Source organism: Blautia sp. 2227st1_G12_2227SCRN_220401 (assembly GCF_039062885.1).
Lineage (GTDB): Bacteria > Bacillota > Clostridia > Lachnospirales > Lachnospiraceae > Blautia_A > Blautia_A fusiformis.
Genome location: NZ_JBCLNI010000005.1, coordinates 115,344 through 158,059 on the forward strand (window position 1 = coordinate 115,344; position 42,716 = coordinate 158,059).

The 42,716-nt window shown below is 44.0% G+C and carries 38 protein-coding genes, 3 pseudogenes and 1 other annotated feature (1 of these 42 only partly in view); of the genes and pseudogenes, 7 read left to right on the top strand and 34 right to left on the bottom strand.

All coding sequences use genetic code 11. The annotated features are described in order from the left end of the window. Both ABCM67_RS04015 and ABCM67_RS04020 read right to left on the bottom strand, forming a co-directional pair. On the bottom strand, positions 1-1,070 hold the 5' portion of the coding sequence (locus ABCM67_RS04015) for a histidine kinase (RefSeq protein WP_021650429.1). Its footprint begins 439 nt before the window's first position; 1,070 of the gene's 1,509 nt are visible here — the first part of the coding sequence; it begins with the start codon at positions 1,068-1,070; the stop codon falls past the left edge of the window. Next, positions 1,048-2,076 carry a substrate-binding domain-containing protein gene (locus ABCM67_RS04020; RefSeq protein WP_342992515.1) on the bottom strand — a complete coding sequence of 343 codons (1,029 nt, stop codon included), beginning with the start codon at positions 2,074-2,076 and terminating at the stop codon, positions 1,048-1,050. The genes ABCM67_RS04015 and ABCM67_RS04020 overlap by 23 nt, the downstream gene beginning before the upstream one ends. A gap of 142 nt (positions 2,077-2,218) precedes the next feature. Between ABCM67_RS04020 and ABCM67_RS04025 the strand changes: the two genes are divergently transcribed. Both ABCM67_RS04025 and ABCM67_RS04030 read left to right on the top strand, forming a co-directional pair. Beyond that, positions 2,219-2,803, top strand: coding sequence for a TetR-like C-terminal domain-containing protein (locus ABCM67_RS04025; protein WP_015526040.1), 585 nt, complete (start codon positions 2,219-2,221; stop codon positions 2,801-2,803). A 157-nt stretch (positions 2,804-2,960) separates the two neighbouring features. Next, on the top strand, positions 2,961-4,925 hold the full coding sequence (locus tag ABCM67_RS04030; RefSeq protein ID WP_118608110.1) for an oleate hydratase: 1,965 nt from the start codon (positions 2,961-2,963) through the stop codon (positions 4,923-4,925). Positions 4,926-5,070: 145 nt separating this feature from the next. On the opposite strand, the gene larE is transcribed toward ABCM67_RS04030, so the two are convergent. The 12 genes and pseudogenes from larE to ABCM67_RS04090 form a co-directional block, all read right to left on the bottom strand. After that, on the bottom strand, positions 5,071-5,898 hold the full coding sequence (gene larE / locus ABCM67_RS04035; protein WP_342992516.1) for an ATP-dependent sacrificial sulfur transferase LarE: 828 nt from the start codon (positions 5,896-5,898) through the stop codon (positions 5,071-5,073). 257 nt (positions 5,899-6,155) lie between these two features. Further along, positions 6,156-6,956 (bottom strand): MBL fold metallo-hydrolase, encoded by an 801-nt coding sequence (locus ABCM67_RS04040; RefSeq protein ID WP_022426660.1) that lies wholly within the window; start codon positions 6,954-6,956, stop codon positions 6,156-6,158. A gap of 390 nt (positions 6,957-7,346) precedes the next feature. Further along, a complete protein-coding gene (locus ABCM67_RS04045) occupies positions 7,347-7,709 on the bottom strand; it encodes an inorganic diphosphatase (RefSeq protein ID WP_342992517.1) in 363 nt (120 codons plus the stop codon). Positions 7,710-7,800: 91 nt separating this feature from the next. Continuing rightward, positions 7,801-9,405, bottom strand: a complete 1,605-nt coding sequence (locus tag ABCM67_RS04050) for an FGGY-family carbohydrate kinase (protein WP_342992518.1) — start codon at positions 9,403-9,405, stop codon at positions 7,801-7,803. Between the two features lie 98 nt (positions 9,406-9,503). Next, a pseudogene (locus ABCM67_RS04055) lies at positions 9,504-9,835 on the bottom strand (L-arabinose isomerase); the annotation flags it as partial. Then, a complete protein-coding gene (locus ABCM67_RS04060; RefSeq protein WP_110103297.1) occupies positions 9,810-9,959 on the bottom strand; it encodes a substrate-binding domain-containing protein in 150 nt (49 codons plus the stop codon). The gene ABCM67_RS04060 and the pseudogene ABCM67_RS04055, both read right to left, overlap by 26 nt. A gap of 152 nt (positions 9,960-10,111) precedes the next feature. Beyond that, positions 10,112-11,437, bottom strand: a complete 1,326-nt coding sequence (locus ABCM67_RS04065) for an alpha-glucosidase/alpha-galactosidase (RefSeq protein WP_015526048.1) — start codon at positions 11,435-11,437, stop codon at positions 10,112-10,114. Positions 11,438-11,748: 311 nt separating this feature from the next. Then, positions 11,749-12,669 (bottom strand): AraC family transcriptional regulator, encoded by a 921-nt coding sequence (locus ABCM67_RS04070; protein WP_110925843.1) that lies wholly within the window; start codon positions 12,667-12,669, stop codon positions 11,749-11,751. A 149-nt stretch (positions 12,670-12,818) separates the two neighbouring features. Continuing rightward, entirely contained in the window at positions 12,819-15,038 is a 2,220-nt protein-coding gene (locus ABCM67_RS04075; protein WP_342992519.1) for an alpha-galactosidase, read from the bottom strand. A gap of 180 nt (positions 15,039-15,218) precedes the next feature. Continuing rightward, the gene (locus ABCM67_RS04080) at positions 15,219-16,058 is read right to left on the bottom strand and encodes a carbohydrate ABC transporter permease (protein ID WP_021650444.1); all 840 of its coding nucleotides are present in this window, start codon (positions 16,056-16,058) and stop codon (positions 15,219-15,221) included. Positions 16,059-16,073: 15 nt separating this feature from the next. Then, the gene (locus ABCM67_RS04085; RefSeq protein WP_173741273.1) at positions 16,074-16,976 is read right to left on the bottom strand and encodes a sugar ABC transporter permease; all 903 of its coding nucleotides are present in this window, start codon (positions 16,974-16,976) and stop codon (positions 16,074-16,076) included. 99 nt (positions 16,977-17,075) lie between these two features. After that, positions 17,076-18,329, bottom strand: a complete 1,254-nt coding sequence (locus ABCM67_RS04090) for a sugar ABC transporter substrate-binding protein (RefSeq protein ID WP_021650446.1) — start codon at positions 18,327-18,329, stop codon at positions 17,076-17,078. 593 nt (positions 18,330-18,922) lie between these two features. On the opposite strand from ABCM67_RS04090, the gene ABCM67_RS04095 reads away from it, so the two are divergent. Together ABCM67_RS04095 and ABCM67_RS04100 are read left to right on the top strand one after the other, a co-directional pair. Next, positions 18,923-19,567, top strand: a complete 645-nt coding sequence (locus ABCM67_RS04095) for a DUF624 domain-containing protein (RefSeq protein ID WP_059086770.1) — start codon at positions 18,923-18,925, stop codon at positions 19,565-19,567. 954 nt (positions 19,568-20,521) lie between these two features. Continuing rightward, complete coding sequence (locus ABCM67_RS04100; protein WP_147603274.1) at positions 20,522-21,340, top strand: AraC family transcriptional regulator; 819 nt, start codon at positions 20,522-20,524, stop codon at positions 21,338-21,340. 143 nt (positions 21,341-21,483) lie between these two features. Here ABCM67_RS04100 and ABCM67_RS04105 read toward each other — a convergent pair whose 3' ends face one another. The 5 genes from ABCM67_RS04105 to ABCM67_RS04125 all read right to left on the bottom strand — a co-directional run bounded on the left by ABCM67_RS04105 (position 21,484) and on the right by ABCM67_RS04125 (position 27,339). Beyond that, complete coding sequence (locus tag ABCM67_RS04105) at positions 21,484-23,082, bottom strand: AarF/ABC1/UbiB kinase family protein (protein WP_147603275.1); 1,599 nt, start codon at positions 23,080-23,082, stop codon at positions 21,484-21,486. A 69-nt stretch (positions 23,083-23,151) separates the two neighbouring features. After that, the gene (locus ABCM67_RS04110; RefSeq protein WP_180211336.1) at positions 23,152-23,577 is read right to left on the bottom strand and encodes a hypothetical protein; all 426 of its coding nucleotides are present in this window, start codon (positions 23,575-23,577) and stop codon (positions 23,152-23,154) included. Positions 23,578-23,672: 95 nt separating this feature from the next. After that, entirely contained in the window at positions 23,673-24,050 is a 378-nt protein-coding gene (locus tag ABCM67_RS04115) for a diacylglycerol kinase family protein (protein ID WP_015526060.1), read from the bottom strand. A gap of 265 nt (positions 24,051-24,315) precedes the next feature. Continuing rightward, positions 24,316-26,631, bottom strand: a complete 2,316-nt coding sequence (locus tag ABCM67_RS04120) for an ABC transporter permease (protein WP_147603276.1) — start codon at positions 26,629-26,631, stop codon at positions 24,316-24,318. A gap of 9 nt (positions 26,632-26,640) precedes the next feature. Further along, entirely contained in the window at positions 26,641-27,339 is a 699-nt protein-coding gene (locus ABCM67_RS04125; protein WP_118753327.1) for an ABC transporter ATP-binding protein, read from the bottom strand. A gap of 232 nt (positions 27,340-27,571) precedes the next feature. Between ABCM67_RS04125 and ABCM67_RS04130 the strand changes: the two genes are divergently transcribed. The 3 genes from ABCM67_RS04130 (at position 27,572) to ilvN (ending at position 31,624) form a co-directional block, all read left to right on the top strand. Continuing rightward, positions 27,572-28,858 (top strand): hemolysin family protein, encoded by a 1,287-nt coding sequence (locus ABCM67_RS04130; RefSeq protein WP_110104213.1) that lies wholly within the window; start codon positions 27,572-27,574, stop codon positions 28,856-28,858. A 183-nt stretch (positions 28,859-29,041) separates the two neighbouring features. Beyond that, positions 29,042-29,283: a binding site (T-box leader), on the top strand. Between the two features lie 100 nt (positions 29,284-29,383). Beyond that, on the top strand, positions 29,384-31,102 hold the full coding sequence (gene ilvB, locus ABCM67_RS04135; RefSeq protein ID WP_015526064.1) for a biosynthetic-type acetolactate synthase large subunit: 1,719 nt from the start codon (positions 29,384-29,386) through the stop codon (positions 31,100-31,102). Between the two features lie 12 nt (positions 31,103-31,114). Beyond that, complete coding sequence (gene ilvN, locus ABCM67_RS04140; protein ID WP_015526065.1) at positions 31,115-31,624, top strand: acetolactate synthase small subunit; 510 nt, start codon at positions 31,115-31,117, stop codon at positions 31,622-31,624. A 97-nt stretch (positions 31,625-31,721) separates the two neighbouring features. On the opposite strand, the gene ABCM67_RS04145 is transcribed toward ilvN, so the two are convergent. From ABCM67_RS04145 to ABCM67_RS04215, 15 genes and pseudogenes are all read right to left on the bottom strand, one after another. Beyond that, positions 31,722-32,138 (bottom strand): PfkB family carbohydrate kinase, encoded by a 417-nt coding sequence (locus ABCM67_RS04145; protein WP_302746987.1) that lies wholly within the window; start codon positions 32,136-32,138, stop codon positions 31,722-31,724. 84 nt (positions 32,139-32,222) lie between these two features. Next, positions 32,223-33,587: an MFS transporter gene (locus tag ABCM67_RS04150; protein WP_015526067.1), complete on the bottom strand. Its 1,365-nt coding sequence runs from the start codon at positions 33,585-33,587 to the stop codon at positions 32,223-32,225. 18 nt (positions 33,588-33,605) lie between these two features. Beyond that, positions 33,606-33,998 (bottom strand): VOC family protein, encoded by a 393-nt coding sequence (locus ABCM67_RS04155; protein ID WP_008369413.1) that lies wholly within the window; start codon positions 33,996-33,998, stop codon positions 33,606-33,608. A 9-nt stretch (positions 33,999-34,007) separates the two neighbouring features. After that, complete coding sequence (locus ABCM67_RS04160) at positions 34,008-35,036, bottom strand: alcohol dehydrogenase catalytic domain-containing protein (protein WP_059086986.1); 1,029 nt, start codon at positions 35,034-35,036, stop codon at positions 34,008-34,010. Positions 35,037-35,462: 426 nt separating this feature from the next. After that, a complete protein-coding gene (locus ABCM67_RS04165) occupies positions 35,463-36,458 on the bottom strand; it encodes an ROK family protein (RefSeq protein ID WP_174235860.1) in 996 nt (331 codons plus the stop codon). Between the two features lie 249 nt (positions 36,459-36,707). Further along, a pseudogene (locus ABCM67_RS04170) lies at positions 36,708-36,809 on the bottom strand (TnpV protein); the annotation flags it as partial. Further along, a pseudogene (locus ABCM67_RS04175) lies at positions 36,792-36,866 on the bottom strand (23S rRNA methyltransferase); the annotation flags it as partial. The pseudogenes ABCM67_RS04175 and ABCM67_RS04170, both read right to left, overlap by 18 nt. 80 nt (positions 36,867-36,946) lie before the next feature. Continuing rightward, positions 36,947-38,683 (bottom strand): recombinase family protein, encoded by a 1,737-nt coding sequence (locus ABCM67_RS04180; RefSeq protein WP_342992522.1) that lies wholly within the window; start codon positions 38,681-38,683, stop codon positions 36,947-36,949. Positions 38,684-38,748: 65 nt separating this feature from the next. Beyond that, the gene (locus tag ABCM67_RS04185; protein ID WP_070090346.1) at positions 38,749-38,898 is read right to left on the bottom strand and encodes an SHOCT domain-containing protein; all 150 of its coding nucleotides are present in this window, start codon (positions 38,896-38,898) and stop codon (positions 38,749-38,751) included. 405 nt (positions 38,899-39,303) lie between these two features. Then, positions 39,304-39,543 carry a helix-turn-helix domain-containing protein gene (locus ABCM67_RS04190; protein ID WP_096241036.1) on the bottom strand — a complete coding sequence of 80 codons (240 nt, stop codon included), beginning with the start codon at positions 39,541-39,543 and terminating at the stop codon, positions 39,304-39,306. A 5-nt stretch (positions 39,544-39,548) separates the two neighbouring features. Then, positions 39,549-39,959 carry a sigma-70 family RNA polymerase sigma factor gene (locus ABCM67_RS04195; protein WP_096241037.1) on the bottom strand — a complete coding sequence of 137 codons (411 nt, stop codon included), beginning with the start codon at positions 39,957-39,959 and terminating at the stop codon, positions 39,549-39,551. Positions 39,960-40,207: 248 nt separating this feature from the next. Further along, a complete protein-coding gene (locus ABCM67_RS04200) occupies positions 40,208-40,798 on the bottom strand; it encodes an accessory gene regulator B family protein (RefSeq protein ID WP_096241038.1) in 591 nt (196 codons plus the stop codon). 2 nt (positions 40,799-40,800) lie between these two features. Next, complete coding sequence (locus ABCM67_RS04205; protein WP_096241039.1) at positions 40,801-40,950, bottom strand: cyclic lactone autoinducer peptide; 150 nt, start codon at positions 40,948-40,950, stop codon at positions 40,801-40,803. A 110-nt stretch (positions 40,951-41,060) separates the two neighbouring features. Beyond that, complete coding sequence (locus tag ABCM67_RS04210; RefSeq protein ID WP_342992523.1) at positions 41,061-42,356, bottom strand: GHKL domain-containing protein; 1,296 nt, start codon at positions 42,354-42,356, stop codon at positions 41,061-41,063. Then, on the bottom strand, positions 42,343-42,716 hold a 374-nt coding region (locus tag ABCM67_RS04215; RefSeq protein WP_342992524.1), incomplete at its 5' end, for a LytTR family DNA-binding domain-containing protein. The genes ABCM67_RS04210 and ABCM67_RS04215, both read right to left, overlap by 14 nt.

A 42,716-nucleotide genomic window follows, 5' to 3' on the forward strand; every position in this document is an offset into this window, starting at 1 on the left:
TTCAGAATATAAATGTAATTGTCCACAGCCTCCAGTTCTTCCTCCAGTGTGGCATCTTCCTCACCCTTCTTTACATTGTAGCGAAAAAAATCTGCCATCTTTTCCACAAAGATACTGGTTTTTTCTGCATCCTCCATCATTGCAAGCTGTACTCCTGCATTCAGGGAATTAAAAAGGAAATGCGGGTTGATCTGAGACTGGAGATACTTAAGCTGTGCCTCCTTGAGATGTGTTTCCATCAAAAGCTCCCTCTCTATCATCTGCTGTTCTTTTTCCATGCTGGCCTTTGTCCTGGCAATGTAAAGACCAAGATTATCCACCATGGTATTAAAGGCTCTTGTTACCGTTCCAAGCTCATCCCTGGAATCTGCTGGGGGCATCTTTACATTAAAATTCCCCTGACCTACCAGCTGTGCAGTTTCTGCCATATTAGTCAGCGGCAGGAACATCTCCCTTGTTGCCATGATCAGAAGGAACATTCCACAGATCACCACCAGAAGCATGATCATCATATTACTGATCTCCAGATATCTCATAACCGCCCGGAGAGCTGCATAAGTCTGGGAATTTTCTTTAAAAAGCTGCTTGTTCAGCTCATCCATAGAACTCTGGATATAACTGTAAAGCTCCAGACTTTCATCATATTCCTGCTTATATTTCTCCACATTCCTGCCTCTCTTGGCAGCTACAGTTCCTGCGGTACAGGAAAGATATGATTCCGACATCTTACGTATCTTCTTCTCCAGAAGTTTTACGGAATCATCAATATTCCGTTCATTTAACTTCTCCAGCTCCTGCCTGTATTTCGCCTCATTCTGATAATAATCCATCAGTGCCTGAGAGTTTTTTACCTTCAGATACTGGTACATACTGTCCTGCACATCGTCAAAAACCTGCCCAAGCTCTGTGATCTGGGCATTGCTGGCATACACATCATCCATCTCCTGCATGGAGTTGTTGATCCGCGCATAAAACAGCATGTTGATGCTGAACAGTAAAACTGCCAGCACGCCAACCTCGATCATGATCTTGCTTACAAGAGAAAAGTCACTCCAACGGATCTTTTTCATCTGTGACTGCCTCCCTCCTCATCTTCTTCACTGCTGTTCTGTCAAGAAAATTAATGTCTACGTTGTAGAAAGAATTGGTTCTTCCATCTTCTATATAGCTGGTAACTGCCTCCACACTGTACTGTCCCAGCTGGGTCGTGTCCACATCACAGGTAACTGAAATAACACCTTTTTCAACTGCCGCCAGAATATCCTCAGATGTATAATAACCAATGATCTTCACTTTTCCTGCAAGGTTGAAATCCAGAATTGCCTGTCTTGCACACTCCGTTGTCTCCTCATCCATACACACAAGGATATCCGGAACATTCCGCTTCTGCTGAAAAATATCAGTAACTGCCTCCTCTGTTTCAAAGGTTCCTGTTGACAGAAGATTCCTTCCCTTGATCTCAATATCCTCAGAACCAGCTGCCATCTTCACCGCATTGCTGATCTGAGTGTATATCTGACTTTCGTTCATATCATCAATGTCCCGTTTCTGCAGGATCAGGATCTTCTTCGTGTTCTCATCCACGTATTTGGCAACAATTTCCCCGTAAGCCATGCCAAGCTGATAATCGCTGACTCCCACAAAGCTCTGGCGGCGGCTGTGCACCGCATCACTCATGACTGTAACCACCGGTATTCCGTTTCTTACTGCAGTATTGATTGCTTCTTCCAGACCGGCTTCTCCATTATACTGCAGGATAATACCATCCGCCTTGGCCGCAATGCTCATATTCATATAATCAAGTTTATTATAGGATGTTTCTCTATCCGACCCCATGATTTCAAGCAGTACATTATTCTGAGCTGCTTTTTTCTTCGCACTGTCATATACTGCCTGCCAAAACTGGGAATCAGGGCTGTCCACGATCATGTCGTACTGGTATTTATATATTTTCTCTTCCTGTTCATCCAACCCTGCTTTTTCACTGATTCCTCTGTAATAGGATTCTCCTGTCATATAAGTAAGTACTATCACGGCAGCAAAAACCAGCAGGATGCAAGCTGATTTCTTTTTCATAATACACTCCATTCTGTTTCACAAAACATTCCGGGTTTCAGTTTATCATAATTTCACAGAAAAGTCACTGTTTGGCATGGATTTTCTGTGCACTTTCATGTTATATTAGTAACCACAACATTACCAAAGGAGGCCGCAAAACATGACAAATGCAACCAAGCTTGCCCTGGAAGAATCCCTGAAGCATCTACTTCTTAAGAAACCTTTAGATAAGATCACCATCAATGACCTGACTACGGACTGCGGGATCAGCCGCATGACTTTTTACTATCATTTCAAGGATATCTATGATCTTGTGGAGTGGTGCTGTCTGGAAGATGCCAGAATTGCCCTTCAGGGCAAAAAAACCTCTTCCACATGGCATGAAGGGCTTCTGCAGATCTTTGATGCCGTGATGGAAAACAAGCCGTTTATCTTAAATGTATACCGCTGCGTGGGGCGGGAACAGATCGAAAATTATCTGTTCCAGCTTACCTGCGATCTTCTTATGGGCGTGGTAACAGAAAAATCAAAAGATATCCCCATCACGGATGAACAGAAAATTTTTATCGCAGATCTGTATAAATACAGCTTTGTAGGGATCATGCTGGACTGGATCAAAAACGGCATGCGCGAAGATTATCGCGAAATCGCAGATGATACCGCAACCGCACTGTATGGAAGCATCGACAACGCCATCCGCAATTTTGCCGCCAGAAATAAAACAGCAGAAATGCATACAGAATAAAAACTTATCAAAACAGATATAATGATAAAAAACTGAACACTTTCGGTATTTTGTAAATAGAATCTTTTTTCCGGATGGGCTATCATAGCCTCAACAGCAACAAAGAACAGTTAATCCGATACAAACAGGTATCTCATTTACGAAAGGTGGATGTCATATGTCAGATAAAAAAGGATTCATGGGACTTGCAGCACTTGCGGCAGCCGGAGCCGGCGCAGCCATGCTGATGAAAAAAACAAGAGAGATCAACGAAGAGGAAAACCTCCATGTGAAAGAAACTACTGCAAACTACCGCAACACCGAGCGTGGAAAGCATGACAAAAACAGCAAAGGGATTTATTATTCCAACGGTAACTACGAAGCCTTTGCCCGTCCGGAAAAACCGGAAGGTGTGGACGACAAGCATGCCTACATTGTAGGAAGCGGTCTTGCTTCCCTGGCTGCTGCATGCTTCCTGGTAAGAGACGCACAGATGCCAGGTGATCATATCCACATCCTGGAAGCCATGGATATTGCCGGCGGTGCCTGCGATGGAATCTTTGATCCGTCCAGAGGCTATATCATGCGTGGCGGTCGTGAGATGGAAAACCATTTCGAGTGCCTGTGGGATCTTTTCCGCAGTATTCCTTCTCTTGAAAAACCGGGTGCTTCTGTTCTGGACGAATTCTACTGGCTGAACAAGCACGACCCGAACTATTCTCTCTGCCGTGCAACCGTCAACCGTGGACAGGATGCACATACCGACGGAAAATTTAACCTGAGCCAGAAGGGCTGCATGGAGATCATGAAGCTGTTTATGACAAAGGATGAGGATCTTTACGATAAAACCATCGAAGATGTATTTGATGATGAAGTGTTTGATTCCACCTTCTGGCTGTACTGGAGGACCATGTTCGCATTTGAAAACTGGCACAGTGCTCTGGAGATGAAGCTTTACTTCCAGCGTTTTATCCACCACATTGCAGGTCTTCCGGATTTCAGCGCCCTGAAATTCACCAAGTACAACCAGTACGAATCCCTGATCCTTCCCATGAAAAAATATCTGGAGGATGCAGGTGTTGACTTCCAGTTTAATACTGAGGTCACAAACGTGATCTTTAATTTTAAAGATGGCAAAAAGATCGCCACTGCTATCGAATGCAAGGTAAAAGATGTGGAGCAGGGCATCCTTCTTACAGAAAATGATTATGTTTTCGTCACTAACGGAAGCTGTACAGAGGGCACGATCTACGGCGACCAGAACCATGCACCAAACGGTGATGCAGAGGTCCGTACCAGTGGTGTATGGTCTCTGTGGAAAAATATCGCAGCTCAGGATCCTTCCTTCGGACATCCGGAAAAGTTCTGCTCAGACATTTCCAGAACAAACTGGGAATCCGCTACTGTCACCACTTTGGATGACCGTATCATCCCTTATATCACCAACATCTGCCAGCGTGACCCACGTACCGGCAAGGTTGTTACCGGTGGTATCGTAAGCTGCCAGGATTCCAAATGGCTCTTAAGCTGGACCATCAACCGTCAGGGACAGTTCAGGGAACAGGATCCGAAGAAGGTCTGTGTATGGGTTTACGGATTGTTCACAGATGTTCCCGGTGATTATATCAAGAAGCCGATGAAGGATTGTACCGGTAAGGAAATTACCGCCGAGTGGCTGTACCACCTGGGTGTTCCGGTAGATCAGATCGACGATATGGCAGAAAACAGCGCTGTCTGCGTTCCGACCATGATGCCGTACATCACCGCCTTCTTCATGCCGCGTACCAAAGGTGACCGCCCGGATGTTATCCCGGATGGCTGTGTAAACTTTGCATTCCTGGGCCAGTTCGCGGAAACTCCTCGTGATACCGTATTCACAACAGAATATTCCGTACGTACTGCAATGGAGGCTGTATACGGACTTTTCGGTGTAGACCGTGGGGTTCCGGAAGTATGGGGAAGCGTTTACGATATCCGTGAGCTTCTGGACAGCAGTGTGAAGCTGATGGACGGAAAATCCCCGCTGGAGATCCAGCTGCCAGGGCCGCTGAATGCACTGAAGAAACCACTTCTTAATGTTGTGAAGGGTACTGTGGTTGAGAAGGTACTGCGGGATCATGATGTGCTGAAGGATTATATGTAAGATATACAGCCTGCCAGACAGATATTCTCAATCCGAAAATTGAGATTTGAACACAGTAACGGAGCCTCCGGTTCTATTCGTGCAGCAATCCCCCAGAAATACTTCTCGCGCGGTATTTCCGGGGGATTATTTTATTTTCTGATACTTATTTTCCCAGTGTTTCATTCATACTTCCGGAACGGAAGCCCTGAAGATCCAGAGTCACGTAAGAAAATCCCAATGTGCGGAATTTCTCTGTGATCTTTGTTCTTATTTCATTATCTGCAATTTTCAGGATTTCTTCTTCCGGAACCTCGATCCTTGCCATGGTACCGTGGATGCGAACACGGAACTGATGGAATCCCAGATCCATCAGAAACTGTTCGGCCTGATCTACCATGTGAAGCTTCTCCTCGGTAATGGTCTCACCGTATACAAATCTGGAAGCAAGACAGGCAAAAGATGGCTTGTTCCAGGTTGGAAGATTCATGTCTTTTGACAGCTCCCGGATCTCTTCTTTATAGAGGCCTGCTTCCTGGAGCGGACTGCGGACCCCAAGCTCCTGGATAGCCCTTTTTCCCGGACGGTAGTCGCCCAGATCATCCATGTTGGAACCTTCCACGATCATGTTCATATGGCACGCCTTTGCAGCTTCCCAAAGTCTGGTAAAGATGGCTTTTTTACAGATATAGCAGCGGTCCGGCGGATTCTGACGGAACCCCGGGATGTCGAATTCGTTGATCTTGCATATCTCCTGGCAAATGTGATTTTCCTGGCAGAAATCTTGCGTTTCTTTCAGTTCTCTGTCGGTGAAGGAGCATGGACATGCGGTAATGGCCATAGCTTTGTTGCCAAGTGTTTCCTGTGCAGCTTTCAGCAAAAATGTGGAGTCCACTCCACCGGAAAAAGCTACGGCTACACTTCCCAGAGAACGGAGGATTTCCTGGAGTTTTCTGTATTTTTTTTCAAGTGTGATGTTATCTATTGCTGGCATATGTTCTGTCACCTCGTAATTTGTAAAATCTTATTTTTGCCGGATCCGAATCTGTAATTTTCAGATCTGTTCTTATTGACATGCTCTTGCAATGCTATGTGTGTATTCTTTATTGTAAACGATACCTTTTTGCCATACAAGTATTTTTCTACCTGACAGATGTACTATGAAATTTATTAGTATCCTCTCTGTTTCCAAATATAATAAGACCGGAAATACAGCATATGCCATACTTCCAGTCTTTCTTTTTACAATTATTACATTTCGATCACATCAAGATCATCCGGAACAAACAAATTTCCGTGATAATACTCTCTGCCTTCTGCTCCGTAAAGCTCTTTACGTTTCTTAATATTCTTATCCTCTGTGTGATACAGGACAAGATTCTTAACTCCAAGGTTCTCAGCCAGCTCACTGGCATCCTTAACTGTGGAGTGATGCTTCTCATATGGATTGAAGATATCACGCTGTCCATACAAGCAGAATGCTTCGTGGAACATCCAGTCGCTGCCTTTTGCGTATTTCTCTTCACATTCATTGTATGGCTCGTCTCCGCAGCAGGTAAGTACCTTACCACCGTCATAGATCATCTGGAATCCGAACTGTTTCGCCTTGGTGGAACCGATATCAAAGAAGGTCACTTTCTTATTAAGAATTGTTTTTTCCTCGCCGTCTTTTACCTCAATGAGGTGGAGTCTGTCACCGATGTACTGTGTCTCCTTCTTATTCAGAAGCTTAAATGCCATGTCTTTGAGAAGTCCGATCACTTCATCATGAGCATAGATGTTTGCCTCGCCCTGATAAGTGCCTTTTTTCATGTTCTGGCAAATGATGCGGATCACCCACACGATCCCCATGATATGGTCTACGTGCTTATGTGTAACAAAGATCTCATGAACATCCATCAGATCAACGCCTGCTTTTTTCAGCTGGGAAAGCACGGTATTTCCGCCGCCTCCGTCAACCAGAAAATGGCCGTACTCATCGCTGAGCACAAAACATGTATTGTAGCACTCTGTTACCAGTGCGTTACCTGTTCCAAGCATGGTTAATTTCATTCTGTTCTCCTCCTGTATAGCCCTGGTCATCAAACATTCAGCCACCCACCATTCTGCTCTCTGACACTCTGACCGGCTGTCTCTGGTCATATTACAGACACATATACAACCGTTTAATTTTTTTCTTATTTTTTCTGTGTTTTTCGTGTCCAATGATAACATTATGAAGAACTATTTTCAATAAGATCCATTCATTTTCATAGCAGAAAAATCAATCCACAAATCTTCATATATTCCTGCTTTCACAGAATCCAGTCCGGTGCTCCCTTGCATCCTCTGTCATCCAGTTTATCTGCATCGCAGATAACAGAAATATATAATATATGGATCCTGTACAAAAACAGGAGCAGTCACATGGCGTACCATGTCTGCTCCTGTTTTATATTTTTGTTATTCCAGCATCTCTATCTCTGTCTCAAAATACTGTTCCTGAAACCGGACCTGTTCTTTGATCTCCTGAGCTGTCATGGTCATATCTTCCGGAACTGCCACCCATTTGTCTTCCACATCATTAAGGCGGTGGATGATGGCTATCACTTTTCCTGTAAATTCTTTTACCGGATGATCGATCCCCAGAACGTAAACATCCTGTTCCTCGCCGTCCGGAGCGATGATCCCTTCGATGTAGCCGTAATTTACCGGGTAAAAAAGATCTTTGTGTTCCGGATGGTAACTGTTCATTGGACGGTCGATCATGATATGCACAAGCTGGCCCGGAGTCGGTTTCTTATTCTCATAAACCATCTGCTTCATTTATATTCCTCTTTAAGCACATACAAGAAATTAACGGATTTTTCTATTATGCCAGTAAATCGAAGATTTTTATTTCAATCCATTCTTCGTTTTACCAGATCTCAGACTCTACAGCCGCACGCTCAATGCCAAGACCTTTCATATAGCGATCCATAAATGCGTTGAATCCTTTCACACCTTCAGCTTCCGGCGCAAGTGTGCTGCCTTCGTTTCCTTTGAAGACATTCTCATCCAGGAAGTCTGCAAGGTCTTCACCATCTTTTTTGTTGATCAGATAGGAAGCCAGAAGTGCGATTCCCCAGGCTCCGCCTTCTCCTGCTGTAGACATTACGGATACCGGTGCATCTACCGCATCTGCAAGGATCTGCTGGCCGACACCCTTTGTCTTAAAGAGACCGCCGTGGCCCAGAAGCTTATCGATCTTTACATGCTCCTGATTCAGAAGGATATCCAGACCTACACGCATGGCGCCGAGGCAGGTGTAAAGATTATTTCGCATAAAGTTTGCCAGTGTAAATTTGCTCTCAGGAGAACGTACAAACAGTGGACGTCCCTCTTCAAAGCCGGTCATATGCTCGCCGGAGAAATAGCAGTAGGAAAGAAGTCCGCCACAGTCCGGGTCGCCTTCCATGGCTTTGTTATAAAGAGTTCCGAACAGTTTGTTCATATCTACTTCCATGCCCATAGCTTCTGCAAATTCCTTAAACACATTTACCCATGCGTTCAGATCCGAAGTACAGTTGTTGGAATGTGCCATGGCAACCGGATCTCCTGCCGGAGTGGTAACCATGTCGATTTCTTTATACGGTTTGGAAAGTGCCTTCTCCAAGACGATCATGGCAAATACAGATGTTCCCGCAGAAACATTTCCGGTACGCCGACGGACACTGTTTGTGGCAACCATACCGGTTCCTGCGTCTCCCTCAGGCGGACACATCGGGATTCCAGCTTTCAGCTTTCCACTTATATCCAGAAGCTTTGCGCCTTCCTCAGTAAGAACTCCTGCATCCTGACCTGCCACCAGAGCTTTCGGCATAATATCGCGAAGCTTCCATGGGAAACCATAAGGCGCAACCAGTTCATCGAACTTCTGAACCATCTCCTCGTTATAGTCCTTCGTTTCACTGTCGATTGGGAACATACCTGCCGCATCACCGATACCAAGAACTCTTTTTCCGGTGAGTTTCCAGTGCACATAGGCTTCCAGAGTGGTGATATAATCGATATCTTTTACATGCTCCTCACCGTTAAGGATCGCCTGATACAGGTGTGCGATGCTCCATCTCTGAGGGATATTGTAATGGAAAAGCTCTGCCAGCTTCTCAGAGGCTTCTCCTGTGATGTTGTTTCTCCAGGTACGGAACGGGACCATCAGCTCTCCCTCTTTATTAAACGGCATATAGCCATGCATCATGGCACTGACACCAAACGCACCTACGCTTGTAAGCTCCACTCCATATTTTTTCTGAACATCTTCTGCCATATCCTGGTAACTGCCCTGGAGACCCTTCCAGATCTCCTCCAGGCTGTATGTCCAGATACCATCTACATACTGGTTCTCCCATTCATAGGCTCCGGATGCGATGGGCTGGTTCTTATCGTCCACCAGAACTGCCTTGATCCTTGTGGAACCAAACTCAATACCAAGAGCCGTACGATTCTCAAGAATTGCTGTTTTTGCCTCATTTACTCCCATTGTAAAAAACCTCCCGTATTATTTGCTGAAATACATGCTGTTCCATCTCAGCTCATTCTGCAGATTCCGGATCGTTGTATCGCCACCGCTTCAATACCCATAGCTGCTGTTTTCCAGTCACCCTCGCCACCGAAGCCATAGCCTTTTCCATCAGTCGCTGGATCGCAAGTCTCGGAAGCTGTTTCAGGGAGCCCAGATCACCAAAGTGTGTTACGATAGCCTGATAATTTTTCTCCTCGAGGAAGCGCTCAAAACCGATCTCGATCCCTGCCTGGACTGCTACATGCTTCTTAAATTCCTCAGGGGCACGTCCATCCAGAATCATATCGTATTTATTATAATATTCTTCTACCAGAACATCAATATCTCCCTGACTTACATCCTGAACATATTCTGCGATCTCATTAACCGGATAAGCATCGATCTCCCAGTTTTTCCTGGGGATGGGTGATAGTGGTAATGCCCTGTCCCTGTCTTGCATATAGTGAATTATCATAGCCGGTTACCGCAACATCTTCCGGGATCTTTTTGCCCTGACGTTCCAGTTCTTCCATAACCTGGACAGCGATCTGTTGTTTTTATTATTTATCAAAAGTTCCATATAAAGAAAGGCCGGAACACCCTCCCCATTCTGGTGTTCCGGCCTTTCTATGCCGCCTTGCATATTTATTTCAAAGTTTTTGCTGCCTTCCGATCATTTTCTGCCTTAGCGGTACATCTTCATATAATCCCCATGTGCCTCGATCAGCTCATCACACATTGCCTGGATGTCTTTGATGTTCAGCTCTGCACCTGTGTGCGGGTCCATCATGGCTGCCTGATAGATTTTCTGGCGGTCTTTGGTCACTGCTGCCTCAATAGCAAGGAGCTGCGGGCTGACATTGGATGAGTTCATAGCTGCCAGCTGTGTAGGAAGCTTGCCCACTTTTACCGGATGTACACCGGTTCCGTCGATATAGCATGGAACCTCTACGCAGGCATCCGACGGAAGGTTATCGATGTAACCGTTGTTAAGAACATTTCCACCGATCTTGTACGGTGTGTTTGTAACAACAGCCTCCATGATATAAGAAGCATACTCTTTACTTCTCTCATGGCCGATCTTGCCATCCTTGAGGATATCCTCGCGCTCTTTTTCCCAGCCCTCGATCTGTTTGATACATCTTCTCGGATATTCGTCAAGCGGAATATTGAACTCCTCGATCATCTCCGGATATTTGGATTTAATGAAGAACGGATTATACTCTGCATTGTGCTCACTGGACTCTGTGCAGTAGTAGCCAAGATGACGGATGTACTCATAACGTACCATATCCTCATGTTTCTCACCGGAAGTATTCTTCTCCTCTGCAATTCTGCGGATCTCCGGGTACAGGTCATTTCCATCTTTGTCATGAATCTCAAGAAGCCATGCCATGTGGTTGATACCTGCGATCAGCTCGGTACGTCCCTCAAGTTTGTCTTCCATTCCCATTCCCTCAAGAAGCTTCTGGGAGCAGACCTGAACACTGTGGCAAAGACCTACTGTACGAATCTTTGTGAAACGCTGCATATAACCGGTGAGCATTGCCATCGGATTGGAGTAATTCAGGAACAGAGTGTTCGGGCATACTTCTTCCATGTCCCGTGCAAACTCTTCCAGAACCGGAATGGTACGAAGTGCACGCATGATTCCGCCAATTCCCAGAGTATCTGCGATGGTCTGTTTGATGCCGTATTTCTTCGGGATCTCAAAGTCTGTTACTGTACATGGCTCATAACCGCCTACCTGAATGGCATTGACTACGAAGTCTGCATCGCGAAGTGCATCTTTACGGTTCTCGGCACCGAGATAAGTTTTGATCACTGCGCGGTCCTCGTTTACGTTGTGGTTGATGGCACTTAAGATAATTCTGGAATCCTCCAGTCTCTTCTCGTCAATATCATAAAGTGCGATCTCGCTCTCGCGAAGTGCCGGTGTGCACATACAATCGCCAAGTACATTTCTTGCGAAAACCGTGCTTCCAGCTCCCATGAATGTAATTTTGATCATATTCGTTCCTCCTGTTTCCTTTGTTGGATCTCTTATCCGGAATTCTTATATTTTTCTTTGAAATTCCTGATTTTCTGCTATTTCTGCGGTGCAGTCCCGCTTCGTTTTCTTTGTGATCTTATCATACTACCGGAAACTTGTTTAAAATATGTACTTTGATGTTAATAATTGTTGTTTTGTTGCATGAGATACCTGGAAGTAATTTTCTATAACATTTCTTATGACATAAAAAACGCTCTGCCCGATACCAGAATTTTATATATTCCGGCCAGACAGAGAGTTCTTTTTTCTTCGTGAAATATATCACAGGATCAGGGCTCAGATTCTGTATAATCCCCTTTCTTCCCTTTCACCACAAGGCTTCTTTTTTCTTCTTTATATTCTCTTGGACTCCTTCCTGTTCTTGCTTTAAAAACTTTAGAAAAAGCTAAAGGGTCTCCATATCCCACTCTTGCAGCCACCTCGTTGACCTGGATATCTCCTTTTTTCAGAAGTGATTTGGCTTTCTCAATGCGGAGATTCATCAGGTATTCCTGCGGGGAACATCCGAGGCTTTTCTTAAAGGTGCTGGTAAGATAGCTGCGGTTGACTCCGATGCGGTCTGCCAGCTCATTGATCTTAAGCCGCTTGTCAAAGTTGGCTGCAATGTAATCTACTGCATGCTCCACATAAACGGAATTGGGATATCTGTGGGACGGAAGAAGCTTGCCTTCTCTCAGACATGCATCCCGGTTATCTACGATCAGATCAGACAAAAGGAGCATCAGAAGTCCATTCCGTTTCAGCTCATTTTCAAAAACAAGCTTGTTGGTCTGGACCATTGCATCAATATACTTCGCGGCATTTTCCATGCAGTGGATCCTTCGGACCGGATTTTCCCGGCTGAAACCACTTACATGGATCACTTCCTCTGCAGTCATTCCCTCAAATCCTACCCAGCGGTACGTCCAGGGATTGTCCATATCTGCCTCATACCAGGCCTCCACACTGGATGGGATCAGAAATGCCTCCCCGCCGGTCAGATGATACTGCTGTCCATCCATCTCAAAAACCCCGGTTCCGGATTCCACGATATGAAGCACATGGGAAATCCTTTTATTTGGTCCAAAGCGATGTCCCGGATCGCAGTTTTCCCACCCACAATAGGTAAGGCAGAGATCCACCGCACCTTTCTTTAAATTCTCCAGACATTTATATCTGTCTGAGTTTGTAAAACCAACTGTATGAAGCAACTTGTCACCTCCCTGATGTCATATATTATGTTTCCGCCTGTGAGCTGCTTCGCTACCCAATAACAGGCCGCCATATCCGGCGGCCTGTTATATTTCTGGTCAGGCGGATGTCTTTCTGCAGACAGTTTTTATTCTATCATTTACAGAAATCAACCCTCTGCTTCAATTGTATACAATACAGAATGGAAATCACCGTTTGTCTTATTGCAGTAGTCACGATCAACCGGGATTCCTGCATACATCAGCTCATTTCCGTAAGCTTTCAGGCACTTATCTTCCCATTTTACTTTGTAAAGCTGGTCCTCGTCAAGACCCTTGAAGCGCAGACGCATCCAGGAAGCATTGACCTTGTTCAGTCTTTCATAGTATCCAGCAACTGCCTGTTTTTTGTCTCTGGAAACAACCATCCATGCAGTATCATTTCCTTCGAACGGGCTTAAGATACGGTAGAAATCACCCTCCACCTGGATCAGGTCACGATGTTCCTTCATGAATTCCACCTGTGCCTTTACCTCTTCGATCTCTTTGGCACTTAAAAGGTTCAGATCCAGCTCATAGCCAAAGGTTCCGAAATATGCCACATTTGCTCTTGTAGAAAGCGGTGTGGTACGGTGCAACTGATGATTCGGTACTGCTGATACATGAGATCCCATGCTGACGATCGGATAAACAAAGGAGGTACCGTACTGAATCTTTTCTCTCTCTGCTGCATCGGTATCATCACTGGTCCATGTCTGCGGTGCAAAATACATCATTCCAGGATCAAATCTTGCTCCGCCGCTTGCGCAGGATTCAAAGAGGATGTCAGGGAATCTCTCTGTCAGTCTTGTATACAGTTCATAAACACCAAGGATATATTTATGCATGGTCTTGCCCTGATCTGCTGCAGATGCGCCGCGGCTGAAAGGCTCGGACATGTAACGGTTCATATCCCATTTAATGTAGGAAATGGAAGATTCCTCGATAACTTTTGAGATGGAATCATAAATGAAATCCACAACCTCAGGTCTGGAAAAATCAAGAACATGCTGATGTCTTGAGTGGGACTCAAAACGCTCCGGTGCTCCGATGAGCCAGTCCGGATGTGCTCTGTAGCAGTCGCTGTTCTTGTTTACCATCTCAAGCTCTACCCAAAGACCGAATTTCAGTCCCATCTCCTCGATCTTGCGGGAAAGTCCGGAAATTCCGTTTGGAAGCTTATTCTTATTTACAAACCAGTCGCCAAGGCCCTGGTAATCATCGTTTCTGGTTCCGAACCATCCGTCATCCAGAACGAAAAGCTCTACGCCAACTTCTTTGGCTTTTTTCGCAATGTTAAGGATTTTTTCCTCATCAAAGTCAAAGTAAGTTGCTTCCCAGTTATTAAGAAGGATCGGGCGTGCATGATTTCTCCATTTTCCGCGCATCAGGCGGTCACGGTACAGTCTGTGGTAAGCCTGGCTCATTCCGTTTAAGCCCTTATCGCTGTATACCATAACAACCTCCGGAGTCTGGAATTCCTCATCTTTGGAAAGCTCCCAGGAAAATCCCTGTGGATTGATTCCCATCATAACTCGTGTCATCTCGTAGGTGGAAACCTCGACCTGTGCAAGGAAGTTGCCGCTGTACACAAAGCTGAAGCCGAAAACCTCGCCTGTATCTTCTGTTGTATGAGGACGCTTCAGCGCGATAAACGGATTCTGCTCAGAGCTGGAGCCGGTTCCTGCAAGACTCTGTACAGCCTGTGTACCCATCTCAAGTTTGCGTGTTTTTACATAGCGCTCACGTGCCCACGCACCGGAAAGATGGATCATCTCATAATCCATATCCGGGAACTCCACTGCTGCACTCATCACATTTTCGAGGCGGATCTTCTGATCCCCTTTCTGAACAAGGCGTGCGCTTCTAGTGATCACCGGGTAATCCTCATATACGGAATATGTAAGAACAAGGTCTGTATCCATCACAGGATCATGAAGTGTAATGTCCAGAGATGTTGCTTCTTCCTGGCGCTCTGTGTAGGTTGCCGGAAGACCGGCAAGCTTCTTCTTGCCGCCATAGATCTCATGAGAAACATATTTGAAATCTACGATCTCGCTTCCGTTCTCCTGACGAACAGTAAGGGCAGGGCTTCTGTAATCACCGGTTCCGTAAACAGGATACTCCTGTTTGGTATACTGCATGGAAAGAAGTCCCGGCTCCGGAACGCATACAGCCATCAGAGAACGCATGATCTCCTCGTGGAGATAGCTGAAATCCTCTTTGTCGCGGATGGCTTTTCCATAGTACAGATTCTCCATCTGACCATTTTCCATGATACAGGTGATGTAGCTTAAATGTTTGTTATAAATGTGGAATGTCTTTGATCCCTCGTGAAATTTGATCGGCATAATTTTCTCCTTTTTTCGTTTACTGCGGATAAAAATATCCGCCTCTTTCCTTAAGAATCATCAAATAACTGTGCATTTTGGCATTTGCTTCGATAAAAATACCGCTGACAACCTCAATAACCAAATCCTCAGTTATATACATTGTCAGCGGTCTTGTATTACCTTATGTAATATTTCTGATTACAGTTTTCCACCGCTGGTAGCAATACCTTCGATAAACTGTTTCTGGAAGATCATGTAGATCACGATCATCGGAATGCAGGCGATCAGAGATGCAGCCATCAGTTCCGGGAATTTGGATACGTACTGGCCCTGCATCTTTGCAAGTGCGGAAGAAAGTACCAGCATATCCTTATCTGTATTAACGATCATCGGCCACATCAGATCTTTGAATGCGAATACAGCTGTGAAAATTCCAAGTGCGACCATACTGGATCTTGTAAGTGGTGCCATGATGTAAAGGAAGGTCTGACCGATGTTACATCCGTCAAGTCTGGCAGCCTCCTCCAGATCCTTCGGCAGTCCCATATATCCCTGTCTCAGAAGGAAAGTACCGAATGCAGTAACAATACCTGGGAATACAAGGGCAAAGATCGTATTCAGCATACCCATCTTGCTGACCATCAGGTACTGCGGGATGATGAAGATCTGTACCGGAACCATCATCTGGAACAGTACAAGACTGAAGCAGAGATCACGGCCCTTGAAGTTCAGTCGTCCAAATGCATAGCCTGCCATAGTTGCTGTAAGAACCGCACACACTACTCGGAAGAAGATCAGAAGCAGTGTATTCTTGTACAGAAGCAGGAAGTTCATGTTATTGATAACAGAAATAAACGCGTCTTTTCTCCATATTTTCGGGAAAATGGTAAAAGGATCTACAGATGTTGCTTCCGTTACAGTTTTAAAAGCTGTCAGGATCATCCAGATAAATGGCACAAGCATCGTTATGGACACAATGATCAGTATGACATGTATTAAAATAGTGGTTAATTTCTTTTTTGTTTCCATACTATCCATGGTTAATCCCCCTTTTTAGTTGTAGAATACCCATTTCTTCTGACCGATCATCTGGAATACTGTCAGGATCATGGTGATAATAAGAAGTACTACTACGATCGTAGCGCCGTATCCCATGTTCTTATTGATAAATGCATATTTATAGAACAGGTAAACCAGTGACTGAGTCTTGGTAAGTGCCGGGTTTGACTTGTCAATAACCATATAGATCAGGTCGAATACCTGAAGGGATCCGATCACACGGGTAACAAGTACGAAGAAAATGGTTGGTGAAAGAAGCGGGACCGTGATGTTAAAGAATGCATTCACGCCTGTTGCACCGTCAATGGATGCTGCTTCATAATAATCTCTCGGGATTTCCTGAAGTCCTGACAGGAAAAGAACCATATTGTAACCGATGATAGACCATACACCGATGATCGCAACTGCAAATACTGCAATTTTCGGATTAGAAACCCAGTTTACATGAACATGGAAAACGTTATTGATAAGACCATAATCAGAGTTGAACAGCCATCTCCATACCATGGCTACCGCTGCCGGAGCTGCTACCATCGGAAGGAAGATGATGGTTCTGTAAACAGAACGGCCCTTCATCTTTCTGTTAAGAAGTACTGCAAGAACAAGTGCGATGACAATGGAAAAAGGAACCTCCACGATCGCATATTTGAATGTGTTGATCAGTGCCTGCCAGATCTCTTTATCTGCAAAAACCTTCTGATAGTTCTGTAAACCGATAAAGATATTTCCTTTACCAAAATCTCCTGTTTTGAAAAAGCTCTGGTAAATAGTCTGGAAAATCGGAATGATGTTCAATACGATCAATCCGATGGTTGTTGGGAGAATAAACAGCCAGCCCCAGAGGAACTCACTGCGCTCTCTCTTTGTCCGTGCCTGTGACTTGGTAGTTTTAGCCATAAGAATCACTCCTTCTATTCCTTCTATGTATGAGGCCGCTGCACCTGAGTGCGGCGGCCCCTCTCATTACTGCACTTAATTATCGGTGTTTCTTAATGCTTACTCCTCAGCCAGCTTCTCGTTCATCTGATCAGCCATCTGCTTGCAAGCCTCTTCCATTGTGATGTCGCCTGTGTATACGCCCTTAAGGATCTCGTTGTCCTCGTTCTCCCATGTTACAGTAGATTTGGAGTATGGACGGATCTCCATGTCATCCATCATGTTCAGATAAGCCTGAAGGTTGAAGTCTGCGGATTTAGCCCATGCATCAGATGTATCTTTGTATGCACTCATTGTAACACCAAGCTCAGCCTGTTTCTCCTGAGCCTCTTTGGATCCGAGGTACTCGATCAGCTGCCAAGCTTCGTCTGTGTGCTCACCGGAAGCAGATGCTGCCCATCCAAGTCCGTTATATGAGGAAGCTCTTCTGCCTGTCTCAGCGTTTTTAGGAAGCTCTACACAATCACAGTTAGCTGCTGTGTACTCGTTCTCTTTAAATGCTGCAAGCATCCAGGAGCCCTGGCATGTCATAGCGATCTTGCCAGCCTCGAAAAGTACGTCCTCGTTGTTCTCGGACATTGTCTCAAGAGACGGGATCACGCCATCCTTGATCCATCCTTCCAGTGTCTGCATAGCTGCGATCGTCTTCTCATCATCCCAGCCGGATTTTGTCTTGTCATCGCTGATGATGTATCCGCCGTTATCATAGATCAGGTTGTAGTATCCGGCCTGGTTGTTATCATTTCTCATTCCGAGACCGTACTGGGAACCATCATCCTTAGTAAGCTTCTTAGCTGCCTCTGTAACATCATCCCATGTCCAGTCAGCTGTCGGATAATCAAGTCCTGCCTCGTCAAATAATGTCTTGTTGTACCAGAGAGCGATTGTATCTATATCCTTCGGTACTGCATAATATTTATCATCGTATGTATACAGTCCCCAGATATCCTCCGGATAGTTCTCCGGATCGATCAGATCGCTGTCTTTGATCTTATCGGTCAGATCAAGAAGCATATCGTTGGACATGTATCTCTGACTCTCGTTGGAGTGCATCCAGAATACGTCCGGAAGGGAACCACCCTGTGCACCGGCCTCGAGCATTGTCCAGTACTCATCCCATTTAACAACGGAGATCTCTGTCTTGATTCCTGTCTTCTCTGTGAAGTCTGCGAGAATTTCTTTGATTCCCGGCTCCTGGTTGGTGTCCCAGATGGATACGGAAAGTGTAACATCGTCGCCCTTGGCATATACCGGAACTGCTGTCATTACCATGGCACCTGCTAACAATAATGCTGCTACTCTTTTGAAATTCATAACTTCTTCCTCCTTTTAAATCTTTCTTATTTTCCCTCTTTCTTTTGGTCAGTTTTTATATTTTTTCACGTCCCTGACCGTTGATATTATTATAATTGCACATGGAAAAATGATAAATGGATTATTGTCATTTCAATATGGAAAAATGTTACTTTTTATTCATTTTATCCATTTTTTGTTCATACTTTGTTAATTATTCGTCATTTTTACATGTTTTCTTTCATTTCTTACATATATTTTCATATTTTTCACTATTTATGAGCATATTTTGGCACCCATTTATTTCCTTGTAGCAAAACCAACATTTTTACATATCTGTTTTTGTATGTTTTTACTAACTCAGCACATGTATAAATGTCATTTTCCGAAAAACACACTTTTCCTTTCCTAACATAATTCCATGCGTGCCATCATTTTCACATGTGCACGCAAAGTTCCATGTTTTTTTATACAGTCCCATAAACCGTGCTGATATTTATCTGCGTCCCCTCTCTTTACACACAATCAAAAACTATGCTAAGATTAGCTGTATCGGACTTTTCCCATATGGTCTGTTTTCATTTCTACATTTCTATATAAGGAGGTATTTCGTTATGAATCTTTTAAATGAAGATAATGTCGTCCATGTATTTCTCAACAAGCTGGGTGACATCGTGATCGCCAATCTTCTTTTTATTCTCTGCTGCATCCCCGTGATCACCATTGGGCCGTCACTAACTGCCCTTTATCACTGCATGATGCGTACAGTAAAAGGGAATAACAACGGCACAACGAAAACATTTTTCAGAGCTTTTAAGGAAAACTTCAAACAGTCACTGATCATATGGCTGCTGATCCTTGCTGCCGGAACCATGATCATCCTGAATATCCGCTTTCTGCTCCATGCAGAAGGAAGCGCTGCACATATGCTGTTTTATCTTTCTGTGGGGGTTCTGACTTTGCTGATAATTTTTACTTTATACATATTCCCGGTAATCGCAACCTTTGCCAATACACTGGGGGCACTTTGCAGAAATGCATTTCTGCTGGCATTTATGCATTTCCCCACAACGATCGCCATTGCGGTGATCACGATCTTTCCATTGTATATGACATATCTCGATGCAAAGCTGCAGCCACTTTACGCATGCTGCTGGTTTTTCTTTGGATTTGGACTTGTAGCTTTTATAAATTCGATGCTGTTGTATCGATTTTTTAAGAAGCTGCTTCCTCCGGAGGAGGATATTTCGCTTTTGTGATGAAAAGCTTGGGAAAATTGTTATTTATTTAGATATAGTATTTTTAGATATAGTATTTTCGCTTTTCAAAGCGGAGGAAATCTGCGAGGGGGAAAGCACTCAGAGTTGCGAAGCCCGTTTTTCCCCCTCGCGCTCCCCCTTTCCGGGCACGCTATATTGTCGTACGCTGTGGGAATGTGTTAGTGTATTGGCACGGCGATGTATTCTACGGTATTGATGATGCTGCGCTATGCCGATGAGGATGCCGATGTATTCTACGGTATTGATAATGCTGCGCTATGCCGATGAGGATGCCGATGTATTCTACAATATCAATATCACATCTCGCCCCAGCGCCAATACATTACCACAACAACTCACCTCCAAGTCGACAGCGAAGCGCCTCGACCCATTCTTCCCCGGCAGGCCACAGGGAAACTCAGCCTTTCGTCCCAGTCATCCAGCGCAGCGCTGATGACCCATCCAACTCCCGGGAAACCACCTCACTTCCCACTCTGAACCAAATTCCCACTCCGTCTACTCATTTTCCTATCTGCTCCCTCCTTACCTGTAATCCCTCCCGCCATCGCCACTCTATCCCTTCCGCCCTGAAAAGCCAGCCCGTGAGGCGTGTGCTGTCTGTCACCGGACTCTGCAGGAGGGGAGCTGCTTCTTAGGCGCCGGAAATCTGCGTTGCTTCAAAAATTCTCGCTGTCTGAGCGGCTTCAGACGCGAGTTCGAGAATTTTTGAAGCGGTTTTAGCAGAATTCCGGCGCCTTAGAAGCCAGCCCCCGACGAAGCCCCGGTGACAGGCAGCACACGCCTCACGGGCGTCCCCTTTCCCCCTTTCCCCCTTTTCCATTGCCCTCCCCACCCCAATATTGTATAATCATCTCATACAACATCCACCCCATTTTGTAACCCAAAATTACATTTAGTTTTTGCTGCATAACCAAAAACAGGAGGCCCAACCAAATGAAAAAAGAACCCAACCCACAGCACACCCTCTCCGTCTACTTCTGCGGCCAGGAAGACTGCGGCCCGAACCACTCCTTCGGCCCGGCCATGCGCCCACACTACCTTCTCCACGTGATCTTCCACGGCAAAGGCATCTACCAGTGCAGCGGCCACACCTACCATCTGAAAGCAGGCGACGCCTTTCTCATCCGCCCCATGGACTCCATCTACTACCGCGCCGACACCTCCGACCCCTGGAGCTATGCCTGGGCAGGCTTTGACGGCTCCGCCTGCAAAGAAATCCTGAAACAAACCGTATTTTCCGACACCCCAATCTTCACCCCGGAAACACCCTCCCGGCAAAACAGCCTCCTCACCCACATGCAAAGCCTACTTGACACCTTTTCCGAAAACAACGGAAACGACCTTGCCTCCACAGGAAACCTCCTCCTGATATTATCCGACATGCAAAAAAAGCCCTCCGAAAGCAGGACCGACATCTCAAACCTGTACTTTCAGAAAGCCTCCGAATACATTAGAAACAACTATGCCTACCCCATCCAGATTTCAGACGTGGCACACTACGTAGGAATCGACCGTTCCTATCTTTACCGAATCTTCATGGAACATGAAAACATCTCCCCAAAACAATATCTCCTGAAACACCGCCTCCAGATGGCAGCCCAGCTTCTCTGCTCCTCCTCCTGCACCATCACAGAAGCAGCTCTCTCCTGCGGCTTCCGGGACGCTCCCTCCTTCTGCAACTACTTCCGCCAGGGAACCGGCTACACCCCAAGGGAATTCCGCAAAGCCTACAGCGGAACCATCTACACCTGACCAGACACCCGCACTCCGTCCTTTACCAGCCGGTCGGAAGATGATAGCTCCTAATCGCAGTTATAACAGCAGACCGAAACAATTCCATAACAGCAAAAAAAGACGGAAACCATCCCGCAGACTCTGCAAATGATCTCCGTCTTTTATTTTCCGGAAAAGAAATGCTTGATAAACACATACAAAACAATAATAAAAGCAAACACATAACCAAAGGCACCCAACGCCGGAATCCCCCACAGCTTTGGTTTCATATCCGTAGTACAGATAATACTGGAACTGATCAGAAGTGCCATCACCCACAGCCCCATCACAATATTCCGCACCAGCCGCCGCAAAAGCCACGCCAGATCATCCGAGGCATGAAGATCCAGATTGATCTTTGTCTGCCCCTTCATACAGCCCTGAAGGAAATCCGCCGCCAGAGAAGGAATATCCACTGCACGTTTCAGCGACCAGGCAAGATTTTTTCCTTCTTTTTTGATCTCACGCTTCCAGTTCCCATTGCTGAACAGCTGCTCCTTGAGCCTTGCCGCAGCAATCTGTGTCATATTGATGTCCGGACATATCTCAGCCAGAATCCCCTCCACATGAGTCAGCCCCCTTGCAAGCATAGTCAGTCCGTGAGGCATCATGATCTTATTTTCTTTCATGACCTCCATCAGGTCCACCATCACTTCAGCCACATCAATGTTCCCCATATCCGCAGTACCGTATTTCTCCATAAGTCCGCGGATATCCTCATAAAGCTTGCTGGAATCTGGTTTGCCTTTAAACTCCCCAAGAGCCAGGACCGCATCCTGGATCTTGCCGATGTTGTTCATGGCAACCCCTTCAATAGCTTCTGCGATCAGCTGACGATCGTGCTCTGTAAGCCGCCCCATCATTCCCATATCGATCCAGACGATCTTTCCATCCTGGATCCGCACGTTTCCCGGATGGGGATCCGCATGGAAAAAGCCATCCTCCATCACCTGTTTGATGAAATTATCCACATATTTCGTTCCGACCTCATTAAGATCATAACCATTGGCCAGAAGTGCAGCCTTGTCATTGACAGCAAAACCGTCAATATATTCCATCACAAGAATATGCGGCGAAATATACTCACGGTAGAGGATCGGTACTTTAACGAAAGCCACATCTTTGTTCTTTTTTGCAAATTCCGCCATATTTGCAGCTTCCGTCAGGAAATTCATCTCCTCCTGAGTCACAGTCCACAGTTCACTTAAAACCATGTTCAGATCCACCATGCCCTTAATGCTCACCGGCGGCATCAGGCGCACTGCTTTATGCATCAGGCCGATATCCCTGGCCATGGTCTCATAGATTCCTTTTCGCTGAACCTTGATCACAACCTCTTCACCTGTTTTCAGCGTGGCCCGATGCACCTGGGCAATCGATGCTGCTCCCAGAGGTTTCTGCTCAATATGCTGAAATTCTGCCTGCCACGGACAGCCCATGGACTCTTCCAGTACCTCGATCACCTGGGAAAAAGGCATCGGCGGTACCTCTGAGCAGAGCTTCATCAGCTCGTCACAGTAGCGTTTCGGCAGAATATCGGAACGAAGAGACATGATCTGACCCAACTTAATATAAGTTGGGCCCAGATCTTCCAGTATGAGCCGGAGCTTCTCAGGAGAAACACCCCGGGTAATGGCATGTTTTTTCAGAACGGCTGTGATCTCTCTCAGCCGTTCTCCATATCCGCCTTTCTCTTTTTTCTCCTTTTCTTCTCTGCCCATAAACTTCTCCATTTACTGCTTCGTCTGCGTTGTCGTTTAGTCAAGCGGATATTTGCGATCCGCAGTCGGTTACTCTGCTGCCTGTTCTTCGCTCCCGGTATCTTCTGCATTTTCTGTTTCCGCAGAAGCTTCCTGTACAGCTTCCTCTGCCGGTTCTTCTGCTGTCTCGGCTTTCTCCTCAGCAGCCTCGGCCTGCATGCGCTCGATCTGCGCCTTCACAGCAGCCAGCTGCTCCGGTGTCAGCCTGGAAATCGTTGCCTTCAGTTCTTCCTGATCATTCTTTCTGGCTGCAGACTCCTTTACAGAATCAGCAGCTGTCTTAACCGTTGATTTGATGTTATGCTTCAGCTCCTGATTAAGAACCTTACCCTGTTCAACCGTAAGCTCACCCTTTTTTACCAGTTCATCCAGGATTTCTTTGGATTTCTCTGCTGTCACTGCTGCTGTACCAATACCCACCAATAAAATTTTCTTCAGTCCTTCACCTAATTCCATAATATTTTCTCCTTTCCTGAAACCGGCAGCTGCCGGACCATCACATCACAGTCCGACACCAGACCCTATCCTGAAACAAAAGTTTTCTGTTCCTGTCATATTCCCAGAAAAACAAGTCCCTTGGGAACAAAAATGATCAGTCCGACGATTGCTGCCATGATCGCTGCGATCAGTACTGCTCCGGCCGCTGTGTCCTTGGCGATCTTTGCCAGTGGGTGACGTTCCTCTGTGACCAGATCCACAACAGCTTCCACTGCCGTATTCACCAGCTCCAGCGCCATCACCATTCCGAACAGCCCCAGGCAGATGCACCACTCTGTCACGGAAATCCCAAGGATCAGTCCTGCGATCACCACAAGCGCTGCCACCATACAGTGGATCTTCATATTTCTTTCCTTGCGGATGCAGGTAAAAATCCCCTGAAACGCATATCCGAAGCTTTTATACAGCGGATCCTTCTTTCTGCCTGCCATGTTCCTCACCTGATTTCCTGTTTGAATTATTCCCTCCAACGGGAAGTATGGGATTATTATAACAAGTTTGTAGTAATATTTCCAGTATTCCGGAAAATTTATGAATATTTAAGGAGTATATGTGGTTATTCACAGACAACTGTTCAAGCGGATAAAAGCATCCGCATTCAGTTAAACCACACATACTCCTGATCCTGTTGCATATTCTGTAAAATTTCCGGATATCCTGAATTATTTTTCCGGATATATATACAGATGTCACATATTATTCCACATTTTTCAGTGCTTCATCCATGGGCACTTGACGGATCCTCCGGAATTCCAGCACTGCTACCACTGCATAGGCTGCGATTCCGATCGCTGTCATTTTCACATAGATCATGGAATCCCCCCACATGGTGATCCATCCCGAAATACTGGAAAGCATCATCTCGCGGAACAGCACTTCCATGATCTGCCGTTCAACCGGAAGGCTTAACAGCAGGCAGAACACCACCACAAGTGATGTGGAAAGTATATACAAACGGCTGATCTCACCATTTGTATAGCCCAGGATCTTGGTCATGGAAATCGACTGGGCATTTTTTTCGATGATGACCTTGGAAAGCAGATAGATCACCACCAGGAAAATGATCACGGAAAATCCATACATCATTCCCATCATATCTCCCATGGAGACATCCAGCTGCCTGGATATTTTTGTAAGAGCTTCCAGATCAATAACAGAGCCGATATATTTTGAAGGGATGTCCTTGATCTCTGTATCAGAGAAATATCCTCCAAAATAATCATCTCCAAGATCAAACGCCTCATTCAGTTTATCTCTTTCCATAAATACACAGAGGCTTGCCGCATAATCATAGATTCCATCTACTTTAAAGGAATACTCATCCTTCTCGTATTTTTCCTTCAGAGTTATGGTGTCGCCCTCCTTGATCTGGAATTTGTCCGCATAGGCACTGGAAATATAAACACCGTCTCCCGAAAGATCCGCCTGGATATACCGGCTGTCAGGCTCCACACCGTAAAAAGCGATCTCCTCACTTTTATATTTACCAGGCATGGTATTCAAAGAATACGCAGAAAATTTTTCCGCATCTTTATTGTCCGTTCTGATATCCGTATAATATTCCAGAAGAGAATTCATGGCATCCTCTTTATTCCCAGAATAGGCACTTGCCGGAACCGAAAGTATATACTGGTATTTCGCCAGCATATTCTCCTGGATCTCCATCTGATAATGATCCAGCGTAGACGGCAGGAGCATGCCGAAAAACAGCAGCAAATTTGCAAAAATGACTCCCACAAACAGCACCAGATAATTGCTGACATTCTGAAAGATCACCCGGAGGCGAAACCTGGAAAAAATTCCGATCTTCGGACTTAAATACACCGCGCGTTTCTGTCTTTTCCCGGAAAAATCCCTTCTCAGGAACTTCAGAGGCGAAAGCTTCAGGCGGTACCAGAGCACTGCATGATCGATCAGTATCATAATGATGACCGGAACTACAGTTGTCAGAAGAAACGCATCTGCATTCCATACTGTCACATAAGTCGGCAGACTATAGCTCCCGTAATACATGTCTGCACATACACCCTTAAATACGGTATATCCAAGAATATTTCCGATCAAGGCACCGGCCAGCGTGACCAGAACCGGAAGCGTCATATAATGAAGGATCAGCTCCCGCCTGGTATAACCGGATGCACGTAACGTACCGATAACACCGGCTTCCTTTCGGATCGTATTGCTGATGGTAATTCCAAACACAAAAGCCATGATCACGATCACAATATAAAGAAGCGTGATGACCATTGCCCTGTCTCCGCCCATATCATCACCGGTGAAAATGATCGCCTGGTTAAGATAACGTGGGACAAAGGTTTCCAGAGCTACCACTTTGCCAATGTCTTCCATGAGATTTTCAGAAACCTTCTTCTCCTCTTTTTCGTTCTTTGGCTGATGATCATATATCCATGCATAATTGTACCGGAGCTTTTCCTGATCCAGGTTTTCAAATTCCTCCGGAGTTACGATCGCCACACCAAACTTTACAGAATCAAACATGGAATCATTATTATTCTGAAACAGGGCACTGTAATCCGAAAGTGCCACCAGACCTGTGATCTTCCAGGATTTTTCACCTCTGATCAGGGTATCTCCTACCTTAAGACTGTTGTTATCCGCATACATACGGTCAATGGCGATCTCACCCTGCCCTGACGGCATTTCTCCCTTCATCAGGCAGACCTTATTCACCTTCTCACGGTTTTTAAAAAAACGCATGGTGCTTCCGTTATCCAGATCTTCTTCTATATAGTAGTTCTCATAAAGCTTAACACCGGCAGCTTCAATATCCTTCCACTGAGAACTGTAAATCTTTTCCGCAGTACGGAAATTTCCGTTTTCGATGTTATATTTATCAAAGCTCTCATTATAAGCCTTCAGCATGCTTCCATCGGCTACCAGAAAGCCAGACACAAACCCGATGGTCAGTACCATCAGCAGGAAAACCACCAGATATTTTCCAAATTCCCCCTTCAGTTCCCTGGGGATACGTTTACGTAAAGGATTCTTCATAATGCCCCCTTACCATTCCAGGTCAGCAGCCGGAATCTTCTGCTCATTCTGATAGTTTCTGCGGATCATCCCGTCACGAAGCTTTACCACACGGTCTGCCATATCCTTGATGGCATCGTTATGAGTAACCATGACTATAGTATTTCCGTATTTGTGATTGACTGTTTCGATCAGCTTCAGGATTTCCTTGGAGGTGTTGTAGTCCAGAGCGCCAGTAGGCTCATCACAAAGCAGGATATCCGGATTTTTTACAATGGCACGTCCAATAGCCGTTCTCTGCTGCTGACCTCCCGAAAGCTGGTTCGGAAGCTTCCGCTGATGTTCATAAAGTCCCAGTGTCTCCAGCAGTTCATCCACATCCAGCGGTCTGTCACTTAAATAAGCACCAACTTCAATATTCTCCCTCACAGTCAGATTGGGGATCAGATTATACATCTGAAAAATATATCCCAGATGTTTTCTGCGGTAGAGGGAAAGCTTCTTTTCCTTCATATCCTCCAGCTGTTCTCCCTGAATGGTAATGCTTCCTGCATCTGCTCCGTCAATGCCGCCAATAATGTTTAGCAGCGTGGATTTCCCGGAACCGGACGGCCCCAGAAGCACACAAAATTCTCCCTTTTCAATCTCAAGATCGATCCCCTTCAGAACATCTACATGGCTCTCTCCTGCCCCGAAGGATTTTTTGATTCCTTTTATCTCCAGAAACATAAACCGCTCCTTCCATTCCTATACCGTTCTTCTTTATATATGAATATACATATATGTTAGTCTGAACTTACTCTTTTGTCAAGAAGCAGACTTATTTTCGTATTTTTTCCATATATCTATATGCGCTGTACCGGTCCGGCTCTTGCCAAAATCCAGTAAAACGTATATAATGTGGGAGTATCTGTATATTTTTAACCAAATAATCTTATTTTTAAAGGAGTGAATATTGAAAGTGGACCCTAGCGACACTTACCAGATAATCATATTACTTATTCTGCTGGCATTGTCAGCCTTTTTCTCATCTAACGAAACCGCGCTGATGTCGGTAAACAAGATCCGTCTCCGCTCTCTTGCAGACGAGGGAAACAAGCGTGCAGCCATGGCTCTCGATATCCTGGAGAACCAGACGCCCAAGCTTCTCAGTGCGATTCTCATCGGAAACAACATTGTGAACATTTCGGCTTCTTCCCTTGCAACCACACTTGCATACAGCTTTGGCGGCTATATGGTCAGCATCGTGACGGTGATCCTGACGGTTCTGATCCTGATCTTCGGTGAGATCACCCCCAAGAACTACGCAACCATTAACTCTGAAAAGATCACCCTCCGCTATATCCCGGTCTTTAAATTTCTTATGACCATCATGACACCGGTGATCTTTATCATCAATCTCTTTTCAAGAGGTGTGATGCGCCTGATGCGTGTGGATCCGGATGCAGCCAGCAAGGCCATGACCGAGGAGGAGCTTCGTACTATCGTGGACGTCAGCCATGAGGACGGTGTCATTGAATCCGACGAAAAAGAAATGATCTACAATGTGTTTGATCTTGGAGATGCCACAGCCAAGGATATCATGGTTCCAAGAGTACATGTTACCTTTGCGGATGTGGAATCCACCTATGATGAGCTGATCGATATTTTCCGCGAGGATAAGTTCACACGTCTGCCGGTTTATAAGGACAGCCAGAACAACATTGTGGGAATCATCAACATGAAGGATCTTCTTCTTTACGACAAAAATGAGGAATTTGTTATCGATCATTTCCTCCGAAAGCCGCATTTCACTTACGAAACAAAAAGCATTTCCGATCTTCTTGTGGAAATGAAGGACTCCACCTTCAACATTGCCATTGTACTGGATGAATACGGTGATATGGCCGGACTGATCACACTGGAGGATATCCTGGAGGAGATCGTGGGTGAGATCCATGACGAATACGATGAGAAGGAGGACGAGCTTGTCCAGAAGATTTCCGACCGGGAATATATCATCGAAGGTTCCATGCATCTGGATGACGTAAATGATCATCTGGATACGGAACTGGATTCCGAGGATTATGATTCCCTGGGTGGATTTATCATCGAACATCTGGATCGTCTGCCTGTTGCCGGTGACGAAGTGATCACAGAAGACGGAATCCGTCTGATCGTAGAAAAGCTGGATAAAAACCGTATCGAGAAAGTGCATGTCTACCTTCCGGAAAAAGATCCTGAAACACGGGATAATACCGAATCCTGAGTAAGCAGGCTCCAGCTCCGTAACAAGAAACAGCTGATGTACCGAAAAAATATTTAATACTTAATATCATCCATATCGGAACTGTTATCGTAATCCCCGGCTCACCCGTTGAGCCATCAGGATTTTTGATTGACAGTTCCGATATTTTATATTATAATGATAGAAAATTTTTATCCATATTTACTAAATGCAATGACAGGGAGTAGTACACAGTCTCCGGATGCACAGAGAGAAGATGGCCGGTGAGAATCTTCGTGACTGAACTGTGGAAGTAGCCCTCGAGCAGTGGACTGAACCATGGATCTTCATGCAGTAGGCTTCATCGTCATTCCCACGTTACAGGGAGGCAGTATAATTTTGTACTGGCAGAGAGCAGAGTTTTACCTCTGAAAACAGGTGGTACCGCGGAATCATCCGTCCTGAGCATATTTTATCCGATATGCCGGGACTTTTTTATTGGAAAAATTTCTCGCGGCAGCCCTTATCTGCTTAACTTTTCACATCATCAAAGGAGGGAACCAATTCATGAAACAGATTTCCGGAAACAAATTGCTTGTAAAAGCCTTAAAAGAAGAAGGCGTTGATGTTCTGTTCGGCTATCCTGGTGCCTGTACCATCGATATCAGCGATGAATTATATAAACAGAGCGGCATTGACATCATCCTGCCACGTCACGAGCAGGCCCTTGTACACGAAGCAGATGCCTATGCCAGAACTACCGGAAAGGTTGGCGTATGTCTCGTTACCAGCGGTCCCGGAGCTACCAACCTTGTTACAGGTCTTGCAACTGCCAACTATGACAGCGTTCCGCTTGTATGCTTTACCGGACAGGTTGCCCGTCACCTCATCGGAAACGATGCGTTCCAGGAGGTTGATATTGTCGGGATCACCAGAAGCATCACAAAATACGGTGTTACCGTCCGCAACCGTGAGGATCTTGGACGTATCATCAAGGAAGCCTTCTATATCGCACGCACCGGACGCCCAGGCCCGGTTCTCATCGACCTTCCAAAGGATGTAATGGCCGAGCTGGGAAGTGCTGAGTATCCGAAGACCGTCAATATCCGTGGCTACAAGCCTAACACCAGCGTGCATATCGGACAGCTGAAGCGTGCCCTCAAAATGCTGCAGAAGGCCAAAAAACCTCTGTTTCTTGCTGGCGGCGGTGTGATCATTTCCCGCGCGCAGGAGATTTTCACCCAGGTTGTTGAGAAAACTCAGATCCCGGTTGTCACAACCGTTATGGGACGTGGCGCCATTTCCACAAAGAACCCTCTGTTTATCGGAAATCTCGGTATGCACGGCGCTTATGCTGCAAATATGGCCGTGAATGAATGCGATCTTCTGTTTTCCATTGGAACCCGTTTTAACGACCGTATCACAGGCAAGCTCCATGAATTTGCCCCACATGCACAGATCGTCCACATCGATATTGACACCGCTTCCATTTCCAGAAATATCCATGTAGACATCCCCATCGTTGCCGATGCAAAAGAGGCAATAACAAAAATGAATGAATATGTACAGGACTGTAATACCGGCAAATGGCTGAAGCAGATCCAGGAATGGAAGGAAGAGCATCCTCTTACCATGAAAGACCGTGGTATTATGGGACCGCTGGATATCATCGGCGAGATCAACCGCCAGTTTGACAAGGCCATTCTTGTTACCGATGTAGGTCAGCATCAGATGCTGGTGAGCCAGTATGCGGACATCACCGAGAACCGTCAGCTGATCATGTCCGGCGGACTTGGAACCATGGGTTACGGCCTTCCAGGTGCTATCGGTGCCAAAATCGGTAATCCGGATACACCGGTCATCTCCGTTTCCGGTGACGGCGGCATGCAGATGAACATTCAGGAGCTGGCTACCGCAGTTCTGGAGGAGCTTCCGATCATCTGCTGTATCTTTAATAATGAATATCTCGGAATGGTCCGCCAATGGCAGAAGCTTTTCTACGGAAAACGTTACGCCATGACAAATCTGAAGGCCGGTGCACTCTCCCGCCGCACAGACGGTCAGGAATATCCGGAATACACACCGGATTTCATCCGTCTCGCAGAGAGCTATGGGGCAAAGGGTATCCGCGTAACTGAGAAGGATCAGATTGCGGCTGCTTTCGAAGAGGCTAAGAAGAATACAAAAACTCCTACGATCATCGAATTTATCATTGATCCGGAGGAAATGGTTTACCCGATGGTCAAGCCGGGCGGCACCCTGGCTGATCTGATCATGGATTGTTAGGAGGAATGAATGATGGATAAAGGAATGAAAAAAAGATGGATCTCTCTCTACGTTGAAAACCAGGTCGGTGTTCTTTCCAAGATTTCCGGTCTTTTCTCCGGAAAGTCCTATAACCTGGACAGTCTTACAGTTGGAACCACGGAGGACCCAACAGTTTCCAGAATGACCATCGCCACAGTCAGCGATGATGAAACCTTTGAGCAGATCAAAAAACAGCTGAACCGTATGATCGAGGTGATCAAGGTTATTGATTTTACAGACGTGTTCGTTCGAATGAAGGAGATCCTTTACATCAAGGTAAAGGGCTGCTCCCCGGAAGATAAAGTAGAACTTTTCCAGATTGCTGAGACTTTCAAGGCACGTGTCATCGACTATGGAAAAGACAGCCTCCTTCTGGAATTCGTCCAGACCGCAACCAAAAATGACGCGGTCATCAAACTTATCAAAGAAGAGTTCAAGCATATCGAAGTTGTCCGCGGCGGAAGTGTCGGAATTGAGTCTATCAGTATGATGGAAAGATAAAAGCGGAATAATACTCCGACAGAAAAACACGGGGCTGATGCTTTAACGATTAATAAATCGTGATTTTTACAGCCCCGAGTTTGTTCATATACATTCATTATTTCTGCATAAATCCAAGCACTGCCTCTTTCGTCGGAATCGCAGGGATTCCGCCTCTCTTTTGCACACACAATCCAGCAACTGCGTTTCCCAAAACAGCACACTTTTTGATTTCTTCCCATTCCATTTTTTCAACATTCTTATTCATAGAAAGGATACTGCATAATACGCCTCCCCAGAATGAATCACCTGCCCCAGTCGTGTCGACCGCATGTGTCTGAAATGCTTTGATGATTTCTTTTCTGCTTTTTGTCGCCATAAGAACGCCCTGTTCTCTCAATGTAATGGCAACCAGCTTTGGTCCCATGGCAAGGAGTTGATCTGTAGCCTGCTCATAACTTTTCGCCTCTGTCAACAGAGTACTCTCTTCATCTGATACCTTCATAACATCTACCAATTCTATGACAGATCTCATTTTTTTCACTGCATACTCTTTGCTCTTCCAAAGAGACGAGCGATAATTTGGATCATAGGAAGCAACTCTCCCAATGCCACGATATCAACTTTTTCTTCCATTTTTTAGTTCCTCTACAATCTCGTTATAACGTTTTTTATTTAACCGGTAGAAAAATAATACAACCGCAGTCACAATCCACAGTACACCCGGAATCGTCGTAAATGCATGTTTCATAATTGAAAGTACAATTGCATTTTGTGTCTGATTTGCAATATAACCATATTTTCCAAGTAATCCTGCTAAAAGTGCTGTTCCAACTGCCATTCCGATTTTATTTCCAAGTGAAATAAATGCATACTGAAAACCGTCATTTCTAAGTCCTGTTTTCCACTCCCCATATTCCACACAGTCTGGAATAATTGCATAGATTGCGGTATTAAATCCAGAGAAGAAAAACTGTGTGAGACCAGATAATGCATAAAAAATAGCTGGTGATTCTTTGGCATTGAAGAAAAACATAAACAACATGGAAATTCCTGTAAATAAAGCAAAGAGAGATGCTGTTCTTCCTTTGTTATTCAACTTGCGGAATAATGGTTGAAAACAGGCTGCCCCGATGATAGAAGGAATAATAATGCACATCGAATAAGTTGTGTAGTAGGAGGCATTCCCTTCCACATATGTAAAATAATACAGAATATCTGCGTTTCTACCATACAATGTAAATCCAAATAATATCTGTCCTGCCAATGCAAGAAGATATGGTCTGTTCTGCATAACTGCTTTCAACTGTATCTTTACAGAAATTTTTTCTTTTTCCGGAGTAATCACTGCCTCTTTCGTCTTCGCAAAGCAGAAGAAATGACAGGCTGTAAAAATACATCCATATATGACCGCCACCGTCAGATATCCTGTCTTTGCACTGTGACTGCCGAATTTGCTGAGCAGTGGAACTGTGATAATATTTAACACACCAATTGCAATCATCGCTGCAACCGAACGGGATGTATTTATTTTTGCACGTTCATCAATATCCTGTGTCATAGCACCACACAAGGTTCCATATGGAATATTCACACAGGTATACCCCAAAACCAGCAGACAATATGTAATTACCATATAAATGATCTTTCCATTCTGCGGCCAGTCAGGTCTTGCCCAGAATGTCATAACAAGAAGAATCGCTGTAATTGGTGCCGCTACTAACAGCCATGGACGGTACCGTCCCCATCTCGATTTTGTTTTATCCGTAAGTCCCCCGACGATTGGATCATTGATCGCATCCCAAAATCTTGAAAAAAGCATAAGTGCTGACACAGCCGCCATACTGATTCCGAACACGTCTGTATAAAATATCATCAGAAAATTACTGACGAACATCCAGCTGAAATTACATCCGACATCACCAAAACCATATGCAATCTTACTGATCAGCGGTACTTTTCCATTTTTGTTTTCGCTTCCCATATGTCCCTCCTATTTTTATCAGAGTTTCTGACAGAACTCTATTCTTTCCTCATTTGGTCCCTTGATCATAAAAAACTTCACACCATTTTCCCAAAATGGCAGTTCTTCGATTCCGTCTGTAATAATTGTGTATTTTTCATTGCAGATTTTCTGATACATACTTTCAATGTCTTCCACATCAAGTGCAACATGTTGGTATGCACCGTCTGACATTGCCGCCTGCCCATTTTCAAAAGTTTCTATACAGTAATTTTTTATCTGTAAAAATGCCACTTTTTCCCCTGCTTTTTCATTATAAGACTGCATAATTACTTCAAATCCAAGACTCTTATAAAACTCAACTGTTTTCTGCAAATCGTTTGTCGGAAGCCCGACATGGGCAACTCCGACAATTCCATATTTATTTTCCATACGAACTCCTTACTTTTCACTGACGTTGATAATTACTTTCATCGTTGTCTCGCGGTTATCATCAATATACTGGTATGCCTTCAGATAATCTTTAAAAGCAAATGTCTTTGAGATGAGCGGTTTCAAATGAACTTTACCCTCATTTACCAGTCTGATTCCATCTATGTAATCATCATGGCGGTACATCATCGTGCTCTTAATGTCAAGTTCGTGGTCATTTGCCACTGCAAGATCTACTTCTGCCATTCCTGCAAAAACAGCCACCAGTACGATCGTGCTTCCTTTTCTTGCATATTTAATTGCCTGTCCCATTGTAATATTGTTTCCGGCACAGTCGTAGATCACATCCGCCTTATCCGGTCCAAATGCTTCGATCATTGCCTCACCGAAGTCTTTATTTTTGGTATTCACACACACATCAATTCCACATTCTTTTGCCTTTGCCAGTCTAAGATCACTGATATCTGTGATCATCACTTTCGCTGCCCCCATTCCTTTTGCTGCCTGTGCCACGAGATTTCCGATCGGTCCTGCGCCAAGGACTACAATATTCATGCCAGCCACATCGCCCATCTGTTTTACACCATGAACTGCCACCGCAAGAGGTTCGATCATAGCTCCTTCTTCATAGGACATATCTTCTGGAATAGGTGTTACTTTAGATGCATCCACTGCAAAATACTCAGATGCCGTTCCTGTCGTCTGAAATCCCATTACTTTTAATTCCTCACAGAGATTATACTTTCCATGACGACATGGATAGCAATGTCCACAATATACCTGAGGCTCTATCGTCACCTTCTGTCCCACATGAAACTCTGTGACATTTTTTCCAAGTTCTGTAATCTCACCAGAAACCTCATGTCCCTGTGTTACCGGATATTTTGTAAACGGATGTTTTCCATGATAAACATGAATATCTGATCCACAAACACCAATATTCATAATCTTTACCAACACCTGATTTTCCTTTACCTCCGGAACCGGAACCTCTCTGAAAATAATTTCTCCTGGATTTGTCATTACCTGCTGTAACATAATTGTTTTCTCCTTTTTTATCATAATTGTTTCCTCCTTATTTATATTGTTTTATTTTATCTTTTATAAATTGTTTTATTAAAGTAATTACATTATTGTCCTGTAAACACGATTTGTCAATATGTTTTTTCATATTTTTATATATTTCATAATTTCGAAATACATTTTTTGTATATTTTTTACAATTAACACGCAAAAAAACGGAAAGAAAACCATAGTTACTGTTTTCTTTCCGTTTTTTACTATAATATATTTTTCTAATTTTACACAACTTCTTGTTTTTCACACATATAAATCGGACATCCGCATTCGCTTTGCAACCTGTCAGTGGGAGCTTTTAACTCCAACAGAGTGAACATCCCCTTACCCAACGCTTGATGCCCTGCGCACCAGATGCGGTGGACTGCTTATCTGCGTTCAAAAAATTTACAATTCTGCCATATGTTTTGTAAAAAAGTATTTCGCAGCTCCAACAGCCGACGCTTCTTTCTTATACGAACAATTTTTTAAGTATGAAACATCATGCTCAAAGCCATTATATGCCATCACTTTTTCTCCCAGTGGTATCATATAATCTGACAATACACCTCCCACATCACCTCCGAGTATGATATCCATATCATATGCCATCCGCAGATTTGATATCAAAACAGCAAGATGATCCAGGTACGCATTCCATGTCTGCAAATTTTTTTCATCACCACTTTCAATTTTTTCCATAAATGCATCCAGTGACTGCCTGTTATCTTGTGTCAGTACACTTGCAGCACAATATGCATCTGCACATCCTGATTTACCACAATAACACTTTCTTCCACCGGGAACGAGTATCATGTGACCAAACTCACCTGCTTTCTGGTTCTGCCCTCGAAACAGCTTTCCATCTATGCAGAATGCGCCTCCTAAGGTGTGGTTCAAAGACAGATATATCGCATTTGGATACTTTTGCTTTTTTTCTGCAAGCATTGCAGCATTAGCATCGTTTTCAAAATATACTGGAATTTCCAAAGCCTGCTCTAAAAAGCGCAGACTATAATTCTCTATACCTAAAGCATGGGATTTTAAAACAATCCGTTCTTTCTGATCAATAATTCCCGGAATCGCCACTCCAATCCCAAGTAGCGTATCCTTCGCTAATTCGCCTTCAAGAAAAGTTTTGACCTTTTGTGCCACTTCTGTACAATAGGATAATTCTGCCGTAAATTTTAAACGGATGCGATCTTTTTTTATAATCTCATCTCCAAGATTTACTAATACCATTTCTATATGATTCGCTGTAATCAAAATTCCCATTGCATGACAGTATGACTTATTAATCCCTATACTTTTTGCCTTTCGTCCACCGGTCGAAGCATATTCCCCAGTTTCTTCCAACACCATTTTTTCTAACAAGTCATTTACATTTGCTAACACAGTCGGCATACTCAAGTTTAACTCTTTTGCGATTCCCGCCTTGGATGTAACATGATTGTTCAGCACATAATTAATTATTCTTTTTCTTGTTATATTTTTTTTATCTTTATTTTCCGTTTTCTTACCCTCTTTTATTAAATATATTATAAAAGAATTATATGCTTTTTTATTCTTCTTGTAAAGCAATGTTTTATAATAAATCTCCGACAGAATTTATCTTATAAACAGCAAAAAGCTCCCGAAGGAGCTTTCCACGCTTTAGAACACCAATTCTTTTAACACAATCTCTTCTGCCATATTACGAGTACCATTTACCAATCTGACCCATTCCATCTAATCACGAGCTTTCAACTCAGCACTGGTTGCATCCAACTCATCTAAGTCTAAGTCGCTCTCTATCGTGTCATCTGGTTTTTGCGCGAGCAACGAGGCAAGCCGAGATGCTTGCATCTCGATTTGCCGACTGCCGCGTTCATCGAGACAAAAGAACAACCGTCTCAACATGTGTTGAGACTAACATCGGAACACACACCCTTTACCTCGTCACTTATATCGGAACACATTTTTTTCACTTTGTCTCCAATACCTGATGACTTCCCGAATCTTTCTTTTGCGTTTCCAATTTCATTCTTAAATCCTGTTTTATATATGAAAGTAATTTTATAAGAATCTTTGTTTCCATCTTCGTCTAGTCCGCCGACTATTACTTTTTCAACTATACTCTCAAATATTCCTCTGTCAAATTCTTCTAGCACCTCATTATGCGATAGTGCTTTTTTGAAATCTGAAAGCCTCCTTTGCAATGAACTCTTTTCATCCGACTGTTGCTGCAGATATTCCAGCTTTGCTCTTGTATTTGTCAGTTCAGTTTTTAGTTCTACATCCGTTTCCTCATAAATATCCTGTTCAATAATGCCTTTCAGATAATTATCAAGTAGTTTTTTTCTCTTTAAAGAAACCTTGTCAATGCTTTTCTTCAGCTTATGTAACTGATCTTCAATCGAATTTTCTCCAAGTGCTTTCTCGGTTCGCTTCAAAAATTCTTCCAGAACATCTTTATTATCATTACACAACATCCTATAAGACTCAATAAATGCTTCTTCTATGACCTGCTCTGGAATGCCTTTGCTATCCGGACAAAATCTCTTTCCTTCTTTTGTTGATTTAACGCACTGCCATATCGTCTTTTTATACTTAGAGCTACTGTGCCATCGCCTACGAGAAAGATTAGAGCCACAGAATCCGCATTCTACCATACAGCTAAACGCAAACTGCCGACTAAATTTTTCACGTTTTCCAGGAGTGACTCCACATTTCCGATTTCCGTTTCTACGTCTTCTCATCTCCTGCGCCCGTTCAAATTGTTCCTCTGTAATGATTGGTTCGTGATGATCATGTATATAATACCGATCTTCCTCTCCAAGATTTTCTAAGCGTCTTTTTGAAATCGGATCAACCGTAAAGGTTTTTCCAAGTAAAATATCTCCCTTATATTTTTCATTATTAATGATTCCCATAACACTGGATGAAGTCCAGGGATTTCCTCTAATTGTCAGATGACCCTGCTCATTCAATTCCCTGGCTATCATTGTGCTGCCTGCTCCTGCCACATATCTATCAAAAATGTACCGTACAACCACAGCGCCTTCCTCATTGATTGAGATAGATTTTGTTTCCACATCATAATCATATCCCAAACAACCCTGAAATCCTACCAGTTCCCCCCGCTTCATTTTCATCTTCAAGCCCTTTTTCACATAAGCAGAAGTATTTTCAACTTCCTGCTGTGCTACAGAACTTAAAATAGTCATTAGAAATTCGCCGTCCTTTAATGTGTTAATCTTCTCAACCTCAAAATAAACAGCAATATTTCTCTCTTTCAACATACGAACATATTTCAATGTGTCCAGAGTATTTCTGGCAAATCGTGGAAGGCTTTTGGCAATAATCATATCTATCTTGCCATCCATGCAATCCTGAATCAACCGCTGAAACTCTTCTCTCTTATCAACCTTTGTCCCAGTGATTGCCTTATCAGCATATATACCTGAAAATATCCATTCTTTATTATTCTTAATTAACTCTGTATAATGCGTAACCATTGAGTTATAACTCTTTATCTGATCTTCATCGTCCGTACTTACTCGACAATAAGCCGCCACTCTCAACCGCTCAATCTTCCGTCTGGCAGAACCGTCAAATGAATCATGTGCTTTAATCAATTCAACTTCCATTTCGCCCTCCTTTTTGTGTTCCTACCATAGCGTTGATTATATTATAATACAATACAGATATACCGTCAAGCAGTAATGTTGGATACGATACCATAATCTTTCATTAATCTTTTTTGTATTACCTGATATTCAGTTTCATTAATCAACTTCTTAGAAAGCAACTGCTTTAACATAGATAGCTGCATACTATATCTCAATATTTTTTTATTATCCATATATATCAGATACCCCTTTCTAAATAATACTCTCCTGCAGGCGGCTGCCGGGCACAGCCTCATTGGTATCACACCATCCTCTCGGACCGAAGCAGCTTATCTCCGGAAGTTTCATTATCAGAAAGCAGTATCTTCGCACAAAGTCCCCGTTACTTTGCCTGTGATCGGATATTTATCGCTCGTGCCTTTACTTCAATACCCAAACTGGCATTCCTTCGCTTTCAATGTCCGGCAACTTTGCGCCACGATGTCGCAAAGTACCAGACACAGGCAGTCATGGCGTATCCATCACACAGCTCCACTGTTTTCTGCGTCCTGCAGGAAAAATATGAAATTGTCAAGGTACGCCAACTCTCATTACTTTTCACATGGACAAAAAGGGGCAAATTCCCATGTTCAAAAGTATTAAAGCTGTATTTTAAATCCCAATATCTTCGTGATGAGTTTAGTTTCCATCCGGCGCTTCATATATTCATCAATTCCATATCTTGTTCGCCCGCTCTCATCTATAAACTTTCTCCGACATCTACTGTTAATGTAGGGCTGAAAATAATCAATAATCTGATTTATTGCTACAGCATCGCCTCCAATGGCATCCTCAATCACTTCAAATGCAATTTGCTCTTTCTTTTTTCTGTACTGCATATGTATCACTCCAATAATTTCTTTAATAATCGCAGAGAATCCGCTTTATGGTAATGCACAGTACTCTGTACAAGATTCATACATTCTGCAATTTCTTTTTCCGTCATATCCAGAAAATAAGACATAAGAATTATCTTCCGTTTCTTTTCCGGCAGACGGTACAGTGCTTCACTGATTGCTTCATCCTTAACAGGCACTTCCATACCCATAATCTGGAAATATCGAATTTTCATAAATTCGTCATAAGAACAAAACCCGTCTAGGATTTCTTCCCGAAGTTCAGAGAAATTGATTTCCCGCTCCCAGATCTTGTCCATTTCATCCAAATAATTCAGTGCTTCACCATCCAGCACTTTAATGCAATACCTGATAAATTTTCTTTGCACAACAGCTTTTTCCAGTCTTGTCAGATTCAAGGGGATCACCTCCCCTCTGCCTGAAAGCTATTTTCGAAAACATCTTATTGCCCCCTTTGTAACGAGGACAGTCAAAATTTTAAAAAAAATCGAAAAAACAAGAAGAAATTTTTTAATGTTTCCGTATATAAAAATGCGCCCATATGAGCCATTGCCCATCGGACGCACTCTATAGCTGTTTCAGTTACCACCCACATTTTAATACAACTATGTATCACAGACATAAAAAAACGGGAATAATATCGCTATCACTCCCGGCTATACACATTTTTTTCAATTTTAAATTTTAATACACCAATACATTGAGAAATCAAAACCAATAAAACTGTCATAGCAACCAAAGATACCATTTCTAAAAACCTGCCAAGCGTACAGAAAATAGCAAAAACAAGTATCCCGCTTATGGTTTTCTCCGTAACTTTTTTACAATGTTCTTTCTCATTCTGATCAAGTTCCCGGTTGATATTTTCTACTGGTGCTAACATCCAAACCATGCTCAGACCTACTACAATACAAATCCATGAGCAAATTACAGGAAAAGTAAACTTACTGTTTATTACTAATATCAACGTCTGAACAGAAACCGAACACAAGAAACATGCTCCAAATCTATTCAGATGCAAACCACCGGCATAAGTTCTCAACAGCATAAAAACAATAGTAAAGACTACAAATTCCGGAATCATATGCAACCATATCGCTATACAGAAGCATGTCAGAAAACAACTTACCATTTCAAGTCCTATCTGAAATCCATACTGATATATCGCATATGATTCCTCGGAAGCTGCACCGGTTTTAATAACATAATCTGTTATTTTCTCCGATAAATATTTCATATTTATTTTTCCTTTAATGCTTTAAGTTCTTTCGGCATTTTAGGCTGATGGAAAATATATGCGCAGGCGCTGTCTGCCGATACTTTTCCAATCTTCAAAGATGCACTTGCCAATGCTTTGGCGGACTGCAGTTTTAAATCTTTTGTTTTCATATTTTGAAACTCCTTTCATTTGTTTTTAACACTTTATCACAAAAAAACGCATCCATTTCCTTAATGTCAAAATATCGAGTGTTCATGTAACTTTTCCCTTACCCACACTTTCAACTTCCATACAACACCACTCTGGCAAGGAACCGCCCCGGCTCTGTGGTGTCAACAGACAACACCCCCTGATATTTATCCGCCGCCCTACGGACAGATGGCAGGCCGATCCCATGATTGCTTGTATCCGTTTTTGTTGTTCTCAGTTCCTCCCCCTTCCCTTTCGCCAGCTTTCCCCGGTAGCTGTTCTCTATCGTTATCAGCAGGTTGTTTTTGTCATATTTCATCTTTAGCCGTATGTACTTCCGGCCTTCTGCCCTCCCGGCGCCTTCCACTGCATTTTCCAACAGGTTTCCCATGATCAGGCTTATATCCGCTCCCCGGAACGGCATCTCCATCGGGATGCTGAGATCCGTCAGAAATTCTATCCCCGCATCTTCTGCTTTTTTCTTCCAGTATCCTACCAGGGAATCTGTCACGATATTCCCGGTATTGATCTCTTCGGACGGTCTCAGCCTGCCATCCTCTATTATATCGGTTACAAACTGGATAAGCTTCTCCCTCTCCCCTCTCTCTGCATATGCAAGGATTGACAGGAGATGGTTTCTCATACCATGCCGCACATCCCTCATCTGCAGCACGGACAGTTCCCTCTCTTCCTGGTGCCTCGCACAAAGGTCTAGCTGCTGTTCATACACCAGATTCATCCGCCGTATCCGTAAATCATCTGCCAGCCGTATATAAATATAAAAAATCAGCACATTGATAAACAGCAGTATCAGACCGGAAACAAGAGAATACCTCTCGGCATATTCCCAGTCAGTCCTGTAAGCCAGTACAAACACTGCGTTCATGATATATATGCTCCCAGTCGGGATAAATATGATCAGGATGCTGTACCCCGTCGGCAGACCCGTAACCTTTTCATTTGTAAATACTTTCCTTAAAGCCAGGATGATCAGGAAGAACAGGAACCTTGAAGCAAACGCACCAAAAATCTGCCGTTCCACGATGCTTTCCCCATAAATCATCAGCACGCTGCCAATCAGCATTTCCGCCAGCATCCAGATGGCTGCAAATGTAACCGCAAAAAAGCTTTTCATCCATGCCTTTCCTTCAAATACGTTTGCCACAACGAACAGGGCAAGCCCTACTGTTGTCCCTATGTTCCATGCTTTCGGAAGTTCATTGATAACCTCCGGGATTCCTACCTGCCAGAGTACAAGCACGATAACTCCAAGCAATACACGGATATCCTTTTTTCTCCTTTCAAAAAACATCCCAAAATAAAGGAAAAAGAGATATACTGTAAACATTGTCAGCAGCATATCTGCCATCCACTTACATGCCGACATAAAACGTATCCTCCATCGCACAGTATTGCTTACTGATCAGTTTCCGGCGGTCTTCACTGATTGAGAGCCTTTCCTCATTATCCATTACGGCAAAATCGTATGCCAGTCCTTTTATGTGTTTATAGTTTATCAGGAAAGACTGGTGTATCCGGAGGAAAATGCCCTTGCTGGCTCTCAGGCTTTCCTCAATCTCATTCAGTTTTCCATAAAATTCAAAGGTCTCTTTTTCTGTAACTATGTACACTTTTCTTCTCTTGCTTTCAAAATAAAGGATATCCCTCACCGGTATTTTGCAGTTCAGCCTCTGGTAGCTGTACCGGAAATAACTGTCGGCGCTGCTGATTTCTTCATATGCCGCCT

Excerpts from the sequence above, each read along its gene's own strand:
- ABCM67_RS04165 (WP_174235860.1), bottom strand. The coding sequence starts at position 36,458 with ATGCCGACTGTGTTAGCAAATGTAAATGACTTGTTAGAAAAAATGGTG.
- ABCM67_RS04150 (WP_015526067.1), bottom strand. The coding sequence starts at position 33,587 with ATGGGAAGCGAAAACAAAAATGGAAAAGTACCGCTGATCAGTAAGATT.
- ABCM67_RS04045 (WP_342992517.1), bottom strand. The coding sequence starts at position 7,709 with ATGAAGCAGATGGTTTATGAGAATAAGAAACCGACTCCGGGCCAGCTT.
- ABCM67_RS04120 (WP_147603276.1), bottom strand. The coding sequence starts at position 26,631 with ATGAAGAATCCTTTACGTAAACGTATCCCCAGGGAACTGAAGGGGGAA.
- ABCM67_RS04145 (WP_302746987.1), bottom strand. The coding sequence starts at position 32,138 with ATGAGATCTGTCATAGAATTGGTAGATGTTATGAAGGTATCAGATGAA.
- ABCM67_RS04090 (WP_021650446.1), bottom strand. The coding sequence starts at position 18,329 with ATGAATTTCAAAAGAGTAGCAGCATTATTGTTAGCAGGTGCCATGGTA.
- ABCM67_RS04080 (WP_021650444.1), bottom strand. The coding sequence starts at position 16,058 with ATGGATAGTATGGAAACAAAAAAGAAATTAACCACTATTTTAATACAT.
- ABCM67_RS04060 (WP_110103297.1), bottom strand. The coding sequence starts at position 9,959 with ATGGAAGAACTGGAACGTCAGGGCAAAAAGATCCCGGAAGATGTTGCG.
- ABCM67_RS04030 (WP_118608110.1), top strand. The coding sequence starts at position 2,961 with ATGTCAGATAAAAAAGGATTCATGGGACTTGCAGCACTTGCGGCAGCC.
- ABCM67_RS04185 (WP_070090346.1), bottom strand. The coding sequence starts at position 38,898 with ATGGATAATAAAAAAATATTGAGATATAGTATGCAGCTATCTATGTTA.
- ABCM67_RS04020 (WP_342992515.1), bottom strand. The coding sequence starts at position 2,076 with ATGAAAAAGAAATCAGCTTGCATCCTGCTGGTTTTTGCTGCCGTGATA.
- ABCM67_RS04105 (WP_147603275.1), bottom strand. The coding sequence starts at position 23,082 with ATGGGCAGAGAAGAAAAGGAGAAAAAAGAGAAAGGCGGATATGGAGAA.
- ABCM67_RS04050 (WP_342992518.1), bottom strand. The coding sequence starts at position 9,405 with ATGGGAGTAAATGAGGCAAAAACAGCAATTCTTGAGAATCGTACGGCT.
- ABCM67_RS04025 (WP_015526040.1), top strand. The coding sequence starts at position 2,219 with ATGACAAATGCAACCAAGCTTGCCCTGGAAGAATCCCTGAAGCATCTA.
- ABCM67_RS04200 (WP_096241038.1), bottom strand. The coding sequence starts at position 40,798 with ATGAAATATTTATCGGAGAAAATAACAGATTATGTTATTAAAACCGGT.
- ABCM67_RS04115 (WP_015526060.1), bottom strand. The coding sequence starts at position 24,050 with ATGGCAGGCAGAAAGAAGGATCCGCTGTATAAAAGCTTCGGATATGCG.
- ABCM67_RS04085 (WP_173741273.1), bottom strand. The coding sequence starts at position 16,976 with ATGGCTAAAACTACCAAGTCACAGGCACGGACAAAGAGAGAGCGCAGT.
- ABCM67_RS04155 (WP_008369413.1), bottom strand. The coding sequence starts at position 33,998 with ATGGAAAATAAATATGGAATTGTCGGAGTTGCCCATGTCGGGCTTCCG.
- ABCM67_RS04110 (WP_180211336.1), bottom strand. The coding sequence starts at position 23,577 with ATGGAATTAGGTGAAGGACTGAAGAAAATTTTATTGGTGGGTATTGGT.
- larE (WP_342992516.1), bottom strand. The coding sequence starts at position 5,898 with ATGCCAGCAATAGATAACATCACACTTGAAAAAAAATACAGAAAACTC.
- ABCM67_RS04040 (WP_022426660.1), bottom strand. The coding sequence starts at position 6,956 with ATGAAATTAACCATGCTTGGAACAGGTAACGCACTGGTAACAGAGTGC.
- ABCM67_RS04180 (WP_342992522.1), bottom strand. The coding sequence starts at position 38,683 with ATGGAAGTTGAATTGATTAAAGCACATGATTCATTTGACGGTTCTGCC.
- ilvN (WP_015526065.1), top strand. The coding sequence starts at position 31,115 with ATGGATAAAGGAATGAAAAAAAGATGGATCTCTCTCTACGTTGAAAAC.
- ABCM67_RS04065 (WP_015526048.1), bottom strand. The coding sequence starts at position 11,437 with ATGATCAAAATTACATTCATGGGAGCTGGAAGCACGGTTTTCGCAAGA.
- ABCM67_RS04095 (WP_059086770.1), top strand. The coding sequence starts at position 18,923 with ATGAATCTTTTAAATGAAGATAATGTCGTCCATGTATTTCTCAACAAG.
- ABCM67_RS04125 (WP_118753327.1), bottom strand. The coding sequence starts at position 27,339 with ATGTTTCTGGAGATAAAAGGAATCAAAAAATCCTTCGGGGCAGGAGAG.
- ABCM67_RS04075 (WP_342992519.1), bottom strand. The coding sequence starts at position 15,038 with ATGCCGATCAAATTTCACGAGGGATCAAAGACATTCCACATTTATAAC.
- ilvB (WP_015526064.1), top strand. The coding sequence starts at position 29,384 with ATGAAACAGATTTCCGGAAACAAATTGCTTGTAAAAGCCTTAAAAGAA.
- ABCM67_RS04210 (WP_342992523.1), bottom strand. The coding sequence starts at position 42,356 with ATGTCGGCATGTAAGTGGATGGCAGATATGCTGCTGACAATGTTTACA.
- ABCM67_RS04160 (WP_059086986.1), bottom strand. The coding sequence starts at position 35,036 with ATGTTACAGCAGGTAATGACAAATCCAGGAGAAATTATTTTCAGAGAG.
- ABCM67_RS04190 (WP_096241036.1), bottom strand. The coding sequence starts at position 39,543 with ATGCAGTACAGAAAAAAGAAAGAGCAAATTGCATTTGAAGTGATTGAG.
- ABCM67_RS04205 (WP_096241039.1), bottom strand. The coding sequence starts at position 40,950 with ATGAAAACAAAAGATTTAAAACTGCAGTCCGCCAAAGCATTGGCAAGT.
- ABCM67_RS04100 (WP_147603274.1), top strand. The coding sequence starts at position 20,522 with ATGAAAAAAGAACCCAACCCACAGCACACCCTCTCCGTCTACTTCTGC.